This window comes from Marisediminicola sp. LYQ85, from assembly GCF_046600695.1.
GTDB lineage: Bacteria > Actinomycetota > Actinomycetes > Actinomycetales > Microbacteriaceae > Marisediminicola.
Genome location: NZ_JBKIWO010000001.1, coordinates 1,484,462 through 1,539,471 on the forward strand (window position 1 = coordinate 1,484,462; position 55,010 = coordinate 1,539,471).

At 68.7% G+C, this 55,010-nt stretch carries 61 protein-coding genes and 1 riboswitch (2 of these 62 running past the window's edge); of the genes, 24 read left to right on the plus strand and 37 right to left on the minus strand.

Annotated features, from left to right (window positions below):
- The 4 genes from gcvP to ACLHG5_RS06970 all read right to left on the minus strand — a co-directional run.
- On the minus strand, positions 1–22 hold the start of the coding sequence (gcvP, locus tag ACLHG5_RS06955) for an aminomethyl-transferring glycine dehydrogenase (RefSeq protein ID WP_411318421.1). 2,849 nt of this gene lie to the left of the window's left edge; the window shows 22 of its 2,871 coding nt (coding positions 1–22); it begins with the start codon at positions 20–22; its stop codon lies beyond the left edge, outside the window.
- Entirely contained in the window at positions 22–393 is a 372-nt protein-coding gene (gcvH, locus tag ACLHG5_RS06960) for a glycine cleavage system protein GcvH (protein ID WP_411318235.1), read from the minus strand. Before gcvH ends, gcvP begins: the two co-directional genes overlap by 1 nt.
- Positions 394–395: 2 nt before the next feature.
- Entirely contained in the window at positions 396–1,541 is a 1,146-nt protein-coding gene (gcvT, locus tag ACLHG5_RS06965) for a glycine cleavage system aminomethyltransferase GcvT (RefSeq protein ID WP_411318422.1), read from the minus strand.
- Positions 1,542–1,760: 219 nt separating this feature from the next.
- A riboswitch (glycine riboswitch) is annotated at positions 1,761–1,870 on the minus strand.
- 61 nt (positions 1,871–1,931) lie between these two features.
- Positions 1,932–2,147, minus strand: coding sequence for a hypothetical protein (locus ACLHG5_RS06970; RefSeq protein WP_411318236.1), 216 nt, complete (start codon positions 2,145–2,147; stop codon positions 1,932–1,934).
- Between ACLHG5_RS06970 and ACLHG5_RS06975 the strand changes: the two genes are divergently transcribed.
- From ACLHG5_RS06975 to ACLHG5_RS06995, 5 genes are all read left to right on the plus strand, one after another.
- Positions 2,146–3,156: a glycoside hydrolase family 88 protein gene (locus ACLHG5_RS06975; protein WP_411318237.1), complete on the plus strand. Its 1,011-nt coding sequence runs from the start codon at positions 2,146–2,148 to the stop codon at positions 3,154–3,156. The genes ACLHG5_RS06970 and ACLHG5_RS06975 overlap by 2 nt on opposite strands.
- A gap of 54 nt (positions 3,157–3,210) precedes the next feature.
- Positions 3,211–3,558 carry a LysR family transcriptional regulator gene (locus tag ACLHG5_RS06980; protein WP_411318238.1) on the plus strand — a complete coding sequence of 116 codons (348 nt, stop codon included), beginning with the start codon at positions 3,211–3,213 and terminating at the stop codon, positions 3,556–3,558.
- Between the two features lie 169 nt (positions 3,559–3,727).
- A complete protein-coding gene (locus ACLHG5_RS06985; RefSeq protein ID WP_411314896.1) occupies positions 3,728–4,912 on the plus strand; it encodes a TerC family protein in 1,185 nt (394 codons plus the stop codon).
- 14 nt (positions 4,913–4,926) lie between these two features.
- Positions 4,927–6,390: an aminodeoxychorismate synthase component I gene (pabB, locus tag ACLHG5_RS06990; protein ID WP_411318239.1), complete on the plus strand. Its 1,464-nt coding sequence runs from the start codon at positions 4,927–4,929 to the stop codon at positions 6,388–6,390.
- A 105-nt stretch (positions 6,391–6,495) separates the two neighbouring features.
- Positions 6,496–7,164, plus strand: coding sequence for a DNA alkylation repair protein (locus ACLHG5_RS06995; protein WP_411318240.1), 669 nt, complete (start codon positions 6,496–6,498; stop codon positions 7,162–7,164).
- A 90-nt stretch (positions 7,165–7,254) separates the two neighbouring features.
- On the opposite strand, the gene ACLHG5_RS07000 is transcribed toward ACLHG5_RS06995, so the two are convergent.
- The 5 genes from ACLHG5_RS07000 to ACLHG5_RS07020 form a co-directional block, all read right to left on the minus strand.
- Positions 7,255–7,665, minus strand: a complete 411-nt coding sequence (locus ACLHG5_RS07000) for a low molecular weight phosphatase family protein (protein ID WP_411318241.1) — start codon at positions 7,663–7,665, stop codon at positions 7,255–7,257.
- Between the two features lie 47 nt (positions 7,666–7,712).
- On the minus strand, positions 7,713–9,251 hold the full coding sequence (locus ACLHG5_RS07005; protein ID WP_411318423.1) for an arsenic transporter: 1,539 nt from the start codon (positions 9,249–9,251) through the stop codon (positions 7,713–7,715).
- A gap of 90 nt (positions 9,252–9,341) precedes the next feature.
- Positions 9,342–10,655, minus strand: coding sequence for an FAD-dependent oxidoreductase (locus ACLHG5_RS07010; protein ID WP_411318242.1), 1,314 nt, complete (start codon positions 10,653–10,655; stop codon positions 9,342–9,344).
- On the minus strand, positions 10,652–11,338 hold the full coding sequence (locus tag ACLHG5_RS07015) for an arsenate reductase ArsC (RefSeq protein WP_411314891.1): 687 nt from the start codon (positions 11,336–11,338) through the stop codon (positions 10,652–10,654). Before ACLHG5_RS07015 ends, ACLHG5_RS07010 begins: the two co-directional genes overlap by 4 nt.
- Positions 11,335–11,751, minus strand: a complete 417-nt coding sequence (locus ACLHG5_RS07020) for an arsenate reductase ArsC (protein WP_411318424.1) — start codon at positions 11,749–11,751, stop codon at positions 11,335–11,337. Before ACLHG5_RS07020 ends, ACLHG5_RS07015 begins: the two co-directional genes overlap by 4 nt.
- A 176-nt stretch (positions 11,752–11,927) precedes the next feature.
- On the opposite strand from ACLHG5_RS07020, the gene ACLHG5_RS07025 reads away from it, so the two are divergent.
- From ACLHG5_RS07025 to ACLHG5_RS07035, 3 genes are all read left to right on the plus strand, one after another.
- Positions 11,928–12,278: an ArsR/SmtB family transcription factor gene (locus ACLHG5_RS07025; protein WP_411314890.1), complete on the plus strand. Its 351-nt coding sequence runs from the start codon at positions 11,928–11,930 to the stop codon at positions 12,276–12,278.
- A gap of 101 nt (positions 12,279–12,379) precedes the next feature.
- Positions 12,380–13,210 carry an oxidoreductase gene (locus ACLHG5_RS07030; RefSeq protein WP_411318243.1) on the plus strand — a complete coding sequence of 277 codons (831 nt, stop codon included), beginning with the start codon at positions 12,380–12,382 and terminating at the stop codon, positions 13,208–13,210.
- Between the two features lie 13 nt (positions 13,211–13,223).
- The gene (locus ACLHG5_RS07035; protein ID WP_411318244.1) at positions 13,224–13,973 is read left to right on the plus strand and encodes a phosphatase PAP2 family protein; all 750 of its coding nucleotides are present in this window, start codon (positions 13,224–13,226) and stop codon (positions 13,971–13,973) included.
- Here ACLHG5_RS07035 and ACLHG5_RS07040 read toward each other — a convergent pair.
- The 3 genes from ACLHG5_RS07040 to ychF all read right to left on the minus strand — a co-directional run bounded on the left by ACLHG5_RS07040 (position 13,970) and on the right by ychF (position 16,256).
- Positions 13,970–14,482, minus strand: a complete 513-nt coding sequence (locus ACLHG5_RS07040; RefSeq protein ID WP_411318245.1) for a mycothiol transferase — start codon at positions 14,480–14,482, stop codon at positions 13,970–13,972. The two genes, ACLHG5_RS07035 and ACLHG5_RS07040, sit on opposite strands and share 4 nt — an antisense overlap.
- A gap of 90 nt (positions 14,483–14,572) precedes the next feature.
- Positions 14,573–15,145: an alpha/beta fold hydrolase gene (locus tag ACLHG5_RS07045; RefSeq protein ID WP_411314885.1), complete on the minus strand. Its 573-nt coding sequence runs from the start codon at positions 15,143–15,145 to the stop codon at positions 14,573–14,575.
- Between the two features lie 37 nt (positions 15,146–15,182).
- On the minus strand, positions 15,183–16,256 hold the full coding sequence (gene ychF / locus ACLHG5_RS07050) for a redox-regulated ATPase YchF (protein WP_411318246.1): 1,074 nt from the start codon (positions 16,254–16,256) through the stop codon (positions 15,183–15,185).
- Positions 16,257–16,444: 188 nt separating this feature from the next.
- Between ychF and ACLHG5_RS07055 the strand changes: the two genes are divergently transcribed.
- Positions 16,445–16,666 carry a hypothetical protein gene (locus ACLHG5_RS07055; RefSeq protein ID WP_411314883.1) on the plus strand — a complete coding sequence of 74 codons (222 nt, stop codon included), beginning with the start codon at positions 16,445–16,447 and terminating at the stop codon, positions 16,664–16,666.
- 62 nt (positions 16,667–16,728) lie between these two features.
- Here the strand turns inward: ACLHG5_RS07055 and ACLHG5_RS07060 are convergent, their stop codons facing one another.
- Positions 16,729–17,475 (minus strand): class I SAM-dependent methyltransferase, encoded by a 747-nt coding sequence (locus ACLHG5_RS07060; RefSeq protein WP_411314882.1) that lies wholly within the window; start codon positions 17,473–17,475, stop codon positions 16,729–16,731.
- A 159-nt stretch (positions 17,476–17,634) separates the two neighbouring features.
- Between ACLHG5_RS07060 and ACLHG5_RS07065 the strand changes: the two genes are divergently transcribed.
- Positions 17,635–18,240, plus strand: a complete 606-nt coding sequence (locus tag ACLHG5_RS07065) for a 3'-5' exonuclease (protein ID WP_411318247.1) — start codon at positions 17,635–17,637, stop codon at positions 18,238–18,240.
- Here the strand turns inward: ACLHG5_RS07065 and ACLHG5_RS07070 are convergent.
- A complete protein-coding gene (locus tag ACLHG5_RS07070; protein WP_411318248.1) occupies positions 18,209–18,598 on the minus strand; it encodes a hypothetical protein in 390 nt (129 codons plus the stop codon). The genes ACLHG5_RS07065 and ACLHG5_RS07070 overlap by 32 nt on opposite strands.
- A 1-nt stretch (position 18,599) precedes the next feature.
- Positions 18,600–20,087 carry a CoA-acylating methylmalonate-semialdehyde dehydrogenase gene (locus tag ACLHG5_RS07075; protein WP_411318249.1) on the minus strand — a complete coding sequence of 496 codons (1,488 nt, stop codon included), beginning with the start codon at positions 20,085–20,087 and terminating at the stop codon, positions 18,600–18,602.
- 98 nt (positions 20,088–20,185) lie between these two features.
- Between ACLHG5_RS07075 and rmuC the strand changes: the two genes are divergently transcribed.
- Complete coding sequence (gene rmuC / locus ACLHG5_RS07080; RefSeq protein ID WP_411318250.1) at positions 20,186–21,553, plus strand: DNA recombination protein RmuC; 1,368 nt, start codon at positions 20,186–20,188, stop codon at positions 21,551–21,553.
- A gap of 88 nt (positions 21,554–21,641) precedes the next feature.
- Here rmuC and glpX read toward each other — a convergent pair whose 3' ends face one another.
- From glpX to ACLHG5_RS07100, 4 genes are all read right to left on the minus strand, one after another.
- Complete coding sequence (gene glpX / locus ACLHG5_RS07085) at positions 21,642–22,640, minus strand: class II fructose-bisphosphatase (protein ID WP_411314877.1); 999 nt, start codon at positions 22,638–22,640, stop codon at positions 21,642–21,644.
- A gap of 169 nt (positions 22,641–22,809) precedes the next feature.
- On the minus strand, positions 22,810–23,700 hold the full coding sequence (locus tag ACLHG5_RS07090) for an NAD(P)-dependent oxidoreductase (protein WP_411318425.1): 891 nt from the start codon (positions 23,698–23,700) through the stop codon (positions 22,810–22,812).
- A gap of 81 nt (positions 23,701–23,781) precedes the next feature.
- Positions 23,782–25,212, minus strand: coding sequence for a four-carbon acid sugar kinase family protein (locus ACLHG5_RS07095; protein WP_411318426.1), 1,431 nt, complete (start codon positions 25,210–25,212; stop codon positions 23,782–23,784).
- Positions 25,213–25,300: 88 nt separating this feature from the next.
- Positions 25,301–26,005: a FadR/GntR family transcriptional regulator gene (locus tag ACLHG5_RS07100; RefSeq protein ID WP_411318251.1), complete on the minus strand. Its 705-nt coding sequence runs from the start codon at positions 26,003–26,005 to the stop codon at positions 25,301–25,303.
- 98 nt (positions 26,006–26,103) lie between these two features.
- On the opposite strand from ACLHG5_RS07100, the gene fbaA reads away from it, so the two are divergent.
- Positions 26,104–27,129 carry a class II fructose-bisphosphate aldolase gene (gene fbaA / locus ACLHG5_RS07105; protein WP_411314874.1) on the plus strand — a complete coding sequence of 342 codons (1,026 nt, stop codon included), beginning with the start codon at positions 26,104–26,106 and terminating at the stop codon, positions 27,127–27,129.
- Between the two features lie 94 nt (positions 27,130–27,223).
- Here fbaA and ACLHG5_RS07110 read toward each other — a convergent pair whose 3' ends face one another.
- Both ACLHG5_RS07110 and ACLHG5_RS07115 read right to left on the minus strand, forming a co-directional pair.
- The gene (locus ACLHG5_RS07110; RefSeq protein WP_411318252.1) at positions 27,224–27,877 is read right to left on the minus strand and encodes a DUF6264 family protein; all 654 of its coding nucleotides are present in this window, start codon (positions 27,875–27,877) and stop codon (positions 27,224–27,226) included.
- Positions 27,874–28,926 (minus strand): 4-hydroxy-3-methylbut-2-enyl diphosphate reductase, encoded by a 1,053-nt coding sequence (locus tag ACLHG5_RS07115; RefSeq protein WP_411316279.1) that lies wholly within the window; start codon positions 28,924–28,926, stop codon positions 27,874–27,876. Before ACLHG5_RS07115 ends, ACLHG5_RS07110 begins: the two co-directional genes overlap by 4 nt.
- A gap of 138 nt (positions 28,927–29,064) precedes the next feature.
- Here ACLHG5_RS07115 and xseA point away from each other — a divergent pair, with 138 nt between their 5' ends.
- The 5 genes from xseA to ACLHG5_RS07140 all read left to right on the plus strand — a co-directional run bounded on the left by xseA (position 29,065) and on the right by ACLHG5_RS07140 (position 33,423).
- Positions 29,065–30,303: an exodeoxyribonuclease VII large subunit gene (xseA, locus tag ACLHG5_RS07120; RefSeq protein ID WP_411318253.1), complete on the plus strand. Its 1,239-nt coding sequence runs from the start codon at positions 29,065–29,067 to the stop codon at positions 30,301–30,303.
- A gap of 9 nt (positions 30,304–30,312) precedes the next feature.
- The gene (locus ACLHG5_RS07125; protein WP_411314871.1) at positions 30,313–30,531 is read left to right on the plus strand and encodes an exodeoxyribonuclease VII small subunit; all 219 of its coding nucleotides are present in this window, start codon (positions 30,313–30,315) and stop codon (positions 30,529–30,531) included.
- 3 nt (positions 30,532–30,534) lie between these two features.
- On the plus strand, positions 30,535–31,182 hold the full coding sequence (locus tag ACLHG5_RS07130) for a DUF4245 domain-containing protein (protein ID WP_411314870.1): 648 nt from the start codon (positions 30,535–30,537) through the stop codon (positions 31,180–31,182).
- Positions 31,183–31,223: 41 nt separating this feature from the next.
- On the plus strand, positions 31,224–31,895 hold the full coding sequence (locus ACLHG5_RS07135) for a carbonic anhydrase (RefSeq protein WP_411316278.1): 672 nt from the start codon (positions 31,224–31,226) through the stop codon (positions 31,893–31,895).
- Positions 31,896–32,016: 121 nt separating this feature from the next.
- The gene (locus ACLHG5_RS07140; protein WP_411318254.1) at positions 32,017–33,423 is read left to right on the plus strand and encodes a class II fumarate hydratase; all 1,407 of its coding nucleotides are present in this window, start codon (positions 32,017–32,019) and stop codon (positions 33,421–33,423) included.
- A 27-nt stretch (positions 33,424–33,450) separates the two neighbouring features.
- Here the strand turns inward: ACLHG5_RS07140 and ACLHG5_RS07145 are convergent, their stop codons facing one another.
- The 4 genes from ACLHG5_RS07145 to ACLHG5_RS07160 form a co-directional block, all read right to left on the minus strand.
- Entirely contained in the window at positions 33,451–34,224 is a 774-nt protein-coding gene (locus ACLHG5_RS07145; RefSeq protein ID WP_411318255.1) for a hypothetical protein, read from the minus strand.
- Positions 34,225–34,270: 46 nt separating this feature from the next.
- Positions 34,271–35,617 (minus strand): PhoH family protein, encoded by a 1,347-nt coding sequence (locus ACLHG5_RS07150; protein ID WP_411316277.1) that lies wholly within the window; start codon positions 35,615–35,617, stop codon positions 34,271–34,273.
- Positions 35,618–35,812: 195 nt separating this feature from the next.
- Positions 35,813–36,961, minus strand: coding sequence for an aminotransferase class V-fold PLP-dependent enzyme (locus ACLHG5_RS07155; protein WP_411318256.1), 1,149 nt, complete (start codon positions 36,959–36,961; stop codon positions 35,813–35,815).
- Positions 36,958–37,728: an isoprenyl transferase gene (locus ACLHG5_RS07160; protein WP_411316276.1), complete on the minus strand. Its 771-nt coding sequence runs from the start codon at positions 37,726–37,728 to the stop codon at positions 36,958–36,960. The genes ACLHG5_RS07155 and ACLHG5_RS07160 overlap by 4 nt, the downstream gene beginning before the upstream one ends.
- Positions 37,729–37,839: 111 nt before the next feature.
- On the opposite strand from ACLHG5_RS07160, the gene trhA reads away from it, so the two are divergent.
- Positions 37,840–38,601: a PAQR family membrane homeostasis protein TrhA gene (trhA, locus tag ACLHG5_RS07165; protein ID WP_411314866.1), complete on the plus strand. Its 762-nt coding sequence runs from the start codon at positions 37,840–37,842 to the stop codon at positions 38,599–38,601.
- On the opposite strand, the gene ACLHG5_RS07170 is transcribed toward trhA, so the two are convergent.
- Together ACLHG5_RS07170 and mca are read right to left on the minus strand one after the other, a co-directional pair.
- On the minus strand, positions 38,545–38,850 hold the full coding sequence (locus ACLHG5_RS07170; protein WP_411314865.1) for a hypothetical protein: 306 nt from the start codon (positions 38,848–38,850) through the stop codon (positions 38,545–38,547). The genes trhA and ACLHG5_RS07170 overlap by 57 nt on opposite strands.
- A complete protein-coding gene (mca, locus tag ACLHG5_RS07175; protein WP_411318257.1) occupies positions 38,847–39,743 on the minus strand; it encodes a mycothiol conjugate amidase Mca in 897 nt (298 codons plus the stop codon). Before mca ends, ACLHG5_RS07170 begins: the two co-directional genes overlap by 4 nt.
- A 79-nt stretch (positions 39,744–39,822) precedes the next feature.
- On the opposite strand from mca, the gene ACLHG5_RS07180 reads away from it, so the two are divergent.
- Positions 39,823–40,275 carry a DUF4307 domain-containing protein gene (locus tag ACLHG5_RS07180; RefSeq protein ID WP_411314863.1) on the plus strand — a complete coding sequence of 151 codons (453 nt, stop codon included), beginning with the start codon at positions 39,823–39,825 and terminating at the stop codon, positions 40,273–40,275.
- A 95-nt stretch (positions 40,276–40,370) separates the two neighbouring features.
- On the plus strand, positions 40,371–40,862 hold the full coding sequence (gene greA, locus ACLHG5_RS07185; protein ID WP_411314862.1) for a transcription elongation factor GreA: 492 nt from the start codon (positions 40,371–40,373) through the stop codon (positions 40,860–40,862).
- Positions 40,863–40,868: 6 nt separating this feature from the next.
- Here greA and ilvA read toward each other — a convergent pair whose 3' ends face one another.
- From ilvA to ACLHG5_RS07215, 6 genes are all read right to left on the minus strand, one after another.
- On the minus strand, positions 40,869–42,098 hold the full coding sequence (gene ilvA / locus ACLHG5_RS07190; RefSeq protein ID WP_411318427.1) for a threonine ammonia-lyase: 1,230 nt from the start codon (positions 42,096–42,098) through the stop codon (positions 40,869–40,871).
- Between the two features lie 61 nt (positions 42,099–42,159).
- Positions 42,160–43,323 carry an AI-2E family transporter gene (locus ACLHG5_RS07195; protein WP_411314861.1) on the minus strand — a complete coding sequence of 388 codons (1,164 nt, stop codon included), beginning with the start codon at positions 43,321–43,323 and terminating at the stop codon, positions 42,160–42,162.
- Positions 43,324–43,332: 9 nt separating this feature from the next.
- On the minus strand, positions 43,333–44,430 hold the full coding sequence (locus ACLHG5_RS07200) for an ABC transporter ATP-binding protein (RefSeq protein WP_411314860.1): 1,098 nt from the start codon (positions 44,428–44,430) through the stop codon (positions 43,333–43,335).
- Positions 44,427–45,245 (minus strand): ABC transporter permease subunit, encoded by an 819-nt coding sequence (locus ACLHG5_RS07205; protein ID WP_411318258.1) that lies wholly within the window; start codon positions 45,243–45,245, stop codon positions 44,427–44,429. The genes ACLHG5_RS07200 and ACLHG5_RS07205 overlap by 4 nt, the downstream gene beginning before the upstream one ends.
- On the minus strand, positions 45,242–46,108 hold the full coding sequence (locus tag ACLHG5_RS07210; protein WP_411316274.1) for an ABC transporter permease: 867 nt from the start codon (positions 46,106–46,108) through the stop codon (positions 45,242–45,244). Before ACLHG5_RS07210 ends, ACLHG5_RS07205 begins: the two co-directional genes overlap by 4 nt.
- Positions 46,098–47,228 (minus strand): ABC transporter substrate-binding protein, encoded by a 1,131-nt coding sequence (locus ACLHG5_RS07215; protein WP_411314858.1) that lies wholly within the window; start codon positions 47,226–47,228, stop codon positions 46,098–46,100. The genes ACLHG5_RS07210 and ACLHG5_RS07215 overlap by 11 nt, the downstream gene beginning before the upstream one ends.
- A 177-nt stretch (positions 47,229–47,405) precedes the next feature.
- On the opposite strand from ACLHG5_RS07215, the gene ACLHG5_RS07220 reads away from it, so the two are divergent.
- A complete protein-coding gene (locus ACLHG5_RS07220; RefSeq protein WP_411318259.1) occupies positions 47,406–48,614 on the plus strand; it encodes a winged helix-turn-helix domain-containing protein in 1,209 nt (402 codons plus the stop codon).
- A 24-nt stretch (positions 48,615–48,638) separates the two neighbouring features.
- A complete protein-coding gene (locus tag ACLHG5_RS07225) occupies positions 48,639–49,256 on the plus strand; it encodes a hypothetical protein (protein ID WP_411314856.1) in 618 nt (205 codons plus the stop codon).
- Between the two features lie 54 nt (positions 49,257–49,310).
- Here ACLHG5_RS07225 and ACLHG5_RS07230 read toward each other — a convergent pair whose 3' ends face one another.
- The 4 genes from ACLHG5_RS07230 to ACLHG5_RS07245 form a co-directional block, all read right to left on the minus strand.
- Complete coding sequence (locus ACLHG5_RS07230) at positions 49,311–49,829, minus strand: DUF1648 domain-containing protein (protein WP_411318260.1); 519 nt, start codon at positions 49,827–49,829, stop codon at positions 49,311–49,313.
- 140 nt (positions 49,830–49,969) lie between these two features.
- On the minus strand, positions 49,970–50,479 hold the full coding sequence (locus ACLHG5_RS07235) for a GNAT family N-acetyltransferase (protein WP_411318261.1): 510 nt from the start codon (positions 50,477–50,479) through the stop codon (positions 49,970–49,972).
- Between the two features lie 133 nt (positions 50,480–50,612).
- Positions 50,613–51,497: a M48 family metalloprotease gene (locus ACLHG5_RS07240; protein ID WP_411314854.1), complete on the minus strand. Its 885-nt coding sequence runs from the start codon at positions 51,495–51,497 to the stop codon at positions 50,613–50,615.
- Between the two features lie 32 nt (positions 51,498–51,529).
- Positions 51,530–52,096: a LemA family protein gene (locus ACLHG5_RS07245; RefSeq protein WP_411314853.1), complete on the minus strand. Its 567-nt coding sequence runs from the start codon at positions 52,094–52,096 to the stop codon at positions 51,530–51,532.
- A gap of 130 nt (positions 52,097–52,226) precedes the next feature.
- Between ACLHG5_RS07245 and ACLHG5_RS07250 the strand changes: the two genes are divergently transcribed.
- Positions 52,227–53,075 (plus strand): FAD binding domain-containing protein, encoded by an 849-nt coding sequence (locus ACLHG5_RS07250; RefSeq protein ID WP_411318262.1) that lies wholly within the window; start codon positions 52,227–52,229, stop codon positions 53,073–53,075.
- Positions 53,072–55,010 carry the 5' portion of a molybdopterin-dependent oxidoreductase gene (locus tag ACLHG5_RS07255; RefSeq protein ID WP_411318263.1) on the plus strand. It continues 779 nt past the right edge of the window, so only the first 1,939 of its 2,718 coding nucleotides appear in the window; it begins with the start codon at positions 53,072–53,074; its stop codon lies beyond the right edge, outside the window. Before ACLHG5_RS07250 ends, ACLHG5_RS07255 begins: the two co-directional genes overlap by 4 nt.

The following is a 55,010-nucleotide window of genomic DNA, read 5'->3' on the forward strand; positions in this document are numbered from 1 at the left end:
ACGAGAGGTCGGGCTGCCGCATCACTCGCCCACCAGCGCGGTGTACTCGTCGAGGGTCAGAAGGTCGGGCAGCTCGGCGAACTGCACCCTCATGAGCCAGCCCTCACCGAACGGGTCGCTGTTGACGAGCTCGGGGGCGTCGACGACGGCGTCGTTGATCTCGGTCACGGTGCCGTTCACCGGTGCGAAGAGCTCGCCGACCGACTTGGTCGACTCGATCTCTCCGACGACGGCACCGGTCGCGACGGTCGACCCCGTCGCGGGGAGGTCGACGAAGACGACGTCGCCGAGCTTGTCGGCCGCGTAGGCGGTGATACCGACGGTCGCGATGTCGCCGTCGACGAGAACCCACTCGTGCTCGCTCGTGTACTGGAGGTCGGTCTGTTCAGCCATGGTCAGGCCTTTCGTGAGTAGAACGGGAGGGGGACGACGGTCGCGGGCACACGCGTGCCTCGCACGTCGACGGTGACGTCGGTGCCGGGTTCGGCGAGGTCGGGCCGCACGAACGCCATCGCGATCGGGTGTCCGAGGGTCGGCGAGAGGGCCCCGCTCGTGATGACGCCTGCGGCGGCATCGTCGGGGCCGGCATCGGCGGCGTACACCGCGTAGTCGGCGCGGCCGGCGCGCTTGCCCGCGGTCGCGATGCCGACGAGCACGCGGGCATCCGCTTCGGGTCCGCGTTCGATCGCGGCACGCCCGACGAAGTCGCCGGGCTTCGCGAGCGACACCACGCGGCCGAGACCCGCCTGCACCGGAAGGATGTCGCGGCCGAGCTCGTGGCCGTAGAGCGGCATGCCCGCCTCGAGCCTCAGAGTGTCGCGGCTCGCGAGGCCGGCGGGAACGAGCCCGTGGTCGCGCCCGGCGTCGACGAGCGCGAACCAGAGGGCCGCGGCATCCGCCGTGTCGACGTAGATCTCGAAGCCGTCTTCGCCCGTGTAGCCGGTGCGCGCGACGAGAACGGATGCCCCCGCGAACGTCATTCCGAGGCACGCGTAGTACTTGAGGGTCTCGAGCGACGCGTCGCCCGAGCCGGGGGTGAGCTCGAGTCCCACGGTTTCTTCGAGGATGCGGCGCGCTGCCGGACCCTGCACGGCGATGAGGGCGACCGCGTCGGTGTCATCGCGCACGATCACGTCGAATCCGGCGGAACGCTCGGCGAGAGCGGCGACGACGGGCTCGCGATTGCCGGCGTTGGCGACGACGAGGTACTCGCCGTCGGTCACATGGTAGACGATGAGGTCGTCGACGATGCCGCCGTCGTGGTCGAGCACGAGCGAGTACTTCGCCCGGCTCACGGCGACAGCCGAGATCATTCCGGCGAGCGCGAAGTCGAGGAATGCTGCGGCATCGGGGCCCGTCACGGCGATCTCGGCCATGTGCGAGATGTCGAAGATGCCCGCGGCGGTGCGCACGGCGTGGTGCTCGGCGAGGTCGCTCGAGTAGCGCACGGGCATCTGCCAGCCCGCGAAGTCGGTGAAACTCGCCCCCGTGGCGAGATGGATGTCGTGCAGCGGAGAGAAGCGAGCGGCGTGCGGTTCGATATCGACGACACTCTCGTCGAGCTTCTGAACGGCGACGTTGTCGGAATCGGGGGGTGGTGAGATGGTCACGAGTTCTCCAGGACGTCTCGATCCGGCTCGCGCCGGCACGGATGCTGCTGTGAACTCCCCCTCTGTCATGGGCCTGAGAGTTTCACGTCGGAGTCGACGCTTTCACCGTGGGCGAGATCCGTGCGAGCGGAATCTACTTTTCAGAGTGGCCTGTTCGATGCGGTACACGTACCTGAGAGATTGCTGGGGAGAATTGCTCCTTCGGTGCCGATCGGTGACGTGACGTGCACGCATCCGTTCGGCTCTCCCGCATCGCGTTGTGGGCCCGGTATTCGGTTGTCGCGTCAGCCTAGCGCGGAGGCGTAGTCGAGCGGCAGCAGGTCAGCGCGATTCGTCGGGATCGCGCTCGGGCCCGCGGCTGTCGTTGCCCGGGTCGTCGCTCGGGTTGTCGCGAAAGTATCGCCGCGCCTGCATGATCGCGACGACGAGGGTCACGAGCAGGATGACGCCGAAGACGATCGGCGACCACGCGGGCAGGGTCGCCGCCATGTCGCTCGCGACGTAGCGTGGGGCGATGACCGAGAACAGTGACGACATGGTTGTCCGAGCTTATCCAGCGCACGGTGCCGACACCCTCGGAGAGCTCGAGCAGCGCGTGCTGACCGCCATGCTCGCGATGCAGAGGCGTTCGTGGGAGCAGGGCGTCGCGAGCCACGCCATCCTCGACTGGGGTCTCGACCCGCTTGCTCGCGTGATCGCGCGCGACGCGGTGATGCGGCAAGACAGCGAAGGCAAGCTCGCCGAGATCGACAACCAGAGCGTGGTCAACTCGGGGGCCGTCGTCGAGGTGGTTCAGTGGGCGGCGGATGTCGACGCCGATGATTCGCTGCAGCACGCGGCCGATCGCCAAATCGACTTCCTCCTCACGACCGATCGCCGCGCGGACGACGGCACGCTCTTCCACATGGAGGGCTCTCGCGAGGTCTGGATCGACACGGCGTACATGGTGATTCCCGCTCTCGTTCTCGCCGGCGAGCTGTCCGAAGCGCGGAAGCAGTTCCGCGGTCACCGCGATCGACTGTTCGACGCCGAGGCGGGTCTCTATGGAGCGCGGTGGAGCGAAGACGACCGGGTCGTGCATCACCCCGAGCACTGGGGGTCGGGCACCGGGTGGATGCTCGCGGGGATCGCGCGCAGCATCCGCCTTCTGGGCGATCGCGAACCCGACTTCGCCGCCGAGCTCTCGAGCCACGCGCGCATCCTCATCGACGCGTGTCTCGCCCTGCGCCACCCCGACGGCACGTTCCGCAACGTGCTCGACGATCCCGGGAGCTTCGAGGAGGGAACCGTCGGCGAGATGCTCGCGTTCTCGATCGCGAGCGGCATCCTCGACGGGTGGGTGCCCGCCACCTACCGGGCGCACGTCGACTCTCTCGTGCAGAGCGCGCGATCGCTCGTCGACGCCGACGGCTATGTGAGCCGCGTGTGCGGTGCACCGATGTTCGAAAGCCAGGGAGTCTCGGTCGAGGGCCAAGCGTTCTTCCTGCTCGCGTCGACAGCCCACCGGCGCCTCGGGCCGGAGTCGAGCGCCTCACCTACACTGTGAGCACTCGTCGTTCCGGCGCACCGCCCGAAAGGCTCGCATGAATCCCCCAGTGCAATGAACCCCATCGTGCTCCGACACTTCGTGGCCGCCGCAGAACACCTGCACTTCGCCCACGCAGCCAAGGCCGAGCGCGTGCCGCGGTCCACACTCATCGCCTCGGTGCGCGAACTCGAGCGGATGCTCGGCACCGCGCTCTTCGACACCGACGCGGCGACCACGACCCTCACGCCCGCGGGCGCCGACTACCTCGTCGAGGCCCGTCGTCAGCTCGACGCCTCCGCCGCCGCCGCTCGCGCCTCCCGCCCCGCACCCGGAGGCAAAGCCAAAGCCTCGAAAGGCAAGGGGCGCGCCCCCGCCGTCAAAGGCCAGCCGCGCGTGGGCAAGCGGCGCCAGTCGCGCTGACCCGCCGCCCCACGCTGACCCGCCGCCTCGCTGGCCCTAGATCGTTGACCCTTTTCGGCTGAGGGAGGGTCTCGGTCGAGGGTCGTGCGCCTAAGCTATGCCGGTGCGTCTTCCGTGATGCGCCCCCACACTCGCGACATCTCCGCTCCGCCTCACCGAAAGTCTTCCGATGGACGTCTCACCCCTCGTCTGGTCATTCACGATCGCCTTCATCCTCGGGCTCCTCGCGTTCGACTTCTTCTTCCACGTGCGGAAGGCGCACATCCCGACACTCAAAGAGGCGGCCATCTGGTCGTCGATCTACGTCGGCATCGCGATCCTCTTCGGCCTCGGCATCCTGCTCTTCGGTGGACCGACGCCCGGGTCCGAGTACTTCGCCGGATACATCACCGAGAAGGCTCTTTCGGTCGACAACCTCTTCGTGTTCCTCATCATCATGGCGAGCTTCAAGGTGCCGCGAGAAGACCAGCAGAAGGTGCTGCTCTTCGGAATCGTCTTCGCCCTCATCGCCCGCACCGGGTTCATCTTCTTGGGCGCCGCGCTCATCAACAGCTTCGCGTGGATCTTCTACCTCTTCGGCCTCATCCTCATCCTCACGGCGGGCAACATGCTCAAGCCCGAGAGCAGTGAAGACAAGTCGGCCGACAACCTCATCATCCGTCTCGCCCGCAAGGTGTTCCACACCACCGACTACTACGACGGCGACAAGATGTTCACGATGCACAACGGTCGCCGTGCCCTCACGCCGATGCTGCTCGTCATGGTCGCCATCGGTGGCACCGACATCCTCTTCGCCCTCGACTCGATCCCCGCGATCTTCGGCCTCACGACCGACGTCTTCATCGTGTTCACGGCGACCGCGTTCTCGCTGCTCGGACTGCGCCAGCTCTACTTCCTCATCGACGGACTGCTCGACCGGCTCATCTACCTGTCCTACGGTCTCGCGACGATCCTCGCCTTCATCGGCGTCAAGCTCATCCTGCACGCGCTCCACGAGAACAACGTGTTCTTCATCAACGACGGCCAGCCCATCCCGGTCTTCGAGATCGAGACGGGACTCTCGCTCACCGTCATCATCGGTGTGCTCATCGTCACGGTGATCGCCTCCCTCGTGAGCCCCCGCGGTCGCGCGCAGACGGCGATCTCGGGCGCCAAGCGCCACGCGAGCCTCTACCTCGACCTCGACTCGACCGCGAAAGACGAGGAGCGCACGCGCCTCTACGATCTCGTCGTCGACGACGAGAAGAAGATCTCCGAGCTCGAACCGAAGCAGCGCAAGCACTACGAGGAGGATCGCAAGATCGTCGAACTCGTGGCGCGCGTGCACGCCGAGCACGACACCGCGCGCCGCTGACCGTGCGGAGCAGCGTGCTCACCGCGCTGCGCGACACCGTTCACGGCGAGACGGCGGCCCGGGAGCTCGACGGGTGGGTCGACCCCGAGGTGGCGTTTCTCGCCCTGTGCTCCGAGGCGGAGCACGCGTTCTGGCTCGACGCCGGAATCGATGCGCTACACGGGTCGACGCACATCGGCACGCTCGGCCCGCGCGGAGCGGCTCTCATCGGCCACCCGGACGCCGGAGTCGTCGATGTCGTCTCGGCCGACCGGTCTGCGGGTGCCTCGTCGCGCATCGACGGGTCGATGCTCGACGTGCTCGAGGTGCTTCTTCGGGCAAAGGGCGCGAGGACGGGTGCTGCGGCGTCGGTCGCTGCGGCGTCGGTCGCGGCGGCGTCGGTCGCTGCCCTCGAGCGCGGGGTGGTGGGCTGGCTCGGATACGAGACGGGGGCCGCCGCTCTCGGGGTGCCGCGAGCATCCGGCCCCGCGGACTCGGTGATGCTCGTCGTCGACCGCGTGATCGGCTTCGACCACGAGAACCGCACAGTGCGCGTGACCGCCGGGGTCGGGGACGACGCGTGGATGCTCGAGGCGATCGCTCGGCTCCGCGAGCTCGTCGACGCGCCCGCCCCTCCCCCGCCGCCCGCCCCGCGATCGTCGGCCCCGGCCCGCGCGCGGCACTCCTCGGCGGAGTACCGGGAGCTCATCGACCGCTGCCGCGCAGCGATCACCGACGGCGACGCCTACCAGCTGTGCCTCACGAACCGGTTCGATGTCGACACGACCGAAGTGCCGATCGACGTCTTCCGGCGTTTGCGCCGCTCGAACCCGACCACACACGGGGCGCTCGTGGTGTCGGGTGAGCGCGCTATCGCGAGTTCGAGCCCCGAGACGTTTCTGCGGGCATCCGTCGACGGTCGTCTCGAGACGCGACCCATCAAGGGCACGCGACCGCGCGGTGCCGACGCTGCGGACGACGCGCGGTTGCGCGCCGAGCTCGTCGAGAGCGACAAGGAGCGCGCCGAGAACGTGATGATCGTCGACCTCATGCGCAACGACCTCGGCAGGGTCGCGGTGACCGGAAGCGTCGACGTGCCCGAACTCTTCCGCGTGGAGGCCTACCGCACCGTCTTCCAGCTCGTGAGCACGGTGACCGCTCAGCTCGCTCCGGGGCTTTCGACGATGGATGGGATCCGCAGCGCGTTTCCGGCCGGGTCGATGACGGGCGCTCCGAAAGCGAGCGCGATGCGCATCCTCGCCGGCCTCGAGGGCGGTGCGCGCGGAGCGTATGCGGGGGCGTTCGGGTTCGTGTCGGCCCGGGGGGCGGCAGACCTGTCGATGACGATCCGCACGATCGTGATGACCGGCGGCCGCGCGAGCATCGGCACGGGTGGTGGCATCACCGCGCTCTCCGACCCCGCCCTCGAATACGAGGAGATGCTCCTCAAGGCGGCGGCCCCGCTCGCGGCCCTCGGCGCGACCCTCGGCAGTCCGTAGTTTCCGCGAGCGAACGTCGGATCCGACGTTCGCTCGCGGAAACGGCATACTCTCGAGGGGTCGCGGGCCGCCGGTCTTGGCTGGCCCGAAAAGCGGGAGGACGGCATGGCAGAGACGACGGTCGACACGGTTCTGGCCGACCTCGCCGCGCTCGACGACCCGCGCATGCGCGAGGTGAACGCGAGTCGCGGAGACGACCACGGCGTCAACCTCACGAAGCTGCGCGGCCTCGCGAAGGCGATCAAGACCGACCACGATCTCGCGACCGCGCTGTGGGCCACCGGCGACACCGCCGCGCGACTCGTGGCCATCCTCGTGAGCCGCCCGAAAGCGTTCACCGCCGATGAACTCAACGCGATGGTGCGCCAGTCGCGATCACCGAAAGTGCACGACTGGCTTGTAAGGTACGTCGTCAAGAAGAGTCCGCACACGGAATCGCTGTGCGTCGCCTGGTTCGACGATGACGACCCGACCGCCGCGAGTGCTGCGTGGTCGCTCATGAGCGACGCCGTGGTCACGAGACCGGAGACCGTCGACATCCGCGCCCTCCTCGACACGATCGAGAACGAGATGAGGGATGCCCCCGACCGCGTGCAGTGGGCGATGAACACGACTCTCGCGATGATCGGCATCCACCACCCCGAGCACCGTGCTCGCGCGCTCGACATCGGCGAGAGGCTCGGGGTGCTCAGGGACTACCCGACGCCGCCGAACTGCACGTCGCCGTTCGCCCCGCTCTGGATCGGCGAGATGGTGCGGCGGCAGAACACCTGACCCACCCCGAAGTACGCAGTTTCCGCGAGCGAACGTCGGATCCGACGTTCGCTCGCGGAAACGGCGCACTCTCGAGGGCCCGTTTGCGCGCTACCGCGTCAAGCGCGCGTGCAGGTCGGCGACGCGGCGGCGGATGTCGTCGCGCACGAGTCGCATCCGCTCCATCCCCTCGATGCCGCGCTCCGACGGCTCGTCGGTGTCCCACACCTCCAGCTCGGTGCCCTCAGGTGCGGTGATCTGAGCCTCGCGCCCGAGCACCACGACGACATCCGCCGCGGTGAGGGCGTCATCGGTCACGGCCTTCGGGTGCTCGTGCGTGATGTCGATGCCGAGCTCGGCGAGAGACTCGACCGACTGCGCGTTCAGGGCGGAGGCGGGCTTGGTGCCCGCGGATGACACGTGCACCATGTCGCCCGCCAGGTGCGACATGAGGCCGGCCGCCATCTGCGACTTTCCGCCGTTCTTGGCACAGATGAAGAGGACGCGGGGCGTGGTGGTCATGACAGTCCGTTCGGTGTGTGGAGGGTCGGTGGGGAGGGTCGGTGGGGTCAACCGCGAAGAATCATCAGCCACCCCGCGAGAGCCGCGAGGGTGATGAGGAGCACGGGGATGGTGAGCACGATGCCGGTGCGGAAGTACTTGCCCCACCCGATTGTGATCCCTTTGCGTTCGAGAACGTGCAGCCAGAGCAGGGTGGCGAGGCTCCCGATCGGCGTGATCTTGGGGCCGAGGTCGGCTCCGATGATGTTCGCGTAGATCATCGTCTCCTGGGTCAGCCCGGTCGCACCGGTGGCGGCGATCGCGAGGGCGCCGATGAGCACGGTCGGCATGTTGTTCATGAGTGAGGCGAGAACGGCGACCATGGTGCCGACGCCGAGCGCGGTCATGAGCACACCTTCGTCGCCGAAGATGCTGAACACTCCGGCGAGCTCGTCGGTCAGACCTTGATTGCGCAGGCCGTAGACCACGAGGTACATCCCGATGCTGAACAGCACGATCTGCCAGGGCGCACCCTTCACGACGGTCACGACATCGATCGTGCGGTCGCCTCTGCCCGTGATCGGGCGCGACGACCCGCGGCCGTCGACATCCGCTTCCCCGGCGACATCCGCTTCCCCGGCGACATCCGCTGCCCCGGCGACTCCCGCGACGACCTCGACGGGTGTGCCGACCGCGGCCCCACTGTCCGTCGTTTCCGCGAGCGGATGCGGGATCCGACGTTCGCTCGCGGAAACTGCGTACTCTCGGGGCGCGGGACGGTGCGCGCGACGGAAGAGGAACACGGGCCGGCGGCTCGCGACGACGAGCAGGGCGAGTGCGCCGATGCCGGCGACGACCGAGAGCGGCACATGCAGCGGCTCCGACGCGAAGTACCCCACGAGCAGCAGAGCGAGCACGACCCACCCGGCCTTGAACGTGAGCCTGTCGGTCACGGCATCGGCGGGCGCCCCGAGCATCGCGAGGTCGTAGCGCTTCGGAATGGTTTTGCGGAAATAGAGGAACAACACACCGAGTGAGGCGAGCGTCGCGACGGCTCCGACCGGAACCATGACGATCGCGTACTCCGCGAACCCGATGTCGAAGAAGTCGGCCGACACGATGTTGACGAGGTTCGACACGACGAGGGGCAGGCTGCCGGCGTCGGCGATGAACCCCGTCGCCATGACGAAACCGAGGGCGGCGACGGGCGGGAACTTGAGCGCGAAGAGCATCTGGATGACGATAGGGGTGAGGATGAGTGCGGCCCCGTCGTTGGCGAAGACCGCGGCGATCGCCGACCCGAGCAGCACGATGAGCACGAACAGAAGCCGCCCGTTGCCCCGCCCCCACCGGGCCACGTGCAGTGCCGCCCACTCGAAGAAGCCGCTCTCGTCGAGCACGAGCGAGATGATGACGACGGCGATGAAGGCGAGGGTCGCGTTCCAGACGATGGCCCACACGGTGGGGATGTCGGAGAGGCTCACGACCATTGTCGCGAGGGCGAGCACCGCTCCCCCGAGCGCACTCCAGCCGATGCCGAGGCCCCGGGGCTGCCAGATGACGAGGGTGAGGGTGACGACGAAGATCGCGATGGCGACCACGGTCATGATCATGGGGCTCCAGGGGTGGGGGCGGGCACGGCGGTTCGAGGCGGATGTTCGGGGCGGAGCGGGCCTGGCGGAGCCAGCGCGGGCGTGTTACGCGCAGCAGCCGCCCGCGACATCCGTCGAGCAGACGCCCGTTTCGGGCAGGTCGAGTTGGACGAGTCGGGCGGCGACGCGATCGCCGGCGAGCTCGTCGGCGAGGGATCGCACTTGCTCGTAGCCGGTGAGCAGCAGGAAGGTCGGCGCACGACCGTAGCTCTTCATGCCGGCGATGAACAGTCCGGGTTCGGGGTGACTGAGCTCGTCGACGCCGTGGGGTGCGACCGATCCGCAGCTGTGCTCGTTGGGGTCGATGAGCGGCGCGAGAGCGCGCGGGGCCTCGACGATCTCGTCGAGAGACAGCCGCACTTCGCGGAGGATGCCGAGGTCGGGCCGGAAGCCCGTGGCATTCACGACGGCGTCGGCGGTCAGCTCGAAGCCCTGACCCGCTCGGCGGCCGACGATCGTGACCGCTCCGGACTCATCGTCCGCTGAGCGGAGCGCATCGATCTCGAAGCCGTCCACCAACGCGACGCGACCGGCGCGCACGCGCTCGCGCAGCGCACCCCCGAGGGCGCCCCGGCCCTCGAGCTCGTCGGCGCCGGCACCCCACAGTCGGGCGGGCGCGGCCGAGCGGATGACCCACGTCACCGTCGTGCCCGGTTCGTCTTTCGCGAGGTCGACGAGCCGCAGAATCGTGTTGGCGGCGGAGTGCCCCGCACCGACCACGACCGTGTGCCTGCCCGCGAAACGCTCGCGCTCGGTGCCGAGCACGTCGGGCAGGGCGCCGACCACTCGGTCACGCACGGGGTCGAGCCCGAGCGGATCGAGACCGTTCGAGGCGAGACCGTTCGCGGTCGACCAGGTGCCCGACGCGTCGATCACGGCTCGGGCCTCGTGGTCGACGACCACCCCGTCGGTCTCGACACGGACGACGAGGGGTGTCGATGACCGCCCGGCGGTGCGGGTGCGGTCCATGCCGCGGCGGGTCACGCCGGTCACCCGGCTGCGATAGCGGATGTCTGCGGCGAGCAGCTCGGCGAGGGGCGCGAGATACTCGTCGACGAGTTCGGTGCCGTAGGGAGCGCGATCGGGGTTGCTCAGCGTCCAGCCCGTGGCCGCGAGCATCCGCTCGGCCGCGGGGGCGACGAGGTAGCGCCACGGGGAGAAGAGGCGTGTGTGCCCCCACTGCCGCACGGCGGTGGCCGAGTGCTCGCCCGCTTCGAAGACGACCGTGGGCACACCGCGTTTAGACAGTTCTGCTGCGGCGGCGAGCCCGACAGGCCCGGCGCCGATGACGGCGACGGGCAGGTGCGCGAGGGCGTCGCGCACCGGAAGAGCGGGCATCGCGAGGTCGGTGACCGTCACGAGGTCGCGGTTGCGGCCGTGCCCGCGAGCGGCTCGACACCCATCTCTTCGAGCAGCCCACGCACGAGCACCTCGATGTCGTCGCGCACGACGCGCACTCCGTCGAGCGGAAGCCCGGCGGGGTCGGTGAGCGACCAGTCGAGGTAGCGCTTGCCGGGGTAGACGGGGCACGCGTCTCCGCAGCCCATCGTGATGACCACGTCGGCGGCCTGCACGACGTCGTCGGTGAGCGGCTTCGGAAAGGCCTGCTCGATGTCGAGACCGATCTCGGTCATGACCTCGACCACTTCGGCGTGCAGAGAGCTCGCGGGCATCGACCCGGCCGAGCGCACGACGACCTGGCCACCCGACAGGTGTTCCGCGAGAACGGCGGCCATCTGCGAGCGACCCGCGTTCTGCTCGCACACGAAGAGCACCTGCGGGCGGTCTTTCGGCGTCGCTCCCGTCGCGGTGGCGAGCGCCTCGAGGCGATCGGCCGCGAACCGCTTCGTGTTCGCGATCAGGTGGGCCTTGACGGTCGAAGTGCGCAGGAGGGCCGTGTACGACTCGAGCACGTAGCGCTCGACGGTCTCGGCGGCGAAGACACCCCGATAGCGTTCGGCGAGCGCGAGGGCCTCACGCTTGAGGGAGTCTTCGGGGTAGACGAGCCCCGGCAGACCGGGCAGGTCGCTGAACTCGCTCACGGCTGGGCGACCGGAACGTTCAGTTCGGCGAGGAGCGCCTCGATGCGGCGCTTGATGTCGTCGCGGATGGGACGGACCGCCTCGATGCCCTGCCCGGCGGGGTCTTCGAGCTCCCAGTCTTCGTAGCGCTTGCCCGGGAAGATCGGGCACGTGTCGCCGCACCCCATGGTGATGACGACATCCGAGTCCTTGACGGCCTCGGTCGTGAGGATCTTGGGCGTGTTGCCCTCGATGTCGATGCCCTCTTCGCGCATCGCCTCGACGGCGACCGGGTTGATCTGGTCTTTGGGCTCGGACCCGGCGGACAGCACCTCGACCTGTCCCCCCGAGAGTACCGCCATGTATCCGGCGGCCATCTGCGAGCGCCCGGCGTTGTGCACGCAGACGAAAAGGACGGTGGGGCGTTCGGTCATCACAGTGCTGTCTGTCATCGCAGTGCTTTCGTTCGGGGCGGTCGGCGCGGGTCTCGTGGTCGATCAGCGGTGTGGTCGATCAGCTGCGGGGCCGTTCACGGGTCATCGATGGATGTCGATGCCCTCAGTATGCTCGCATCCATCGATGTTTGTCGATCCCGTGCGATCATGTTCAGATGACGTTCATCGACCTCCTCCCCGTGCGCGATGTGACCGCGGGGTGCACGCCGCTCACGGCCGAGCCGATGAGCGCGGAGAGCGCCGAGAAGCTCGCGCGCACGCTCAAGGCGGTCGCCGACCCCTCGCGCTTGCGCATCATCTCGATGGTCGCCGCGGGCGACGGAGCCGAAGCGTGCGTGTGCGACCTCACCGAACCCCTCGGGCTCGGGCAGCCGACCGTCTCGCACCACCTCAAGATCCTCGTCGACGCCGGTCTCGTGACGCGCGAGAAGCGCGGCACGTGGGCGTACTACCGCATCGTGCCGGGCGCCCTCGAGTCGATCGCGCAATTGCTCGTCTCGCGCTAGCGCGGCAAGGCCCCGAGTTTCGACAGGCCCTCGCGCGAGCTTAGGGTGATCGGAGCTGCACAGCCGCAGCTGCGCACCGACGCGAACAGGATGACTCCCCCATGACCACTTGGCTTATCACCGGCTCTTCGACGGGCCTCGGCCACGCTCTCGCCTCGGCTGTTCTCGCGAGCGGCGACAACGCCGTCATCACCGCACGCGACGTGTCGAAGCTCGACGAGCTCGCGGCGCAGTACCCGTCCACCGCGCTCGCCCTCACCCTCGACGTCACCGACCCCGTGCCGGTGTGGGCGGCCGTCGACGAGGGAACCGACCGCTTCGGCGCCATCGACGTGCTCGTCAACAACGCCGGCTACGGCTACCGCGCCGCCGTCGAGGAGGGTGCCGACGCGGATGTCGACGCGCTCTTCGCCACCCACTTCGCCGGAACCGTCTCGACGATCAAGGCCGTGCTGCCCCAGATGCGCGAGCGTCGTTCGGGCACGATCGTCAACCTGTCGTCGATCGGCGCCCACATCAACCCTGCGGGCTCGGGCTATTACGCCGCCGTCAAGGCCGCCATCGAGAGCCTCACCGGGTCGCTGCGCAAAGAGCTCGAGCCTCTCGGCATCACCGCGATGACGGTGGCGCCCGGCGGGTTCCGCACCGACTTCAGCGGCCGCTCGCTCACCCAGGCCGAGACGCCGATCGCCGACTACGCCGACACCGCCGGCAAGCGCCGCAAAGAGAACGACCCGACCCACGGCACCCAGCCCGGCGACCCCGACAAGGCTGCAGCGGCGATCATCGCCGCGGTGGCTGCACCGGATGCCCCCGAGCTGCTGATGCTCGGATCAGACGCTGTCGGCACCCTCCGCGACATCCTCGAGGCACAGCTCGCATCGCTTGCGAAGTGGGAGCAGCTGAGCGTCAGCACCGACTTCGACTCGTGAGCAGAGACCGCCGATGACCGTCGACGAGAAGCCCCCGGGCCGCATCGCCCACCTGCGCGACCGATTCCTCGAAGAAAACCGGGTCGAGCCGGTGGAGGTGCGGCGGCGCCTCTACGTCATCTCGGCGACGCTCATCGCGGTCGGACTCGTCGCCTTCGTCTACATCCTGATCGATGTGCTCACGGGCGACCGACTCGTCGGAATCGACCGCCCGGTCGAGCAGTGGGTGCGGGCACGTCGCTCCGATGAGGCGACCACCGTGATGACCACGCTCTCACTCATCTTCGGGCCGCTCATCTTTCCGTTCGCCGCGCCGATCATCGTCGTGGTGTGGTGCATCAGCACGAGGCACCTATGGCGTCCGCTGCTGCTCACCGTGGGAACCGCGGTGGGAATCGTCGGCGTCCGCCTCATCGCCGAAACCGTCGGGCGTGATCGTCCCCCCGTCGATCGCATGCTGCTGAGCCCCGACATGTCGGAGTCGTTTCCGTCGGGTCACGTGATCGGTTCGGCGACATTCATCCTGCTCATCGCCTACCTGGTGTTCTCACGGCGCAAGAGCCCGCGAAGCGCGGTGCTGTCGTTCACTCTTGCGTCGCTGCTGGTCGCGGCGACCGCGGTCAGCCGCATCTACCTCGGCTATCACTGGGCGACGGACACGATGGGGTCGGTCGCCCTCGCGCTCGTGATCCTCGGTGTCGTCATCGCGGTGGACACGAAGCGCACGGTCGTGACGCCCGCAGAGATGGATGCGCGCGGCTAGCGTCGCTCGACGATGCCCCGAACGAACGCGGCCTGCCCCGCGTGCTGGAGGTCGTCGGAGATCACGCTGACCAGTCGCATGGAGAGGGTCACGGGTGGACTCCAGTTCGTGTCGACGACGCGAGCGAGATCGTCGTCGGTGAGGGTGCCGACGTAGTCGATCGTGCGGTCGCAGACCGCGTCGTGGTAGGCGATCAGTTGCTCGGCGGAGATACCAGCCACGGCTGCGACCTCTGCCTCCGACTGTCCGTAGCCGATGTCTGATGCGTCGAAGGGCAGACCGAAATCGTCGGCGAAGCCCTGCGACGTCCACAGCTGGTCCGCACCCATGACGTCAGCCACGTGGTCGTCTTGCACGCGAGTGAGGTGCCAGATGAGCCAGGCGATCGTGTTCGCTTCGTCGTCGACGCGGTAGGTCAGTCGATCGGCGGTGAGGCCGTCGGTCACCGCGTGCACGGTGTCGCGGACGCGTTCGAAAGCGTCGGTGAGGATGATGTTCGCGGATGTCATGGGTCCACCCTCCACCCGTTGATCGGCAATCGCCAATCGCGCTCTCGACGGCGTCGCCCACTTCGCGAGTGGCGCACCCGCGTGAGTGCATCAGTCCCAGTCGAGGTACTCCTCGATGATCATCGCCGTCTCGATGGGATGCGACATCGGAAACAGGTGATCTGCACCGTCGAGGGTCGTGACGCTCGTGCGCTCGGGGGCCGCGGAGCGCAGCACCTCTCCGTTCGACGGCGGCGTGCTCTCATCCGCAGCACCTTGAACGATGAGCACGGGCATCACCGGGGGCAGCTCGATCGGGTGCTCTTCGACCCGGAGCAGAACCAATCCGTTCACGCGGTCGGCGTGCTGTGCGGCGACGATTCTCGCCACGGTGCCGCCGGACCCGTATCCGCCGACCCACGTGTGATCGAGGCCGAGGTGATCGATCACGGCGAGCGCGTCGTGCGCTCGCTCGTCGAGCGTCACATCAGAGGAGGCTCCATCGCGGGGTCCGATCCTCACGACGCGGAAGCCGGCCTCGGCCTCCAGGTAGTGGGTTACGGCGCCCAAACCGTCTGAGCTGAGCGGAAGACTCGACACCAGCACGAGTGCGATGGGGCCATCGCCCTCCTCGATGAAGGGAACGGCTCGGCCGTCCGGCTCGAAAATCTGCTGCTGCGTCACTGTCTCTGCTCCCGTGTCGTCGGTCGTGGGCGAATGCCTAGTTGTTGAAGCGGAACTCCACCACGTCGCCATCCTGCATGACGTACTCCTTGCCCTCGATGCGGGCCTTGCCCGCGGAGCGCGCCTCGGCGATCGAACCGGTCTCGACGAGGTCATCGAAGCCGATGATCTCCGCCTTGATGAAGCCCTTCTCGAAGTCGGTGTGGATGACGCCGGCGGCCTGCGGGGCTTTCGCGCCCTTCGGGATCGTCCAGGCTCGGGTCTCCTTCGGCCCTGCCGTGAGGTAGGTCTGAAGGCCGAGCGTGTCGAAACCGATGCGCGCAAGCTGACTCAGACCGCTCTCGGTCTGACCGGTGCTCTCGAGCAGCTCCGCGGCATCCGCCTCATCGAGGTCGATGAGCTCGGACTCGAGTTTGGCGTCGAGGAAGATCGCGTGCGCGGGCGCCACGAGGGCGGCGAGCGCGTCGAGTTTGCTCTGGTCGCCGAGCACCGCCTCGTCGACGTTGAAGACGTAGATGAACGGCTTGACCGTGAGGAGGCCGAGTTCGCGGATCGGCTCGAGGTCGATCGTCGACGACGAGAGCGGCTTGCCGTCGTTGAGCCACGCGACGGCGGCCGCCGCGGTGTCGACCGTGGCCTGCGTGATCTTCTTGCCGCGCAGGTCGCGGTCGTAGCGCGACTGGGCGTTCTCGAGGGTCTGCAGGTCGGCGAGGATCAGCTCGGTGTTGATCGTCTCCATGTCGCTCGCGGCATCCACACGGCCGTCGACGTGGATGACGTCGGGGTCGTCGAACCCGCGCACCACCTGGGCGATCGCGTCGGCCTCGCGGATGTTGGCGAGGAACTTGTTGCCGAGCCCCTCCCCCTCGCTCGCTCCCTTCACAATGCCCGCGATGTCGACGAACGACACCGGCGCGGGCAGGATGCGCTCCGACGAGAAGATCTCGGCGAGCTTATTCAGCCGCGGGTCGGGGAGGTTCACCACGCCGACGTTCGGCTCGATCGTGGCGAACGGGTAGTTCGCCGCGAGAACCGCGTTCTTGGTCAGAGCGTTGAAGAGGGTGGACTTGCCCACATTGGGGAGTCCGACGATTGCGATAGTGAGAGCCACGGGAGTCAAGGGTACCGGGCGGCGGTCGGGCGGCGTCACGGGGCGGCGCGCAGGATGCGGGCTCCGCGCCGACTTGCCCCTACCGCCGCCCGAGAATGCGCGGTTTCCGCGAGCGAATGTCGGATCCGACGTTCGCTCGCGGAAACCGCGCACAGTCGGGGGGTGGGCACGTCGGATACCGTGGCGGCATGCTCAGGGAACAGTGGCTCGACCTCCTCAAGCGCCGCGGGTGGATCCTCTACACCGCCGTCGCCCTCGTGTGCCTCGTCAACTGCTTCGTGCTCGTGCGCGCTCTCAGCGAGGGCGCGGCGTCGGGCGTCACCATCCCCGCCCTCGTGTTCTCGGCGATCGCGGGCGTGTGCGCCGCGGCCGTCGGCATCGTGCTGTTCCGCGGGCGGCCGACCGACTGACCTCGTCTCGGGCGCCGGTCACCGCTGGCCGCTAGCCGCTGACCGCTGAGCCGAGCCCTCCGCTACACCCCGAGCCGCGCCCGCCAGCACACCGTGCGGTACGGCATCTCGAAGACCTCACGCCCCGCGAGATCCGGATGCGTGGCGAGCAGCCCTTCGACGCGGGACGTGACCGCAGCTCGTTGCTCGGGTTCCGCCGCGATGAACGTGCTGCGCGAGGCGACGAGGGCGAGCAGTGCGGCGCGGTCGAGCTCGTGCGTCCAGTCGACGACGACGTGGTCGGCCGGCTCGAAAGGCGGCGCGGGTCGCGGTGGTGTGTCGAGGAGACCGTTGGATCCGCCCTCCCCGATGATGCCGAGTAGCTCGGCGACCCAGCCGACGCGGTCGTCCCGCACGTTCCACACGAGCGCGAGGCTGCCGCCCGGGCGCAGCACGCGCGCGACCTCGGGCTCCGCTCGAACGGGGTCGACCCAGTGCCACGCTTGCGCGACGACGACGAGGTCGACGCTCGCATGCGCGAGGGGGATGCTCTCCGCCGACCCGGCGATCGCCCGCACCTCGGGCAGCGCGGCGGTCAGTTGCGCGAGCATGTTCGGTGCCGGATCGACGGCCACGACGTGCAGACCCCGCGAGACGAGTGCCCGGGTGAGTTTGCCTGTTCCGGCACCGAGGTCGAGGGCGTCGACCGTGTCTGCGGGTACGAGCCAGTCGACGACGGCATCCGGATACGACGGACGCGCCCGCTCGTAGACCTCGGCGGCGCGGTCGAACGATGTCGCGAGGGCGGGGTCGATCGGCGAATCGGTCACGCGGCCACTCTCGCACGCCGCCGATACGCGCCCCCACGTACGCAGTTTCCGCGAGGGTGTGCGGGATCCGGCGCACCCTCGCGGAAATTGCGTTCAGTGGGGGCGGGGTCGGCGGGGCGGTTTCTCGGCGGGGTCGGTGGGGCGTGAGAGGGTTCGGGGGTGCCACTGGATTTCACCGCGATCGACTTCGAGACCGCCAACAGCTCGCGAGCGTCGGCGTGCGCGGTCGGGCTCGTCAAGGTGCGCGGCGGCGTCGTGGTCGACAGGGCGGCGTGGTTCATCCGCCCTCCCGCGGGGCACGACAGCTTCAGCGAGTGGAACACGCGCGTTCACGGCATCGTCGAAGCGGATGTCGCCACCGCGCCCACCTGGGCCGAACAACTGCCCGACCTCGTCGCGTTCGCTGCCGGCGACACCCTCGCGGCCCACAACGCGCGATTCGACATGGGCGTGATCGCGGGGGCGTGCCTCGCCACGTTCGAGAGGGTGCCCGAACTCGACTACCTGTGCAGCCTGCATGTAGCGCGCCGCACCTACAGCCTCGAGAGCTACCGGCTGCCGGTCGCCGCTCGCGCCGCCGGGTTCACGGGCTTCCGCCACCACGACGCCCTCGCCGACTCGGAGGCGTGCGCCGCGATCGTGATCCACGCGGCGTCGCGCCACGGTGCCGAGAGTCTCGACGACCTCGCCCGTGCGACCGGCACGCGGCTCACACCGCTCGTGCGTTCGGCAGCTACGCCGACTCGTCCGGCGCAGTCGGCGTAGCGCCACCGGCACCCGGCTCCACCAGATCCGCCTTGAACAACGCGTCCCGCCGCTGCGGCACCTGAACCCGGCGCACCTCCGACGCCGCCGGGCGGCCGTCGCTCACGCGGTAGAGCATCACGCGTCGGGCGCCGTGCGGGTCGACCGCGGCGTCCCACGAGAGTCCGCGCGGGCTCAGTGCGACCGCGAAGCGTTGCTCGAGGGAGTCATCATCGAAGCGCACCACCACGAGGTCGCCGTCACGTCGAGTGCGGCACGGCGCAGACATCCGCCCCTCGAACACCTCGCCGTCGGGCGCGCGCACGATCGTCACGGCCCGAGAGAAGTCGAGCCCCGCGATCGTGCGACGCAGAGGCACGTCAGTTCTGCGGAAATCCGAGGTTGATTCCGCCGTGCGAGGGGTCGAGCCAGCGACTCGTGATCGCCTTCTGCCGCGTGAAGAAGTGGATGGCGTCGGGACCGTAGGCCTTCGTGTCGCCGAACAGGGAGTCCTTCCAGCCTCCGAAGGAGAAGTAACCGACCGGCACGGGGATCGGCACGTTGATGCCGATCATCCCCACGTTGACTTCGCGCTGGAACCGCCGCGCGGCCCCACCGTCGTTGGTGAAGATCGCGGTGCCGTTGCCGTATCGGGAGAAGTTGATGAGAGCGACACCCTCCTCGTACGTCGCAACGCGCACGACCGAGAGCACGGGGCCGAAGATCTCGTCGGTGTAGACCGCCGAGTCGGTCGGAACGCGGTCGATGAGGGTCGGTCCGAGCCAGAACCCGTCGTCGGCGCCGTCGACCTCGATGCCGCGCCCGTCGACGACGATCTCCGCGCCGTCGGTCTCGGCGATCTCGAGATATCCGGCGACCTTGTCGCGGTGCTCGCGGGAGATGAGGGGGCCCATGTCGCACCCGCGGGTTCCGTCGCCGACCGTGAGCGTCGACATCCGACTCGCGATCTTCTCGACGAGGTCGTCGGCCACGGGTTCGACGGCCACGACGACGCTGATCGCCATGCACCTCTCCCCCGCCGACCCGAACCCGGCGTTCACCGCGGAGTCGGCCACGAGGTCGAGGTCGGCGTCGGGCAGCACGAGCATGTGGTTCTTCGCCCCGCCGAGAGCCTGCACACGCTTGCCGTGCTTCGCCGCGGTCTCGTAGATGTACTTCGCGATCGGTGTCGACCCCACGAAGCTGATGGATGCCACGTCCGGGTGTTCGAGCAGCGCATCGACGGCCACCTTGTCGCCGTGCACGACGTTGAACACGCCGTCGGGCAGCCCGGCCTCTTTCCACAGCTCGGCCATCCAGATCGCCGCAGACGGGTCTTTCTCGCTCGGCTTGAGCACGACGGTGTTGCCCGCGGCGATCGCGATGGGGAAGAACCACAGCGGAACCATCGCCGGAAAGTTGAAGGGACTGATGATGCCGACGACCCCGAGCGGCTGGCGGGTGGAGTAGACATCGACGCCCGTCGACACGTTCTCGCTGTACTCCCCCTTGGCGAGGTACGGAATGCCCGTCGCGAACTCGACGACCTCGAGGCCACGGGCGATCTCGCCGAGGGCGTCGGCCGTGACCTTGCCGTGCTCGTTGGTGAGGATCGCGGCGACCTCGTCTTTGCGCGCGTTGAGCAGCTCGCGGAAGGCGAAGAGCACCTGCTGCCGTTTGGCCCACGACGCCCCCGACCACCCGGCGAAAGCGGCGGTCGCGGCGGCGACGGCCGCATCCACGTCGCCCGACGTCGCGAGGCGCACGTCGCGAGACACGACGCCCGTCGCGGGATTGAAAACCGGACTCGTGCGAGACGACTCGCCCGCGAACGCGCGGCCGGCTACCCAGTGATCGACAGTGTTCATGGCGCAATGCTATTGCGCCGCGCCGCCGATGGGCGGTGATGCCGCGTCGACCCGCGCGGTGTCGCGAGCGTGTCGGGGGCCGCTGCGACACTGACGCCATGGATGTTCTCGTTCCCCTGCTCCTCGGCACGCTCCTCGGTCTCGCGAGCGGGGTCGTTCTCGGCACCTGGTTCGCGGCCCGACGCGGCCGCACGTCGGCGCCCCTCGTCGACGCCGCGGTCGCGGAGGCCAGGCACGACGCCGAGCTCGCGCGGGTGCGGGCACACGCCGACGCCGAGAGGTCGGAGATCGCCGCCCGGCTCGCGGGCGCCGAAGCCACCGTCGTCGCTCTGCGCGAGCAGGTCGGGGAGCACGCGGACCGCTACCGCGACCTCGTCGACGCCCACGAGGCCGAGCGCCTCGCCGCGGAGGCGCGTCGCCGCGACGAGAGCACCGTGCTGCAAGCGCTCACACCCGTGCAGGAGACGCTCCGCGCGATGCAGTTGAAGGTCGCCGACCTCGAAACCCAGCGCAGCGCGCAACACGGCGAACTCAGCGAGCGCCTGCGCACGGCGGCCGCCGCCGAAGAGCGCTTGCGGTCGACGACCGACTCGCTCGCCTCCGCCCTGCGCAACAACAGCGTGCGCGGAGTGTGGGGCGAAACCCAGTTGCGCAGCGTCGTCGAATCCGCGGGTCTGCTCGAACGCGTCGACTTCGACGTGCAATCGAGCATCAGCTCGGATGCCGGCGCCGGGCGCCCCGACATGGTCGTTCGCCTCCCCGGGGGCAAGAGCATCGCCGTCGACGCCAAGGTGCCGTTCACCGCCTACCTCGAGGCGAGCGCCATCGCTCCGACGGCTCCCCCGGCCGAGCTCGCGCGGCGCGACGCGCTGCTCAAGCAGCACGTCAAGGCCGTGCGCGACCACATCACGACCCTCGGCAGCCGAGCCTATTGGCAAGGGCTCGATGCGAGTCCCGAGATGGTGATCGCATTCATCCCCAACGAGTCGCTCGTGTCGTCGGCGCTCGAAGCCGACCCGACGATCATGGAGTTCGCCTTCAGCAAGCGCGTGGCGCTGTCGTCACCCGTGACCCTGTGGTCGGTGCTCAAGACCGTGGCGTTCAGCTGGCAGCAAGACCTCGTGACCCGGGAGGCGAAGGAGTTCTTCGACGTGAGCCGCGAGCTCTACGGTCGCCTCGCGACGATGGCGGGGCACCTCGACAAGCTCGGGCGATCGCTCACGTCGTCGGTGACCGACTACAACAAGTTCGTCGGATCGCTCGAGCGGCAGGTTCTGCCGTCGGCGCGGAGGCTCTCGAGCCTCGACGAGTCGAAGATCGTGAGGGCTCCGAGCGAGATCGAGGTCGCCCCGCGAGCCCTCGCGGCGTTCGAGCTCACCGCCGAGCTCGACGAGATCGACGATCCACGAGCCGACCGGCCGGACGCGGTCGAGGTCACCCCTGCGGACGGTTCACGTTCCGCGTAGGTCGGCTCGCCGTTGTGCAGGAGTTCCTGTCGAGCCAGCAGCTGCAGCAGGAATTCTTGCGGGTCTCGAACGCAGAACTCCTGCGCGTTCAGCGGTCGGCGCCGTCGAGCCACTTCTCGGCGAGGTGGTCGGCGACAACGCGGCGCACCGTTCCCGAGCGCCCGCGCAACACAATGCTCTCGGTGCGGATGATCGGACCCTTGCGCCGCACGCCGTCGACGAGCCCGCCGTCGGTGACTCCCGTCGCGACGAAATAGGTGTTGTCGCTGCTCACGAGCTCGTCGGCCTCGTAGACGTAGTCGAACTTGAGTCCGGCGTCGAGCCCGCGCTGCCGCTCGTCGTCGGTGGACGGCAGCAGTCGCCCCTGGATGAGCCCGCCGAGCGCTTTGATGGCGCACGCGCTCGCCACCCCCTCGGGGCTTCCCCCCACGCCGACGCACATGTCGATGCGCGTCTCGTAGCGGGCCGCGTTGATTCCCCCCGCGACATCTCCGTCGAGCATGAGTCTCGTGCCCGCGCCCGCCTCGCGGATGTCGTCGATGAGCTGCGCGTGCCGCGGACGGTCGAGCACCGCCACCTGCATCTCCTCGATCGCTTTGCCCTTCGCTTTGGCGAGCGCCCGCAGATTCTCGCCGATGGGCTTGCGGATGTCGACGACCCCGACCGCTTCGGGGCCCGCCACGATCTTGTCCATGTAGAAGACCGTGGATGCGTCGAGCATGCTGCCGCGGTCGGCGACGGCGATCATCGAGATCGCGTTCTGTCGGCCCGCCGCGGTGAGCGACGTGCCGTCGATCGGATCGACGGCGATGTCGCACGCGGGGCCCCGCCCGTTGCCGACGTGCTCGCCGTTGTAGAGCATGGGCGCCTCGTCTTTCTCGCCCTCGCCGATGACGACGACGCCGTCGAAGTTGACGGTGCCGAGGAATTTGCGCATCGCGTCGACGGCGGCTTTGTCTGCGGCGTTCTTGTCACCGCGCCCGATGAAGGGAACGGCACGGATCGCGGCGGCCTCCGTCGCTCGCACGAGCTCCATCGCGAGGTTGCGGTCGGGGTGCAGATAGAGGGTTCCGGTGTGGGCATCCATGCGAGCCTCCAGGGCGTCTGACGATCGGGGGTGCGTCGGCCGACCGGCGCGCTGACCGTGAGGCCAGCCTACCGACGCCCGGTCGCGGGGTTGAGGGGTTGAGGGGTCGTACTGATTCACGGTCGTGCAGACCCGGCGATTCGGCGATCGGGGTTCGGTGGTCGGGGGCTCAGGCGCTCGGGGCGATCACGCGGATGACCGCGGAATCGTCTTCGGCGGCGAGTCCCGCCGCCTGCCCCACGAGGAAGAGCTGCTCGGCGGCCGCGGCGACGGGGGTCGCGAGGCCGGCGGCACGAGCGGCGGTCGTGACGATGCCGAGGTCTTTCACGAAGATGTCGAGCCTGCTGAGCACCTCGGCACCGTCGTCGTCGTAGGCCTCGAGCATGCGCGGCCCGCGATTGGCGAGCATGAACGAGCCCGCGGCGCCGGCCGAGAGGGTCGCGAGGGTGCTTTCGGGGTCGAGTCCGAGCGATCGCGCGAGCGCGAGCGCTTCGGCTCCCGCGGCGATGTGCACTCCGCAGAGCAACTGGTTGACCGTCTTGAACGCCTGGCCGTCGCCCGGTTTGTCGCCGATCACGCTGAGCGTCGACGCGAGGAGCTCGAGCACCGGCGCGGCCTTCTCCCGCGCGGCGGGCTCCGCCCCCACGACGATGAGCAGGTCGCCGTCGCCCGCGCGCACCGGGCCGCCGCTGAGCGGCGCGTCGACGAGCGCGACACCGTGGTCGGAGAGCCGCGCCGCGGCGGAGGTGACGTCGGCGATACCGACGGTGCTCGTCATGATGACGACCGATCCTGCTGTGAGCGACGCGGCGATGCCACTGTCTCCGAAGAGCACGTCGTCGAGCTGCGCGCCGTTGCGCACCGCGAGGAGCACGGCGTCGACACCCGTCACGGCGTCTCTCGCCGAGGTGAACGGCACGATGCCCGCCGAGGTCGCGAGCGTCACGCGAGCGGGGTCGATGTCGAACCCGTGGACGGTGAGGGAGGTGCGCAGCCGGGTGGCCATCGGGAGCCCCATGGCCCCGAGGCCGAGCACCGCGACCGAATAGGCGGGCGTCACGGCAGAGGATGCGATGGGGTCTGCGGAGGGGGTGGGAGTCGTCATCGTTCTCTTCTCTCGGAGGATGGGTGGCTGAGGTGTCTAGGCCGTCGCAGGGTGCGCGAGGGTCTCGACGACGCGCGCGAGGGAGTCGTCGTCGCCGACGTTGCCGGCGAATACGATGTAGGGGATGCCCGCCGCCGGACCGTCGACCGGCTGCCAGAGCGACACGATCCCCGGGAGCATCGGCCCGCGCACGATCGCGTGCCGGATGCCGAGGCCGTGCGCGGCGACGTCACTCGAGGTGATGCCGCCCTTCGCGATCACGAAGCGGGGTGGGTGGGCGCGGAGCACGAGTTGCACGACGCGCACGACCGCAGCGGAGACACGGCGCGAGATGTCGAGGCTCGCGGCCGCGTCATCGGCCGTCTGCAGCAGTCGGCTCGTGTGGATGACGACGTCTCCCGTCGCGAGAGCGTCGATCGCGGCCGCGGCGACGTCGGCGACGTGGCCGTCGGACCGCGCGGTGTCGAGGATGTCGGCAATGTCGAGTTCGAGGGTCGCCGCGAGGGTGCGCTCACGCGTGAGCGCCGCGAGCTGCCTCGTCGTGACACCGACGTGGGATCCCACGACGATGAGCCCACCCCGCGCCTCCGAACCGTCGGGGCCGTACACCTCGCGAGCGGTGAGCGGTGCGTGCTCGTCGGCTCCGATGCGCGCCCGCACGAACGGCGGTCCGACGCGGTAGAGGAAGGTCTTGCCCGTGGCCTCGGCGGCGGCGAGCCCGAGTGCCAGGGCCCGCAGGTCGTTCTCGTCGACCGCGTCAGCCACGATCGGGGTCGCTCCCGTGACGCCCGAGAGCGCGTCGACGATCGCCGTCGTGCCGCCGCGGATGACACCGAGGTCGAGGGTCACGACCGACGACGCCGCCACCCGTCCGCCCGTCTTCTCTTCGACGTAGCGGCGCAGATCGGAGTTCGCGAAGCCGAAGGTCGCGTCGCGCGCGAACTCGGTGTCGGCGACCGGCGTGAGCTCGGCTCCCGTGCGCATGTAGTGCACTCCGCCGATCGTGACTCGCCCGGCATCCGGAAACGCCGGCACGATCACGACGCCGTCGACGGGCTGTCGCCCCGCCGCTTCGAGGGTTTCGGCGATGACGTCGGTTTCGAGGGGGAAGTGGCCGCGCAGGGTCGAGTCGCTCCGACTGACGAAGGCGAGGGTCACCCCGACCTCGCTCGCCGCGGCGAGGGCGTTCTGCACGACCTCACGGTTGCGCTCGGCGGCGGTGTGCGGGTCGAGGCTGCGCGTGTTCGTGAGCACGTAGACGGCGCGGGAGCCCTGTTCGAGCCCCCAGCGGAGGTCGGTCTGCTCCCAGGAGGTGAGCACGGGGAGGTCGGACACCGATTGGGTTCCGGTCGGGTCGTCGTCGAGCACGATGAGCACGGGTGTGGCTGCATTGACGGTGCTCGCGACGTCTGCCGCCGAGACGGGTGTCGCGTCGGGGTAGTCGCCGAGGAGGGTGTGAGCGTCGATGTGAATACTCCTTTGTAATCAGATGTCAGACATCATACGTCTGGCTCCTCTTCGAGGGTAGCCCCGCATCGACGAGCCCGCCCGTCGGTCAGATCTCGCCGAGCACGAACCTCTCGAGGTCGTTCGCCGTCTGCGTCATGTGCGAGTCCATCGCGAGCCTGCTGCGCTCGGCGTCGCCCGACCGGATGGCGTCGACGATCGCCGCGTGCTCGGCGATGGCGTTGACCCGGATCTGCTCCACCGCCGACGTCTGCTCACGCTTCGCCCGCATGACCCGGCCGAGGGGCTCGAAGAGCACGCCGACGAAGACGTTGCCCGCGGCGTGGAGGATCACGTCGTGGAACGCGATGTCCGCTTCGACGAACTCGTCGAGGTCGGCCGAATCGTGGGCGGATCGCATGCGGTCGAGCTGGCTCTCGAGCGACGCGACATCCGCCTCGGTGCGTCTCGTGGCCGCGAGGGCGGCAGCACCCGTCTCGATCATTCGGCGCACCTCCACGAGTTGCAGGGAGGATGCCGCGGCGTCCGCCCCCTGCGTCGTCGCCCGCAGCACGGGGCCGAGATCCGTCCACGCTGTCACCGGGTTCACGAAGGTGCCGCGCCCGGGCAGCACGCGCACGACGTTCTGGGCCTGCAGGGTCTTGAGGGCTTCGCGCACCGTCACGCGGCTGACGTCGTACTGCTCGCCGATCTCGGCTTCGCTCGGCAGGGCCAGCCCCGCCGCGAACTCCCCCGCGACGACCGCGTCGAGGATGCCATCGGCGACCGTGCTCGCGAGAGACTTGCGCGCCATCGTCGACTCCTTCTGCCACTCCGAGCCGACCGGCCCCGTCGTCAGCTTATGCGGCGTCGCTAGACTCTCTCCGACGTCCGCCCGCATAAGGAGAGAACATGCCAGTCGCAACCCCCGAGCAGTACGCCGAGATGCTCGACAAGGCAAAGACCGGTGGTTTTGCCTACCCCGCCATCAACGTGTCGTCGTCGTCGACCATCAACTCCGTGCTCCAGGGGCTCACCGAGGCCGGATCCGACGGCATCATCCAGGTCACGACCGGTGGCGCCGACTACTTCGCGGGCCAGAGCGTGAAGAACCGCGCATCCGGCGCTCTCGCCTTCGCGGCGTTCGCGACCGAGGTCGCCAAGAACTACCCGGTCACCGTCGCCCTGCACACCGACCACTGCCCGAAAGACGCCCTCGACGGCTTCGTCCTGCCCCTCATCGAGGCCTCCGAGGCCGAGGTGCGCGCCGGCCGCAACCCGATCTTCCAGTCGCACATGTGGGACGGCTCGGCTGTTCCGCTCGACGAGAACCTCGAGATCGCGAAGACCCTCCTCCCCCGCATGAAGGCGATCAACGCCGTGCTCGAGGTTGAGATCGGTGTCGTCGGCGGCGAAGAAGACGGCGTCAGCCACGACATCAACGACTCCCTCTACACGACCCTCGACGACGTCATCGCGACCGTCGAAGCGCTCGGTCTCGGCGACGAGGGCCGCTACATCGCCGCCCTCACCTTCGGCAACGTTCACGGCGTCTACAAGCCGGGCAACGTCAAGCTGCGCCCCGAACTGCTCGGCGAGATCCAGGCGGGCATCGCCGAGAAGTACGGCACGGGCGTCAAGCCGCTCGATCTCGTCTTCCACGGCGGTTCGGGCTCGACCGACGAGGAGATCGCCACGGCGGTCGCCAACGGTGTCATCAAGATGAACATCGACACCGACACGCAATACGCCTACAGCCGGTCGATCGCCGACACCGTGCTCAAGAACTACGAGGGCTTCCTCAAGGTCGACGGCGAAGTGGGGAACAAGAAGATCTACGACCCGCGCTCGTGGGGCAAGATCGCCGAGACGGCCATGGCCGCTCGCGTCGTCGACGCCACGCGCCAGCTCGGCTCGGCCGGTCACTCGAACGGCTGATCACGTGACGACGAAGCCCCCGCAGCGATCGCTGCGGGGGCTTCGTCGTCGTGTCGTGCGTCGGTGCGGGGCGGTGCCCGTCGCGGCTCCGTGCCTACGTGCCCTGAGTGCCGGCGTATTCGGCGAAGGCCGGGTCGCCGAGGAGCACGGACGCGAGCACGATGAACGCGATGACCCCCGCGATCACTCCGGCCGTGAGCGGCACGTAGAACGCGATCCGGCGAGCACGCAGGAGGGTGATGGTGATCGTCGCGGTGATGGCGAAGAGCACGATGTTGATGATCGAGAGCGTTCGCCCGGCCGTCGTGGCTGCGGCATCCGCGGTGAAGTCCCCCATGCCCTGCATCTCGAAGACGTCGTCGAACACGGCGGGGAGATTGGCGTTCTGGATCATCCCGCTCACGACGGTCCACAGTCCGAGCGAGAGCAGCACGACGCTCAGCACGAGATCCCACCGTCGCCGCGGCCGGGTTCCGTCGAGTGCGGCGCCGTCACGATCGGACGGCGACGATCCCGGAGTGCGCGGCTCCGGTGTCTGCCGAGCCCGCGGCTCGACGGGCGCCGTCGGGGCGACAGCGGCCTGCTGTTCGGGAGCCGGATGCTCGGGAGCTCGATGCTCGGCCGCGGGGGTGGCGCCGTGCGGCGCGAGGGCCGGGGAAACGGGCGGGTGCGACCCCGCGATCGCGTGAGCCTGGTCTTGCGGAGTCGCGTATTCGCCGTACTGCGGGCGAGGACGTTCGTCGGTCATGAGCGCTGCCAATCCAGTTTTCGGGTGCGTCCACCGAGGCCGCGCGCATCGGGTTCGCCCGACGCGTCTTTGCGCAGTTCCTTGGGGAGCGAGAACATGAGGTCTTCCTCCGCCGTGACCACTTGACTCACGTCACCGTAGCCCGCGTCGGCGAGGTCGTCGAGAACCTCCTGCACGAGAACCTCGGGAACGGATGCCCCCGACGTCACGCCGATCGTCGACACGCCGTCGAGCCACTCCTGGCGGATCTCGCTCGCGTAGTCCACCCGGTAGGCGGCTTTCGCGCCGTTCTCGAGCGCGACATCCACGAGCCGCACGGTGTTCGAGCTGTTCGACGACCCGACGACGATCACGAGCTCGGCCTCCTCGGCGACCTTCTTGATCGCCACCTGCCGGTTCTGCGTGGCGTAGCAGATGTCGTCGCTCGGCGGGTTGTGCAGGTTGGGAAAGCGCTCGCGGAGCAAGCGCACCGTCTCCATGGTCTCGTCGACGCTGAGCGTGGTCTGGCTGAGCCAGACGAGGTTGTCGGGGTCGCGCACCTCGAGGGTCGCGACATCCTCGGGGCTGTTGATGAGTGTCGTGCGGTCGGGAGCGTGACCCATCGTTCCCTCGACCTCCTCGTGGCCCTCGTGGCCGATCAGGAGGATGTCGAAGTCGTCTCGCGCGAATCGCACGGCCTCGCGGTGCACCTTGGTCACGAGCGGGCACGTCGCGTCGATCGCGTCGAGCCGGCGATCGGCGGCCCCCTGCACGACGGCCGGTGAGACGCCGTGGGCCGAGAAGACGATGTGCGACCCCTCGGGAACCTCGCCGACCTCGTCGACGAAGATCGCGCCCTTCTTCTCGAGGGTCGACACGACGTGGATGTTGTGCACGATCTGCTTGCGCACGTAGACGGGAGCGCCGAACCGGTCGAGCGCTTTCTCGACCGCGATGACGGCGCGATCCACCCCTGCACAGTAGCCACGGGGGGCCGCGAGCACGACCCGCTTGGGAGCGGGGGCGGGGTTATCCTTTAGCCTGTTGCGAGCTGCGGGAACGCGCGGCATCCCGATCTCGATCGGCGGGGCGGTCAGAGCGCCGTTGGTGATGTTTGACACGGTTCGATTCTACGCGGGGGTCGCTGCGCGCTCGCGGAGAGCGAACCGCGACCGGGCATCACACACCCTCCGCACCCAAGGAGCACCATGACGATCGACCCCGGACCCGCCTCGGTCGACGCGCCGTGGCCCGTCGCGGTGCTGTCGACCAAGATCAAGGGGTGGATCGATCGCCTCGGGTCGGTGTGGGTCGAGGGCGAGATCACGCAGTGGGGCGGTTCGGGCGGCAACGTCTACGGCAAGCTCAAAGACCTCGACGTCGATGCGACCGTCGGCTTCACCATCTGGTCGTCGGTCAAAGCCAAGCTCCCCGCCGACCTCAAGCAGGGCGACCGCGTCGTCGCCCTCGTCAAGCCCAACTACTGGGTCAAGGGCGGCACGCTCACGATGCAGGTCTTCGAGATGCGGCACGTGGGTCTCGGCGACCTGCTCGAGCGCCTCGAACGATTGCGGCAGACCCTCGCCGCCGAGGGCCTCTTCGACCCTCGACGCAAGAAACCCCTGCCCTTTCTTCCCGGCCGCATCGGACTCGTGACCGGTAAGGACTCCGACGCCGAGAAAGATGTGCTCCGCAACGCGCAGTTGCGCTGGCCCTCGGTCGACTTCCGCGTCGTGCACTCCGCGGTGCAGGGTGAGCGCGCCGCATCCGAGGTCACCGCGGCCATCCGCACTCTCGACGCCGACGAGACGGTCGACGTCATGATCGTCGCGCGCGGGGGCGGGGACTTCCAGAACCTCCTCGTGTTCAGCGACGAGACCCTCGTGCGCACGGCCGCCGCGTGCACGACCCCGCTCGTGAGTGCGATCGGTCACGAGGCCGACCGCCCTCTGCTCGACGAGGTCGCCGACCTGCGCGCCTCGACACCGACGGATGCCGCGAAACGCGTGGTTCCCGACGTCGCCGACGAGGCCAACCGGGTGCAGCAGTTGCGCGCGCGCATCGGGATGCGCATGACGAGCATGATCGGTCGTGAGATCGACAGGGTAGAGCAGGTGCGATCGCGCCCCGTCATGGCGAACCCCGTGTGGCTCGTCGACTCGCGAGCCGAAGAACTCTCGCGCTACGTCGGTCGCAGCACCGAGCTCGTCGAGCAGCGCATCGCCCGCGCTCTCGACGGTGTCTCCGCTCTCACCGCGCACCTGCGATCGCTCTCCCCGCAGCGCACCCTCGACCGCGGCTACTCGATCGCCCTCACGGGGGCGGGGCACATCGTGCGCGACGCGAGCGAGGTGCGTGAGGGCGATCCGCTCCTCCTCACCCTCTCCCGGGGCGCCGTCGAAGCCGCGGTCACGGCCGTGCAGCCCGCACCGGACGCGCCTCGATAGACTCCCCCCGTGGCTGAAACTCCCTCCTCCGACGTCGCCGACCTCACCTACGAGCAGGCCCGCGATGAACTCGTGGCCGTCGTGACCGAGCTCGAGCAGGGATCAGCGACCCTCGAGCAGTCGCTCGCCCTCTGGGAACGCGGCGAGGCCCTCGCCACGCGATGCGAGCAGTGGCTCATCGGGGCCAAAGCCAGACTCGACGCCGCGCGCTCGACCGTCGCCGAGTAGTCGATGGCCAAGACCCCCCGCGTCGTCGCCGAACTGGGCCGACCCGAGACCCCCGAAGAGACGGCTGCGCGCAAAGCGGAGAACTCGCGCAAACACCGCGCCAATCAGACCGTCATCAACCTCGTGCTCGCCCTCGCAGCTTCGCTCGCGATCGTGCTCTTGCTCGTGCTCGTCGTCGTGCGCCCCGACCTCCCCGCCCGCGAGCCGGTCGACTACGGCGCGATCGCCGAACAGGCCCAACCAGCCGTCGACGAGCCGCTCGCCGACCCTGATCTCCCCGAGGGCTGGACCGCGAATTCGGCGACCATCGAGGCGACGCCCGACGTGACCGAGTGGTACATCGGCTTCATCACCCCGAGCACCGAGTTCATCGGGTTCCGCCAGGGCGTCGATGCCGACGCGACCTGGGTCTCCAATCAGGTCGACGACCGCAGCTCCACGGGCGAAGTTGAGCTCGGCGGCCTCGACTGGACCATCTTCGACTACCGCGAGCGGCGCGACGTCGGCAACCTCGCGTATTCCATGGTCGCGACATCCGGCGACAGCCGACTCGTGATCTATGGGAGCGCCGACGACACCGAGTTCGCGACCCTCGCGACGGCGCTCGCCGCCGACCTACCGACAGACGATGAGGAGGGCGACGCCCCGTGACCGACGACACCACGACCGAAGACACCACGACCGAAGACACGATGACCGGTGAGCACGAGGCGATCGTCGATCCCGTCGACCTGCCCGCGAAGGTGTGGCGCGAGATGCTGCGAGGCAACGAGCGGTTCGTCTCGGGCAACCCCCGCCACCCGCGGCAAGACGTCGAACGCCGCGAGGCGCTCGCGAGCGAGCAGCGACCGCGAGCCGCGCTCTTCGGGTGCAGCGACTCCCGGCTCGCCGCGGAGATCATCTTCGACAAGGGGATCGGCGACCTCTTCGTCGTGCGCAACGCCGGCCAGATCATCTCCGACAGCGTCGTGGGCTCGCTCGAATACGCCGTGGGTGTCTTGAAGGTTCCGCTCATCGTCGTGCTGGGCCACGATCGCTGCGGAGCGGTGCTCGCCGCGATCGACTCGCAAGGCAGCGAAGCCCCACCCCTGCCTCCGCACATCGACCATCTCATCTCGAAGATCGTTCCCGCGGTGCGTCGCGTCTCGGGGACTCCCGAGGGTGACGTCGACACGACGGCCGTCGACTCCCTCGAGGTCGGCAAGGAGCACTTGCGCAACACCATCGCCGAGCTGCTCGAGTCGTCGGAGTTGATCAGCGACGCGATCGCCGCCGGTACGCTGGCTGTCGTGGGGGCCAACTACCGGCTGCTCGAGGGGCGCGCGATCCCCGACACGACGGTCGGCTCCGTCGACCGAGGCTGACGCCGCGTCTGACGCCGGCTGTGACGCCGCATCCACTCCACCATCCCGCACCGCCGAGCGTGATCAGGCCCGGCACCGCACCGAACCGCACCGAACCGCATCGAAGAGAGAGCACAACGACGTGAGCGAAGCACCCGAGTTCCGTATCGAGCACGACACGATGGGCGAGGTGCGGGTTCCCGCCACCGCCCTCTACAGCGCTCAAACGCAGCGCGCCGTCGAGAACTTCCCGATCTCGGGCACCGGGCTCGAGTCCGCTCAGATCGTGGCTCTCGCGCGCATCAAGCGCGCCGCCGCCCTCGTCAACCGGGAGCTCGGAATCGTCGACGCCCCGATCGCCGACGCGATCGTCTCCGCGGCCGAGACCGTGATCGGGGGGCGACACCACGAGCACTTCCCCGTCGACACCTACCAGACCGGCAGCGGCACCTCCTCGAACATGAACATGAACGAGGTGCTCGCGACCCTCGCGACGACACACCTCGGCTCGACCGTGCACCCCAACGACCACGTCAATGCCTCGCAGTCGTCGAACGACGTCTTTCCGACGTCGGTGCACATCGCCGTGACGGGAGCGCTCCTGAGTGACCTCATCCCCGCGCTCGATCACCTCGCGACCGCGCTCGAGGCGAAGGCGGCTCTGTGGGTCGACGCCGTCAAGGCCGGCCGCACCCACCTGATGGACGCGACGCCCGTGACCCTCGGTCAGGAGTTCGCCGGATACGCGCGGCAGATCCGCCTCGGCATCGAGCGCGTGCAGAGCACGATCCCCCGCGTCGCCGAGGTCCCCCTCGGAGGCACGGCCGTGGGCACGGGCATCAACACTCCCGCGGGGTTCTCGGCGAAGGTCATCGCCGAGCTCGCCGACGACTCGGGACTGCCCATCACCGAGGCGCTCGACCACTTCGAAGCCCAGGGTGCGCGCGACGGCCTCGTCGAGGCATCCGGTGCGCTGCGCGTGATCGCCGTGAGCCTCACCAAGATCTGCAACGACCTGCGGTGGATGGGATCGGGCCCCAACACGGGACTCGGTGAGCTGCGCATCCCCGACCTGCAGCCGGGGTCGTCGATCATGCCTGGCAAGGTCAACCCGGTGGTTCCCGAAGCCGTGCTCATGGTCGCCGCGCGCGTGATCGGCAACGACGCGACGGTCGCGTGGGCCGGGGCATCCGGGTCATTCGAGCTCAACGTCGCGATCCCCGTGATGGGAACCGCGCTGCTCGAGTCGGTGCGCTTGCTCTCGAACTCCACGCGGGTTCTCGCCGACAAGACCGTCGACGGACTCGAGGCCGACCTCGACCGCGCCCGCGCGCTCGCCGAATCGTCGCCGTCGATCGTGACGCCGCTCAACCGCGCGATCGGCTACGAGGCTGCGGCCAAGGTCGCCAAGAACGCGGTGGCGAAGAGCATCACGGTGCGCGAGTCGGTCATCGACCTCGGTTTCGTCGAGCGCGGCGAGGTGACACTCGAGCAGCTCGACAGTGCCCTCGACGTGCTGTCGATGACGCGCCCGCCCACCGCGGGCTGACCCCCGGGCCGACATCGAGAAGGCCGATCAGGGCGAACCGACGACCTCGATCGGTGTTCCGTCGAGCGACTGCAGCTCGCGATTGCCGAGAGGCGACGCGAGGTCGATGGGAATGAGGTAGCCCCGCGACCGCTCGACGGGCGGGTTCGAATCGCAGTTCGAGACGTTGCCCTCGTTCGAGCCGTCGCCGGGGTCGGACTGACCGAAGAACGCACCGACCTGAACGGCCCCGTCGGCCCCGACCACCACGAGTTGCTGCGGGATGCACCGGTCGTCGCCGCGAACACGCACGACGAGGTCTGCGGTGTCGAGCGCGACGGTGCCGGGGATCGGCTCGACACCGATGAATCCCGGCTCGGTCGCTTGACCCGCGCTGCGGATCTTGCCCGCCTCGAACAGGTAGTCGGAGTTGGAGCCGGTGCGGTCGACCGACTGGAAACCGGTGATCGGCATCTCGACGAGGTCTTCCGGAGGGACAGCGATCGGCCGGAACACGCGGTCGACGACGTAGGCGCGCGGTTGCATCCCCCACACCCTGTCGACGTCGGAGACAGCCCGATTGTCTTCTCGCGCGAAGTCGATCTGCCCCACCGCCGACGAGACGCCGACGGTCAAGAGGGCTAGCACTCCCACGAGGGAGACGACGCGAGTGACCGAATAGGCCGCGGCTCCGGGTTCGGTCGCGCGAGGATCGCTCCTCGTCCACCCGACGAGGAGATACCACTGGCTGCGGGGTGACAGTGTTCCCCAGAGAAACAACACTCCGAGCAACCCTGCCGCCCAGATGAGGAGAGTGTTCACCCCTCGACTCTATGTCGTCTCCCTGACACCATCACCCCGCGAGGGGTCAGGCCAATTCGTTCGACTCGAGCATCTCGGTGACGAGAGCGGCGATGGCCGAACGCTCCGACCGCGTGAGGGTGATGTGGCCGAACAGCGAGTGACCCTTGAGGGTTTCGATGACCGAGGCGACCCCGTCGTGGCGACCGACCCTGAGGTTGTCGCGCTGGGCGACATCGTGCGTCAAGACGACCCGGGAGTTCTGTCCGATGCGGCTCAAGACGGTCAAGAGCACGTTGCGTTCGAGCGACTGGGCCTCGTCGACGATCACGAAGGCGTCGTGGAGCGAACGACCGCGGATGTGCGTGAGAGGAAGCACCTCGAGCAGACCGCGCTCGATGACCTCGTCGAGCACGTTCGGCGAGACGACCGACCCGAGCGTGTCGAACACCGCTTGCGCCCACGGGTTCATCTTCTCCGCGGCATCGCCGGGGAGGAACCCGAGCTCCTGGCCCCCGACCGCATAGAGCGGACGGAAGACCATGATCTTGCGGTGCTGCTGCTTCTCGAGCACCGCCTCGAGACCCGCGCACAGGGCGAGGGCCGACTTGCCGGTTCCCGCGCGGCCACCGAGCGACACGATCCCGATCTCCGGGTCGAGCAGCATGTCGATCGCGAGACGCTGCTCCGCCGAACGACCGTGCAATCCGAAGATGTCGCGGTCGCCGCGCACGAGGCGCATCTGCCCGCGGCCCGTGACGCGACCGAGGGCCGAGCCGCGATCGGAGTGGATGACGAGCCCGGTGTTGACCGGGACATCCGCGACGAGCCGCGTGCTGATCTTCTCGTCCTCGTAGAGCTGGGCCATCTGCTCGGAGCTCAGGGTGATCTCGTCGGTGCCGACCCACCCGGAGTCGACGGCGAGTTCGGCGCGGTACTCCTCGGCCGCGAGACCGATCGATGCGGCCTTGACTCGAAGCGGCAGGTCTTTCGACACGACCGTGACCGCGAGCCCCTCGTTGGCGAGGTTGAGCGCGACCGCGAGGATGCGCGAGTCGTTGTCTCCGAGCTGCAACCCCGAGGGGAGCACCGACATGTTGGAGTGGTTGAGCTCGACTCGCAGCGATCCGCCGTCTTCCCCTACGGCGATCGGAAAGTCGAGACGCTCGTGCAGCACGCGCAGCTCGTCGAGGTTGCGGAGGGCCTGCCTGGCGAAGTAACCGATCTCGGGGTCGTGGCGTTTCGATTCGAGTTCGGTGATCACGATCACGGGCAGGACCACCGCGTGTTCGGCGAATCGGAAAACCGCCTTCGGGTCGGACAACAACACCGAAGTGTCGAGGACATAGGTGCGTTCCGCTGTCTCGACGGATCCGTCTCGAGCGGAGACGGTCTTCTGAGTCGGCTGGTTCAACTGGGGCACGAGCACTCCATCCCCGAACGCTTCGCGCTCGGATACTGTCGCACAGACGGCCGTCGAACTTCGCGAAACGAACTTACGTGGCCGTCTCGATCAGGCGCCATACCTGATGTCTCGAAACTACGACCGTGCCGCGACCGCGAGCAATGCGACACGCGCCCTTACAGGTTACGGTCGCGTGAACGACTGTCACTCGGGCGTCGCCGCGTAGTCACCGAGAGCGTCGCGCACGAGGTCGAGGGTCACGGCCGACGTCGACGCGTGAGCGCTCAATCGCACGGTTCCGCCGCGCGCCGTCGCTGTCACCCCGTGGTTGAAGAGCGCCGCGGTCAGCGCCGTGAGGCGGTGCTCCGGAGGCGCGAGAACGACGATGCCCGCGCGCTCGGTCGTGGCGCGCGGAGAGACCACCTCGAGACCGACCTCGTCGGCCGCATCGATGAGCTGCGAGACCCTCTCCGCGACCGCGGAGTTGATGGCCGCGACCCCGGCGCGCGCGGTCAGCTCGAGGGACGTCGCGAGCGCGGCGGCCGCGAGAGGGTCGGGCATGCCCGTCATGAACGCGCCCGCTCCCCGACGGGGCGCCGGAGGGGCGTCCGCGACGGCGTCCGGTTCGAGCGAGCTCGCGTGCGCCGCGTCGAAACCGGAGAAGACGGGAACGAGGGTTTCGGCCGCCCGATCACTCAGCGCCATGAATCCGGTTCCCCACCCGGCGCGCAACCATTTCTGACCCCCCGAAACCACGATGTCGGCAACAGTCCAGGGGGCGTCGACGACGCCGAAACCCTGCACGGCGTCGACGATGAGCAACCGGTCGCCGACGATCTGCCGGATGCCCTCGAGATCGGCGAGGTATCCGGTGCGATAGTCCACGACACTCACGACGACCGCCCGGCAGTCGGGTGTGAGGACGTCGCGCAGCGCTCCCGGGGTGACGCGACCGTGAGCGGGGTCGAACCACAGCGGCGTCATCGCGGCGAGTGACTCCGACGCGCGCGCCGCGGCGGTCGTCGTGCTCGGGTACTCGCCTCGCGAGACGGCCACCTGACCGGTGAGCCCGAACATCGTGTGCATCATCCCCGAGGAGGTGCTCGGCTGGAAGACCACGTTGCCCCGCGAGAAGCCGGTGGCGTCGGCGACCGCCGACTCGAGACGATCCGTTGCGGCATACAGCGGATCGATGGCCCCGAACCGAGCGCGGCCGACCACCTCGGACAGCTCCCGCCGCTCGTCGAGCACAGCCCGCCCCGGCGGACCGAGGCTCGCGAAATCGAGGTAGCCGTCGTCTTCGTCGAACTGCCGGATGACGTCGGCGAGCCCCTCGGGGTCGTGCCGCGTCACGCGCCGAACCGGCGGTGCCGCCGAGCGTAGTCGCGCACGGCGCGGAGGAAGTCGACCTCGCGGAGGTCGGGGCCGAGGGCCTCGACGAAGTAGAACTCGCTGTGGGCGCTCTGCCAGAGCATGAAGTCGCTCAACCGCTGCTCCCCCGACGTGCGGATGACGAGGTCGGGGTCGGGCTGGCCCCCCGTGTAAAGGTGGTCGCCGATGAGTTCGGGGGTGAGGATCTCGGCAAGTGTGTCGAGAGCGCCCCCACCGTTCTCGTGGGCCGTGACGATGCTGCGCATGGCATCCGCGATCTCCCGGCGACCGCCATAGCCGACCGCGAGGTTGATGTGGAGGCCGGTGTTGTCGCGCGTGCGATCGGCGGCGAGGGTCAGCGCCGTCACGAGCGATGGCGGCAGTCCGTCGGTCGAGCCGACGTGCTGCACGCGCCAGTCGCGGAAGTGCGAGAGGTCGTCGGCGAGGGTCGCGATGATGTCGAAGAGCTCGTCGAGTTCCGCGGTGTGGCGGCCTGTGAGGTTGTCTGTCGACAGCAGATAGAGGGTCGCGACCTGCACGTCGAGGTCGTCGCACCACTCGAGGAACTCGCGGAACTTCGCCGCACCCGCGCGGTGACCGTGCGCCGCCGTTTCGAGCAGACGCTGTTTCGCCCATCGCCGGTTGCCGTCGAGGATCATCGCGATGTGTCGAGGCAGGGTCTGTCCGACGAGCCGACGCCTCAACCGGCGCTGGTAGAGCCGGTAGAGGATGCCGCGCCCCAGGGGCATTTCTCGACTGCTCACACGACAACGGTAGTCCACCCCGGCCCGCGCCGATCCGGTGCCCGAGGCGGCCGTCACGAGGGGGCGTCGCGAGGAGACGCCGCCTAAACTGGGGGGATGACGCGCCCTTCCGACGATCGTTTCTCTCGCGGCCGATCGGGCGACTCGCACGTGGATGCCGAACCGGCGAGCGACCTGCCCAATGTTCCCCTGCTCGACGACGCCCTCGACATCGCCGACCGCAAACCGACGTGGCGTGGCTGGATCCACGCGGGCACGTTCCCCCTCGCGATCGTGCTCGGCGCGGTGCTCATCATCGCTGCCGACGGCACCGCCGCCCGCATCAGTTCGAGCGTGTTCGTGGCCTCGTCACTCCTGCTCTTCGGCATCTCGGCGCTCTACCACCGCATCGACTGGAGCCCCGCGACGAAGCGTCTGCTCAAGCGGCTCGACCACGCCAACATCTTCCTGCTCATCGCGGGGTCGTACACGCCCATCACGGTGCTCGCCCTCGAACCCGCCAAATCGACGCTCCTCCTGTGGCTCGTGTGGAGTGGTGCGGGGCTCGGCATCCTCTTCCGCGTTTTCTGGATCGGTGCACCGCGATGGCTCTATGTGCCGCTCTATCTCCTGCTCGGCTACGCCGCGCTCGTGTTCATCGTCGACTTCTTCGATGCCAACGCGGCGATGATGACGTTCATCCTCGTCGGAGGCCTCTGCTACACCGTGGGCGCCGTGATCTACGCCCTCAAGCGACCCAACCCCGTGCCCGGCCACTTCGGGTTCCACGAGATCTTCCACTCGCTCACCCTCGCGGCCTTCCTATGCCACTGGGTCGGGATCTTTCTCGTCGCGACCGATCCGCCGACCTTCGGCTGAGTGGTCGGGCTCGGCATCGGGGTCGGAGCCGGCGGCGGCCTCCTCGGCGTCGAGCCTCTCGCTGATCTCCCCGCGATAGCGCGTGCGCCTCACGCGCCGCGTCATGTCGAGGATGAGGAGAACGGCGATAGCCGCGATCGCGAACATGACGAAGAAGCCGACCACTCCCGGGGTCACGGTGTTGGGGTCGAACTCTTCGGCGTCCTCCGCCGCTGTCGCGAGTGCCCACACGAGCGTCGAGCGCATCATCGGGTGCCTCCGACCAGCGCGTCATCGGCGCCCGCCGTGTCGATCCCGGCGAAGAAGTCGGTCTCGGGAACCGGTGACTCGACCGTCGACGCCGCGAGGAGGTAGTCCTCGAACGGCCAGACCTCCCGCTGCAGGTCGTTGGGCCAGAAGAAGAAGCGGCTGTCGGGAGCGACCTGGCTCGCGTGGGCCCGGAGTGCGTCGTCGCGGGTCTCGAAGAAGTCGCCGCACGGCACCTGGGTCGTCGCATCCGCCGGGCGCTCGTTGACCCTCTCGAGGAATTCGGCGAGCTGCGCGGTGCGCTCCGAGTCGGGCTCGAGCTCGACGAGCCGGTCGTGCATCGCGGTGATGCGCGGCGCGTTGAAGATGCGGTCGAAGTAGACCTTCGACACCGTCCACGCCGCCCCGGCCTCGGGGTACCGCTCGGCATCGGCAGCCGCGTCGATCGCGAACATCGCGACCTCGTGGGTGCGGATGTGGTCGGGGTGGGGGTAGCCCCCCGTCTCGTCGTAGGTGTGCACGACGTGCGGTCGCAAGCGACGGATGATCGCGACGAGCGGGGCCGCGGAGATCTCGAGTGGAATGGTTGCGAAGGAGTTCGCGGGCACCGGTTCGTCGTTCTCGGGGAGCCCCGAGTCGAGGTATCCGAGCCACACGTGATCGATTCCCATCGCGGCGCGCGCCTTCTCCATCTCGATGCGGCGCAGTCCCGCCATATCGCGGTCGGCCATCGCCTTCTCGACGAGCGCTTCGTTCTGGATGTCGCCCCGTTCGCCCCCCGTGCAACTGACCACGGTCACGTCGACGCCGAGGCTGCGGTAGTACGCGTACGTCGCAGCTCCCTTGCTCGACTCGTCGTCGGGATGGGCGTGTACCGCCAGCAGTCGCCGTGTCACGAAACTCCTAGAAAGAGGGCCTAATCTGTCGTCAAAGCCTATCCGCCGCGCGCGGAGCTTTCCTGCGAGAGGGAGCCGTATGAGCGAGACCGTCGACGACGTCCGCGTCGACGACGGACCCGCAGCCCCGGTCGCCCCGGCCCCGGGGATCGCCGAGCGCTACGGCCGAACCCCCGATCGCGCCCGTCGACGTCGCGTGTTCGGCTGGTCTGCCGCGATCGCCTTCGTCGCCGTTCTCGTGGCGTGGGTGTGGTGGGGCGGCCTGAGTGGCACGACATCCCAATTGCAGACCTTCGACACGGGGCACTCGGTCATCGACGAGACCGCCGTGAGCGTCACGTGGCAACTGACCGTGACGCCGGGTGAAGCCGTCTCGTGCGCGCTTCAGGCGCAGAACGAGGCGCACGGGATCGTCGGGTTCAAGATCGTCGACCTGCCGCCGTCGGAACTGCGCACGCGGTCGATCACCGAGGTCGTCGCGACGACGGAGTTGCCCGTGACCGGCTTGATCTACAGCTGCTGGCTGCCCTAAACTGATCGATCGCACCTCAGACCGGCCGATCAGCCGGTCTTTTTCATTCGTATCGCCTCCCCCGGAGGCCGATGTTCCGAGCCCGAGGAGTTCGTATGTCCACCGACTCGACAGAGACCTGGCTGACCCAGGAAGCCTTCGACCGCCGCACCGCAGAACTCGAACACCTCTCGGTCGAGGGGCGAGGCGACATCGCGAAGAAGATCGAGGCGGCGCGTGAAGAGGGCGACCTCAAGGAGAACGGCGGATACCACGCCGCGAAAGAGGAGCAGGGCAAGATCGAGGCGCGCATCCGCGTGCTGACCGAGCTCTTGCGCCACGCGAAGGTCGGCGACGCCCCCGAGAGCGACGGCGTCGTCGGTTCCGGCACGGTCGTGACGGCGACCATCCAGGGCGACGAGAGCGTCTTCCTCCTCGGCAGCCGCGAGATCGTCGACGCCGACACCGATCTCGACGTCTACTCCGAGGGCAGCCCGCTCGGCGAGGCCATCATCGGTCACCGCGTCGGCGACACCGTGACCTACGTGGCCCCGAACGGGCGAGAGATCACCGTCGCGATCTCGAAGGTCGAGCCCTACGTTCCCTGAGCCTGCTCAGTAGTCGACGCGCGGGTCGTAGCCCGCTTCGCGCAAGAGCTCGAGAACACTGCGCACGTGTTCCGGTCCGCGCGTCTCGACGCTCAGCTCGAGTTCGACCTCGCTGATGAGCGCGTTGCGCCCGTGCCGGGTGTGCAACACCTCGACGACGTTCGCATTGGCGTCGGAGACGAGTTCGGCGACCCTCTTGAGCTGACCGGGGCGGTCGGGCAGCATGAGGCGGAGCTTGAGGTAGCGTTCGGATGCCGCGAGACCGCGGGAGATCACGCGCTCCATGACGAGCGGGTCGATGTTCCCTCCGCTCAGCACGACGACGGTCGTGCCGAGGTCGAGCCCCTCGAGCTGACCCGTGAGGATCGCCGCGACGGCCACGGCCCCCGCCGGTTCGACGACGAGCTTCGCCCGCTCGAGAAGCACGAGCAGGGCACGCGCGGTGTCGTCATCCGTGACCGTGACGACGCGGTCGACCGTGGCCGCGACGATCTCGAAGTTGAGTGCGCCCGGTTTGCTCACGGCGATGCCGTCGGCGATCGTCGGCAGCATCGTGATCTCGGTGGGCTTTCCCGCGTCGAGCGACACCGGGTAGGCCGCGGCACCCTCGACCTGCACGCCGATGATGCGCACCTCGCGACCGTCGCGCGCCGCACGCTGTTTGAGGGCGCTCGCGACACCGGAGATGAGCCCTCCCCCGCCGATCGGAACGATGACCGTGTCGATCTGGGGCACCTGGTCGAGCATCTCGAGCGCGAGGGTGCCCTGGCCCGCGACGACGTCGGGGTGGTCGAACGGGGGGATGAGAACAGCGCCGAAGGTCTCGGCGAACTCCGCCGCGGCACGCAACGGCTCGGCGACGGTGTGGCCGCGGAGCACGACGTCGGCGCCGTAGTTGCGCGTGGCCTGCAGTTTGGGAAGCGCGACCCCGACGGGCATGAAGATGGTCGCCTTGATGCCGAGCTCGCGCGCCGCGAAGGCGACGCCCTGAGCGTGGTTGCCCGCCGAGGCGGCGACCACTCCACGCGCCTTCTCGTCGTCGGAGAGCTGCGCGAGTCGGTTGTAAGCGCCGCGGATCTTGTACGACCCGGTGCGCTGCAGGTTCTCGCACTTGAGGTAGACGGGCGACCCGAGCAGTTCGGCGAGAAAGCGCGAACTCTCCATGGGCGTGACGTCGGCGACCCGCGAGACGAGGTCGCGCGCCGTCTCGATCTCGGCGAGCGTCGGACCGGGCATCGGACGCGCCGGATTCTCGACGGCGCGGTCGTCGCCTCGGGCGTTGTCGGTGAGGGTGGTGTCAGACATTGCGCACGACGTTACCCGCTTGCGCGAAGGAATCCGTGCGCCACGTGCCCTGCACCGTGTAGTTGACCATCACGTTGAGGGTCGCGATGACGGGCACGGCGAAGAGGGCGCCCGGGATGCCGGCGAGGAACCCGCCAGCACCGACCGCGAGAACGACGGCGAGCGGGTGGATCTTCACGGCGGCACCCATGACGAGAGGCTGCAAGACGTGGCCCTCGAGCTGCTGCACGAGCAGCACCCCCGCGAGCATGATGAGCGCGATGACCGGCCCCTGGTAGACGAGCGCGACGAAGACCGCGATCGCGCCCGTGAGCACGGCGCCGACGATGGGGATGAACGCCCCGAGGAACACGGCGACCGCGATGGGGATCGCGAGAGGCACCTGCAGGATGAGCGCGACAGCCCCGATGCCGATCGCGTCGACAGCGGCGACGAAGATCTGCACCCGCACGAACGTCGTGAGGGTGAGCCATCCGGCCGCCCCCGAACCGGCGACCGCCGGCCGCGCCCGGCGGGGGAAGAGACGTACGACCCAGCGCCAGATTCCGGCGCCGTCGATGAGGAAGATGAGGGTCGCGAAGAGCACGAGCAGCAGCCCGATGAGCACGTGGCCCGCCGTCGCACCGATCGAGAGCGCGCCGCTCAGGAGAGCCTCACCCTCGGTCTGGATGGCCGCGACCGCGTCGCTCACATACCGATTGATGTCGGCTTGAGACAAGTGGAGGGGCGAGTCGCTGAGCCACGCGGCGAACTCCCGGTATGCCTCCACGCTGCGCGTCTGGAGCGACGGGAAGCCGTTGGTGATCTGCGTGACGACGAGCACGACGAGCCCCGTGATGATGGCGAGGATGCCGAGCTCCGCCACCGTGACCGCGAGCCACTTCGGCCAGCGATGGCGCTGCAGAAACGACACGAACGGCACGAGGAGGGCCGCGAGCAGGATCGCGATCATGAGCGGGATGACGATGAGGCGCAACTGGATGATCAGGAAGACGGCGATCGCTGCAACACCCGAGATCGCGAGGATGCGCCACGACCATGCGCCGGCGATCACCATGCCGGGCGGCACGAGTCCGTCGCGGGCATCTCCGGGACCGCTCGCGGGCGGCGCGGACTGCACGACGGAGGCAGTCTTGCTGCGCCGACCCAGTTTCATGGGGTCATTCTATGACCGGGCTCCCACCGAGACCGGGCGTCCGCTGAACTGCACGAACACGTGCTCTCCGGGCTCGGGACGGAGGGCGACCGCGTGCTGCACTGAGAGGAGCGAGCCATCCTCGAGCCCGACGATCGTGCGCCTGATCGACCCGAGAAAACTCGTGGAGACGACCGTCGCGGCGACCCCCGACGCCGCGAAGGCGACATCCTCGGGGCGTACGAGCGCGACGACCGGCCCGTCGGGCAGAGTCGACTCGACCACGGGGAGGGTGGCGCCGTAGAGCCGCACACCCGCGCGGGTCAGCTCACCGTCGAGTCGATTGCTCAGCCCCACGAAGTCGGCGACGAACGCGCTCGACGGAGCTGAGTAGAGCTCCTCCGGCGATCCGATCTGCTCGATGCGCCCACTCTTCATGACGGCCACCCGGTCCGCGATCGCGAGAGCCTCCTCCTGATCGTGCGTGACGAAGAGCGTCGTGATTCCGAGCTCGAGTTGGATGCGACGGATCTCCTCGCGCAACTGCACGCGAACCTTCGCATCGAGGGCAGACAGCGGTTCGTCGAGTAGAAGCACGCGGGGGCGCGTGACGAGTGCACGAGCGAGGGCCACCCGCTGTTGCTGCCCACCCGACATCTGGTGGGCGAATCGCGAGCCGAAAGCTCCGAGCCCGACCATCTCGAGCGCCTCGGCCACTCTCGCCCGACGCTGCTCTGCCGGCACCTTGCGCATGCGCAAACCGAATTCCACGTTCTGCGCGGCCGTGAGATGCGGGAAGAGAGAGTACGCCTGGAAAACCATGCCGATGTCGCGGCGATTGGTGGGCACTCGCGCGACATCCGTTCCATCGATGCGTATCTCACCGCTGTCGACGACATCGAGCCCCGCGAGCGCGCGCAACGCCGTGGTCTTGCCGCACCCCGACGGCCCGAGGAGCGCGACGAACTCCCCCTCGCGCAGATCGAGCGAGATGCCGTCGAGCGCACGAACACCGGAATAGGTCTTGACGACGTCGACGAGTTCGACGCTCGCACTCGTGTCGCCGCTCGATGCGGTTGTGGGCGTCGTCTCTGCCGCCGGTGTCGCGTGGTTGTCGAGAGTGGTCATGAGGTGCTCCGATCCGTGGGGGATGAAGGCGACCCGGCGCCGACGCGCCCGATCACGAGCAGAAGGATGAATGCGAACGCGAGGGCCAGCAGAGCGAAGATCACGGCCGTGAACGGGTCGGCCTTCGAGACGATGAGGAGGGCCGTCTGGAGGTTGACCCTGCTCAGCAGCGACGCGATCGTGAACTCCCCGAGCACCACCGCGATCGTGATGAACGCCGCTGCAAGCAGACCCCGCTTGAGACTCGGCACGATGATGCGAAGCATGACCGTGCCCCACCCTGCACCCGACGCACGCGCCGCCTCGCTCAGAGTCGCGACATCGATCGCGTCGAGATTGGTGCGCAGCGCGCGGTAGGCGAAGGGGAGGACGAGGATGCCGTAGGCGAGCGCGAGAGTCCACACACCACTTCCCGCGAGGCGCGAGATGACCCCGTAGAGCGGCGCGAGCCCGACGACGAGCACGATCGCGGGGATGGAGATCGGAAGCAGACATACGAACTCGAGAAGACGCTTGAGGCGCGGCATCCGCAGGTCGACGAGCACCATCGTGGGAGTCAGCAGCATGAGCACGAGCACCACCGTGACGATCGCGAGTGTCACCGAGTTGCCGAGGCCGACCCACACACCGCGGTAGCTGTTGTCGAGCTGGCCGGTGAAGAGAGCGGTCCAGCGATCGGCACTGTAGCCACCCTCGAGCCCCTTGCGGAGAGTGAACTCGATCATCGCGACGATCGGGATGGCGAAGACCACTCCGACGGCACCGAGGATGCCCCAGCGTGTGACTGCGCTGGGTGCCGGCGAGTGGGTGGTCACCGCTGCCACCTCGACGCTCGGCTCTGCAGGAGGGAGTACAGGGTCATGACGACGGCCATGACGACGATCATCCCGAGGGCGAGTGCCCCCGCGAGGTTCTCTCTCCCGAGAACCGTCTCGCTCGTGAGCGCCGCGCGGATCTGCAGCGGAACGATGCCCGACCCCTGACTCGTGAGGGCCGCGGCCGTGGCGAACGACGAGAACGCGTTGGCGAAGAGCAGCAGGAGACACCCGAAGAACGAGGGCGCGAGCACCGGAAAACCGACGCGCCACCAGAAGGTCGCGCGGGTTCCGCCGAGGGTCGCCGTGGCTTCGGACCAGCTCGGTTTGAGCGCCTCGAGCGCCGGGAGGAAGGTGATGACCATGAGAGGCACCTGGAAGTAGAGGTAGGGCAGAACAAGACCCGGAACCTCGTAGAGCCAGACGCCGTCGGCGAAGATGTCGATGCCGACGTCATCGCGCAGCACACTCGTGACGAACCCCTGGGTGCCGATCGTCGCCACGAAGGCGAACGCGAGCATGACGCCGCCGAACTGCGCGAGCACACCGCTCGCGGCATCGATCACGGAGCGGAGCATTCCGTCCACCCTCGTGCCGATCAGCGCGTAGCAGACGAGGGCCCCGACGACGGCGCCGACCACGGCGGTGAAGGCCGAGAGCCAGATCGAGTTCCAGAACGTCGTGAGGATCACGGGTTCAGCGAGAGCCTCGATGTTGGTGAGGCTCAGTGCGCCCTCGGCGTCGACGAACCCCGTCGCGAGGGCGATGATCGTCGGCACGGCGAGAAACAGCACGACGTAGGCGCCGAACGGCAGCAGCCCGAGGGTTCGGGCTGCTGCCGCAGGAGCCGTTCTACTGGACAGCGGATGCCCACTGCTCGCCGAGGAGCGTCGCGGCTGCGTCGCTCTGGTCGGCGGTCGGCACGACGGTCTCGTCAGGCAGCTCGGGAAGTGCCTCGAAGAGTTCGGTGTCGATCGTTCCGGCCTCGGCCATCGCGTCGGCACGCACGGGACGAGCTCCGCCCGCGAGCCACAGGTTCTGCGCCTCATCGCTGTAGAGGAACTCCTGCCAGAGCCTCGCCGCGGCGGGGTTCGGGGCATCGGCGTTGATCGCCTGGTTGTAGTAGCCCGCGTAGCCCGTTCCGGGGAAGACCACGACCTCCCAGTTGCGCTGGTCTTCGAGCTGGGTGCCGTAGCCGACGTTGAGGTAGTCCCAGTCGAATACGACCGGGGTCTCTCCCGAGGCGATCGTCGCGGGCGTCGGGTCGATCTTCACGAGGTTGCCCGCGTCGTTGAGTTCGCCGAAGAAGTCGATTCCCGTCGAGAAGTCGTCGACCGATCCGCCGGCCTGCACGGATGCGAGGCCGACGGCCGCGAAAGCCGAACCGGCTTGGGTCGGGTCGCCGTTGATGGCGACCTTGCCGCGGTACTCGGCGCCTAGCAGATCGTCGAGCGACTCGGGTGCCGGCACGGAATCGGGGTCGTAGCCCACCGACATGTATCCGCCGTAGTCACCGACCCACAGCCCGTTCTCCTCCTTGAGGGTCTCGGGGATGTCGTCCCAGGTCTGCACCTTGTACGGCGCGAAGTAGTCGGTGCTCGAGAGCGCGACCGCGAGCCCGAGGTCGAAGACGTCGGGAGCGGTGTCCTGGCCGGCGAGGTTCTCTGCTGCTTGGATCTCCTCCGCGCTCGAGGCGTCGGGGCTCGCCTCCGTGATGGTGATCTCCGGGTACTTCTCGGCGAAGAGGTCGAGTATCTCGCCGTAGTTCGCCCAGTCGCGCGGAAGCGCGATGACGTTGAGCGCTCCCTCGGCGATGGCCGCCTCTTCGAGTGCGGCGAGGTCGCCGAAAGCGGAGATGTCGGTCGCGGTCGCGGCGTCGACATCCGACTCTCCACCTTCGGCCGGGGTCGACGCACACCCGGTGAGGGCGATGGCGGCGGCGGCGAGAAGCGCTACGGGGGTAGCGCGGCGTCTCATGTTCATGGTTCCTCCTCGGCCGCCGGTAGCCCGCGCTGTGAGCGGGCAGAGGGTGACCGGGGGTGGCCTGATCGGAAGCTACGGATACCGGTTGAAATACGCCCGTCGTTCTGGTGAACGGCACGCGATGGCGGATTAACTCGAGTTGAACGAGTGTCGGATGTCGTCGATAGAGTCGCGGTGATGACTGACTCGATGTCTGCGGCATCCGCCCGCCGCACGGCCCTCGCGGCACAGGGTTTCGCGCGACCGCGGCCCGCGACGGTCGGAACACGGCAGCTCGCGAGCGCGATCGATCGACTCGGGCTCGTGCAGCTCGACTCGGTCAACGTGTTCGAGCGAAGCCACTACCTGCCGCTCTTCGCGCGGCTCGGGGCGTTCGACCGGGCGTTGCTCGATCGGCTCACGTTCGCGAAGACCGCGCGCTACACCGAATACTGGGCTCACGAGGCGGCCCTCATCCCCGTCGACACGTGGCCGCTGTTGCGCTGGAGGATGGACGACCGCCGCGCGAAAGACGACGCTGACGAGTCGTCGTGGTCGCGGGCGAACGGGCCGATGCTCGACTGGCTGCGCGCCGAGATCGCCGACAAGGGGCCGCTCACCGTGCGCGAGGTCGAGCACGACGCGACCGCGCGGCGCGGGCCGTGGTGGGGCTGGTCCGACGTCAAGATCGGGCTCGAGAAGCTGTTCGCGTGGGGAGAGCTCGTGAGCGCGGGGCGGTCGCGGTTCGAGCGACGCTATGCGCTGCCCGAGCAAGCGCTTCCTCACGCCGTGATCGCCGCTCGCGTCGATCGAGCCGACGCGCAGCGGGCCCTCGTCGAGCGGGCGGCACTCGCCCACGGCGTCGGCACGGCCGGCGACCTCGCCGACTACTTCCGGATGCCGGTCGCCGCGACACTCGCGGCCATCCGCGACCTCGTCGACGACGGCATCCTTCTGCCCACCGCCGTCGACGGATGGAGGGCCCCCGCCTGGCGACACCGCGACGCCCGCACTCCGCGCCGCGTCGACGCCGTCGCCCTTCTGTCGCCGTTCGACCCCGTCGTGTGGGCGCGTCCGCGGGCCGAGCGGCTCTTCGACTTCCACTACCGCATCGAGATCTACACCCCCGCACCCCAGCGCAAGTTCGGCTACTACTCGCTGCCGCTGCTCGTCGACGACGACGTCGTGGGGCGCATCGACCTCAAGAGTGACCGCCAGAACGGGGTGCTGCTCGTGCAATCGGCGTGGATCGAAGAGGGTGCCCCCGCCGACACCGCCGAACGGGCGGCGCCGCGGTTGCTCGAGGCAGCAGCGTGGCAAGGGCTCGAGAGGGTCGAGGTCGTGGGGCGCGGGTCACTCGCGCCGGGGCTCGCGGGGGTGCTCGCGTCGAGCGGCGGCGCACGGTAGGTCGCACCTCGATAGTGTCGTGCCGTGACCGACGACGACCAGGACCTCCCCCGCGGGTGGATCGCTCTGCAGCCGCACCACTGGAGTCGGGCATGGCTCGGCTTCAATGCTCCAATGGCGGCGCTGGCCGTGGTGCAGATGCCTTTCGTTGTGTGGCACGGCGGTCGTGCCCTCGGGGGGAGCTATCTCCTCGTGTTCGCCCTCGTCATCCTCACCCTCGTGGTCGTCTTTCTCACCACGACGGTCATCATGAACCGGAGATGGCCGATCGCGGAGATCAACCTCGACACCTCGGAGCTGCGAGCAGGCAGCCGGGTTGTGGGCCTCGCCGACGTCGATCGCGCGATGCTCGCGGCGTGGTCGGTGAAAAAGGTGCGGGCGGTCAAGCTGCGTCTCACCGGAGCCGGGGCGCGGGCGGAGGTGACGGTGCGGAGCCGCCGCGGTGCGCTTCTCGACGACACCGCTACCCGGGTCCTCGCCGAAGCCCTCCGCCGCACTGCCGTCGAATTGCCGAAGGCGAAAGAAGACCCGACCGGCCGGTTCGCCCGCTACAACTTTCCGACGAACATCACGCGCGACGAGGCCGTCGCCATAGCGCTGAACCCTCCGACCGTCGACGACAGGCTGCCTATCCCGTCGTGAATGCGGATCGACGCCGCCTGTTGGCGCCAGCTGCTAGTCGCTAGCTGTTAGGTGCTACGAGATGTTCAGCAACCGCACCGTTCCGACGATAGTGACCGCGAAGAGGCTCACGATTCCGACGACGAGCAGCGGCACCGCCGCGGCCGCGCCGAGCACGAGCAGCACGAGGCCGAGGAAGGCACACGCGACGGCGATTCCGAGCCAGACGGCCATCTCCTCGCCCCGTCGATAGAGGGTCTGCGCGTTCGACTCGGTCACCGGCGCCGGGTAGTTGAGGCGGTGCGGATGGGTCGACAGCACGGCGACGAGAAGCTGGAGCGCGAGCCAGACACCGAGCAGCACCCAGATGATCGACCGCGGCCCGCTGTTCGTGTCGACACCGCTCGTGTCGGAGCCGATCGTGTCGGGGCCGGACCCGTCGAAATGCACCGGCAGCTCGGCCGGCAACGACGGATACACCGCCGCGACGGCGACCGCGACGACGAGAACCGCGAGGCATCCCGCCCAGCGGAGACCGCGGATGGCGGGCGAGCTCGTGAACGAGCGTCGGGGTCGAGCGGCGGGGGCAGACATCCGCTCCATGCTCTCAAATGCGGTCGCGAGTCTCGACGTCGCGATCGCGGTCGCAAATGGTTCTTATGGCGGGCCGAAACAACCGTTTGCGACCGCGATGCGCGGTATTCGGCGCCCGGCGACGCCGATGCGCGGGTGCGTCACACCGGCAGTTCGTAGATGTGCGTCGGCACGCCCGAGGGTGTGGTGTCGTGCCTCGCGAACGTGAATCCGAGCTTCTGCGCGAGCCCGATCGATGCCGTGTTCTCCGGGTGGATGTTGGCGATCAGCCGCTCGAGCGCCGGCGATGCCCGCGCCCACTCGACCCATGCTGACGCGCCCTCGAAGGCCACCCCTCGGCCCTGCGCGTGACGGCCGAGAACATAGCCGAGCTCGACCTCGTTCCAGTTCGGCCAGAATCGCAGCCCGATGCGCCCCAAGAACTCGCCCGAGGTGCGGTCGACGACGGCGCTCTGGCCGTATCCCCGCTCCTGCCACTCCTCCGCGAACGACGCCGTCTGCAGACGAATCGTTTCGGGGGTGAGGCGGTCGCCGCCGACGTAGCGCGCCACATCCGGGTCGGAGTACAGGGTCGTTATCGCGGGGACATCTGCGATCGTGAGGGGGCGCAGCCGGAGCCGCTCGGTCGTGAGAGTGCGGGCGTCGAGCATGTGCCCAGCTTGCCGCGTCGTGGGCGGCCGCGGCGCACACGGCGCACGATCGCGGTCGCAAATGGCTGTCTCGGGCCATGTTGAACAGCGTTGTGCGACCGCGATGCGTGACGAGCGCAGAACCTCTCGGGCGTCAGAACCCGCGGCCGCTCTCGCGCAGGCGCTCGACACGCTGCTCGATGGGCGGGTGCGTGCTGAACATGCGGTCGATGATGCCCGGCTTGGTGGGGTCGGAGATCCACATGTGCGCCATGGTCGAGTTCTGGCGCTTCATCGGGCGGCCGTAGGCGGCGAGCTTCTCGAGTGCGCTCGCGAGGGCGTCGGGATGACGCGTCGTGAGGGCACCGGTCGCGTCGGCGAGGTACTCGCGCTGGCGGGAGACCGCCGACTGCACGACGCCCGCGACGAGGGGCGCGACGATGATGGCGACGAGACCGACGACGAGGAGGATCGGGTTGCCCCCGCTGTTGCGGTTGCCGCGGGAGAAGAACGTCATGCGCAAGAGGATGTCGGCGATGAGACCGACGGCTACGACGAGGCCGAAGACGATCGTCGTCACGCGGATGTCGTAGTTCTGCACGTGCCCCATCTCGTGGGCCATGACGCCCTCGAGTTCGGCGTCGTCCATGATGTCGAGCAGGCCCGTGGTCGCGGCGACACTCGCGTGCTGCGGGTCGCGGCCCGTGGCAAAGGCATTCGGCGCGGGGTCGTCGACGATGTATACCTTGGGCATCGGGGTTCCCGTGGTGATCGAGAGGTTCTCGACGATGCGGTAGAGCCGTGGGTTGTCACTCTTCTCGATCTGCCGCGCACCGCTCATGACGACCGCTTGGCTGCCCGCCGCGAAGTACTGGATGATCGCGTAGATCGCTGCCCCCACGAGAACCGCGATCGTGACACCCCACGAGCCGCCCGCGAACAGGTAGCTCGCGACCCACCCGAGCACGCCGATGAGCACGACGAACAGCGCGATGATGAAGACGGTGTTGCGCTTGTTGGCGGCGATGGCGCGATACATTCAGTGCCCTCTGGTCGAGCTGCGGGCGGTGATCAGAACTGCACGCGCGGCGGCTCGGCGATCGCCGCGGCATCCGCGACCTCGAAGAACTCGCGCTCGGAGAAGCCGAGTCCGCGCACGAAGAGGGTGTTCGGAAACTGCTTGATCTTGGTGTTGAGTTCGCGCACGCCGCCGTTGTAGAAGCGACGCGACGCCTGGATCTTGTCTTCGGTGTCGACGAGCTCGCCCTGGAGCTGGAGGAAGTTCTGGCTCGCCTGGAGCTGCGGGTAGGCCTCGGCCACGGCGAAGATGCTCTTGAGCGCGGACTGCATGTGGTTCTCAGCGACCGACGCGTCGGCGGGGCTGCCCGCCTGCAGGGTTTCGGCACGAGCCTTCGTCACCGACTCGAAGACCCCCTTCTCGTGGGCGGCATAACCCTTGACCGCTTCGATGAGGTTCGGCAGCAGATCTGCCCGCCTCTTGAGCTGCACCGTGATGTCGCTCCACGCCTCGTCGACCCGCACGTTGAGGGTCACGAGACCGTTGTAGGTGGTCCACAGGTAGATGCCCGCGATCACGACGAGCAGAACGATGACGCCGACGACGATGAGGATTTCCATGGCGTCAGCATACTGACCGGGTCTCTCCAACTGCTGAAAACCTGTGCCCCGGCGCGGTTTACACGGGGGACACATGCGTGCGGTTGACTGGAGTCCGGCCTCACGGCCGGGAGCAGGAAGGCCGGAAAGCATGGACCTGAACACGATCCGGTCGGTTCGTCAGCCGCGCGAGAGACACGAACTCACGCTCGCCCCGGGAGAAGACTTCCTCGGCGGCGGGTCGTGGCTGTTCTCCGAACCGCAACTCGGGCTCACGGGCCTCGTCGACCTCACCTCCCTCGGCTGGCCACCGATCGAGGTCGACGACGACGTGTTGCGCATCGCCGCGACGTGCACGTTCACCGAACTCGCCGCGGTCGAGGCGAGGGCGGGGTGGCGCGCGCATCCGCTGCTGCGCCAGTGCTGCACCGCACTTCTCGGATCGTTCAAGGTGTGGAACACGGCGACCGTCGGCGGCAACATCTGCCTCGCGCTCCCCGCCGGCCCGATGACCTCCCTCGCGTCCGCGCTCGACGCGACCGCCGTGATCTGGACCCCCGACGGCGGCGAGCGCCGCATGCCCGTGCTCGACCTCGTCGTCGACGTGCAGACCACATCGCTCGAGCGGGGCGAACCGCTGAGGTCGATCGAGATCCCGATCGAGCGGATGCGGTCGGCGACCGCCTATCGCAAGATCGCGCTCTCGGCGCTCGGGCGCTCGGGCACCGTGGTGATCGCGCGGCTCGACGCCGACGGCACGTTCGCCGCGACCGTCTCGGGCGGGACGACCCGACCCGTGCAGGTGCGCTTCGACGCCGTGCCGGAGGCATCCGCTCTCGCGGCGGCGATCGAGCAGATCGACTGCTGGTACGACGACCTGCACGGTGCACCCGACTGGCGGCGCGCGATGAGCGTGCTGCTCGCCGAGGAGTGCCGGGTCGAACTGCTCGCGGGCTCGACTGCGGCGAGCGCCGCCACCCACAGTGAGGATCCCCGATGAAGTTCGATGTCAACGGCCGCGAACTCGACGTGACCCCGCGCCCCGGGCAGTGTCTGCGCACACTCCTGCGCGAGCACGAGCACTTCGAGGTGAAGAAGGGCTGCGATGCGGGCGACTGCGGCGCGTGCTCGGTGCTCGTCGACGGCGTGCCCCAGCACTCGTGCATCGTGCCCGCGGTGCGCATGGAGGGCAAGTCCATCACGACGGCAGCGGGCCTCGCACCCGAGGGCGAACTGCACCCCGTGCAGCAGGCGTTCGTCGACGCCGCCGCGTTCCAGTGCGGGTTCTGCACGCCGGGAATGGTCGTGACGGCGTCGACCCTGAGCGAGGAGCAGCTCACCGGCGACGACAGCGCCGACCTCCCCCGCCTCATGAAGGGCAACATCTGCCGGTGCACCGGATACCGCGCGATCGGCGACGCCCTGTGCGGCCGGGCCAACGTCGAGCGCACCCCCGGGCCGGTCTCCGTCGGGCTCTCGGTCGGCGCACCCGCTGGCCCCCGCATCGTGCGCGGCACCGAACCGTTCACCCTCGACTTCACGACCCCCGATCTGGCGCACCTCGCGATCGTGCAGAGCCCCCACGCTCACGCGCGCGTCGTCGCGATCGACACCGCCGCGGCATCCGCTCTCCCGGGCGTGCTCGCGGTGCTCACCCACGAGCACTCCCCCGAAGTGCTCTTCTCGACCGGCCGCCATCAGAGCCGCAGCGACGACCCCGACGACACGCGCGTGCTCGACACGGTCGTGCGCTTTCGCGGGCAGCGCGTCGCCGCCGTCGTCGCCGAGAGCGCCGCGATCGCCGACGAGGCGTGCCGACTCGTGCGCGTGGACTACGAGGTGTTGCCGGCGAACTTCGACCCCGAGCTCGCGGATGTCGCGGGCACCCCGCTCGTGCACGGCGACAAGGTCGAGGGTTCCGGGATCGCCGATGCCGGCCGCAACCTCGTGGCCGAGGTGCACGGTGAGCTCGGCGACGTGGACGCCGCGATCGCCACGGCGGCGGCGACGGTCTCGGGCACGTGGCGCACCCAGCGGGTGTCGCACGTCGCGCTCGAAACCCACGCGACACGCGGGTGGATCGACGATGACGGGCGTCTCGTGCTGCGCTCGAGCTCGCAAGTGCCGTTCCTCGTGCGCGACGAGCTGTGCCACATCTTCGGGCTCGAGAAAGACCGGGTGCGCGTCGTCACGGCGCGCGTCGGCGGCGGGTTCGGCGGCAAGCAGGAGTTGCTCACCGAAGACATCGTGACGCTCGCGGTGCTCACGACGGGGCGGCCGGTGCAATACGAGTTCTCGCGCACCGACGAGTTCACGATCGCTCCCCCTCGGCATCCGATGCGCATCAGCGTGGCCCTCGCCGCCGACGCCGCGGGCATCCTCACGGCGATCGACGTCGACATGCTCGCCGACACCGGGGCATACGGCAACCACGGGCCCGGCGTGATGTACCACAGCTGCAACGAGTCGCTCAGCATCTACCGCTGCGCGAACAAGCGGGTCAACACGCGCTCGGTCTACACGAACAACCTGCCCTCGGGCGCCTTCCGCGGCTACGGGCTCGGGCAGATCATCTACGCGGTCGAGTCGGCGATGGACGACCTCGCGCGCGAGCTCGGCATCGACCGGTTCGAGTTGCGACGCCGCAACGTCGTCGTGCCCGGCGACCCTCTCGTCGTGACCAAGCAGGAGGACCACGACGACCTGCTCTACGGGAGCTACGGCCTCGACCAGTGCCTCGACCTCGCCGAGGAGGCACTCGCGCGCGGCAACGGAGTCGAGGCACCCGTCGGCGACACCTGGAGGGTCGGCACGGGCATGGCCGTCGCGATGATCGCGACACTCCCCCCGCGCGGACACTTCGCCGACGTCTCCGTGTCGGTCGACCGCGAGGGCACCTACACCGTCAACGTCGGCACGGCCGAGTTCGGCAACG

Coding starts and splice junctions, on each gene's coding strand:
- gcvH (WP_411318235.1), bottom strand. CDS start 393: ATGGCTGAACAGACCGACCTCCAGTACACGAGCGAGCACGAGTGGGTT.
- ACLHG5_RS06975 (WP_411318237.1), top strand. CDS start 2,146: ATGGTTGTCCGAGCTTATCCAGCGCACGGTGCCGACACCCTCGGAGAG.
- ACLHG5_RS06970 (WP_411318236.1), bottom strand. CDS start 2,147: ATGTCGTCACTGTTCTCGGTCATCGCCCCACGCTACGTCGCGAGCGAC.
- ACLHG5_RS06980 (WP_411318238.1), top strand. CDS start 3,211: ATGAACCCCATCGTGCTCCGACACTTCGTGGCCGCCGCAGAACACCTG.
- ACLHG5_RS06985 (WP_411314896.1), top strand. CDS start 3,728: ATGGACGTCTCACCCCTCGTCTGGTCATTCACGATCGCCTTCATCCTC.
- ACLHG5_RS06995 (WP_411318240.1), top strand. CDS start 6,496: ATGGCAGAGACGACGGTCGACACGGTTCTGGCCGACCTCGCCGCGCTC.
- ACLHG5_RS07000 (WP_411318241.1), bottom strand. CDS start 7,665: ATGACCACCACGCCCCGCGTCCTCTTCATCTGTGCCAAGAACGGCGGA.
- ACLHG5_RS07005 (WP_411318423.1), bottom strand. CDS start 9,251: ATGACCGTGGTCGCCATCGCGATCTTCGTCGTCACCCTCACCCTCGTC.
- ACLHG5_RS07020 (WP_411318424.1), bottom strand. CDS start 11,751: ATGACCGAACGCCCCACCGTCCTTTTCGTCTGCGTGCACAACGCCGGG.
- ACLHG5_RS07025 (WP_411314890.1), top strand. CDS start 11,928: ATGACGTTCATCGACCTCCTCCCCGTGCGCGATGTGACCGCGGGGTGC.
- ACLHG5_RS07030 (WP_411318243.1), top strand. CDS start 12,380: ATGACCACTTGGCTTATCACCGGCTCTTCGACGGGCCTCGGCCACGCT.
- ACLHG5_RS07035 (WP_411318244.1), top strand. CDS start 13,224: ATGACCGTCGACGAGAAGCCCCCGGGCCGCATCGCCCACCTGCGCGAC.
- ACLHG5_RS07040 (WP_411318245.1), bottom strand. CDS start 14,482: ATGACATCCGCGAACATCATCCTCACCGACGCTTTCGAACGCGTCCGC.
- ACLHG5_RS07055 (WP_411314883.1), top strand. CDS start 16,445: ATGCTCAGGGAACAGTGGCTCGACCTCCTCAAGCGCCGCGGGTGGATC.
- ACLHG5_RS07075 (WP_411318249.1), bottom strand. CDS start 20,087: ATGAACACTGTCGATCACTGGGTAGCCGGCCGCGCGTTCGCGGGCGAG.
- rmuC (WP_411318250.1), top strand. CDS start 20,186: ATGGATGTTCTCGTTCCCCTGCTCCTCGGCACGCTCCTCGGTCTCGCG.
- glpX (WP_411314877.1), bottom strand. CDS start 22,640: ATGGATGCCCACACCGGAACCCTCTATCTGCACCCCGACCGCAACCTC.
- ACLHG5_RS07100 (WP_411318251.1), bottom strand. CDS start 26,005: ATGGCGCGCAAGTCTCTCGCGAGCACGGTCGCCGATGGCATCCTCGAC.
- fbaA (WP_411314874.1), top strand. CDS start 26,104: ATGCCAGTCGCAACCCCCGAGCAGTACGCCGAGATGCTCGACAAGGCA.
- ACLHG5_RS07110 (WP_411318252.1), bottom strand. CDS start 27,877: ATGACCGACGAACGTCCTCGCCCGCAGTACGGCGAATACGCGACTCCG.
- ACLHG5_RS07115 (WP_411316279.1), bottom strand. CDS start 28,926: ATGCCGCGCGTTCCCGCAGCTCGCAACAGGCTAAAGGATAACCCCGCC.
- xseA (WP_411318253.1), top strand. CDS start 29,065: ATGACGATCGACCCCGGACCCGCCTCGGTCGACGCGCCGTGGCCCGTC.
- ACLHG5_RS07130 (WP_411314870.1), top strand. CDS start 30,535: ATGGCCAAGACCCCCCGCGTCGTCGCCGAACTGGGCCGACCCGAGACC.
- ACLHG5_RS07135 (WP_411316278.1), top strand. CDS start 31,224: ATGACCGGTGAGCACGAGGCGATCGTCGATCCCGTCGACCTGCCCGCG.
- ACLHG5_RS07160 (WP_411316276.1), bottom strand. CDS start 37,728: ATGCCCCTGGGGCGCGGCATCCTCTACCGGCTCTACCAGCGCCGGTTG.
- trhA (WP_411314866.1), top strand. CDS start 37,840: ATGACGCGCCCTTCCGACGATCGTTTCTCTCGCGGCCGATCGGGCGAC.
- ACLHG5_RS07170 (WP_411314865.1), bottom strand. CDS start 38,850: ATGATGCGCTCGACGCTCGTGTGGGCACTCGCGACAGCGGCGGAGGAC.
- ACLHG5_RS07180 (WP_411314863.1), top strand. CDS start 39,823: ATGAGCGAGACCGTCGACGACGTCCGCGTCGACGACGGACCCGCAGCC.
- greA (WP_411314862.1), top strand. CDS start 40,371: ATGTCCACCGACTCGACAGAGACCTGGCTGACCCAGGAAGCCTTCGAC.
- ilvA (WP_411318427.1), bottom strand. CDS start 42,098: ATGCCCGGTCCGACGCTCGCCGAGATCGAGACGGCGCGCGACCTCGTC.
- ACLHG5_RS07195 (WP_411314861.1), bottom strand. CDS start 43,323: ATGAAACTGGGTCGGCGCAGCAAGACTGCCTCCGTCGTGCAGTCCGCG.
- ACLHG5_RS07200 (WP_411314860.1), bottom strand. CDS start 44,430: ATGACCACTCTCGACAACCACGCGACACCGGCGGCAGAGACGACGCCC.
- ACLHG5_RS07215 (WP_411314858.1), bottom strand. CDS start 47,228: ATGAACATGAGACGCCGCGCTACCCCCGTAGCGCTTCTCGCCGCCGCC.
- ACLHG5_RS07220 (WP_411318259.1), top strand. CDS start 47,406: ATGACTGACTCGATGTCTGCGGCATCCGCCCGCCGCACGGCCCTCGCG.
- ACLHG5_RS07230 (WP_411318260.1), bottom strand. CDS start 49,829: ATGTCTGCCCCCGCCGCTCGACCCCGACGCTCGTTCACGAGCTCGCCC.
- ACLHG5_RS07235 (WP_411318261.1), bottom strand. CDS start 50,479: ATGCTCGACGCCCGCACTCTCACGACCGAGCGGCTCCGGCTGCGCCCC.
- ACLHG5_RS07240 (WP_411314854.1), bottom strand. CDS start 51,497: ATGTATCGCGCCATCGCCGCCAACAAGCGCAACACCGTCTTCATCATC.
- ACLHG5_RS07245 (WP_411314853.1), bottom strand. CDS start 52,096: ATGGAAATCCTCATCGTCGTCGGCGTCATCGTTCTGCTCGTCGTGATC.
- ACLHG5_RS07250 (WP_411318262.1), top strand. CDS start 52,227: ATGGACCTGAACACGATCCGGTCGGTTCGTCAGCCGCGCGAGAGACAC.